This window comes from Proteiniphilum sp. (assembly GCF_040307845.1).
In the GTDB taxonomy this organism is placed as follows: domain Bacteria; phylum Bacteroidota; class Bacteroidia; order Bacteroidales; family Dysgonomonadaceae; genus Proteiniphilum.
This window is the reverse complement of sequence record NZ_JAWRIS010000037.1, coordinates 1-57,671: the sequence shown is the minus strand read 5'-3', so window position 1 is coordinate 57,671 and position 57,671 is coordinate 1. Positions and strand designations below refer to the sequence as shown.

The following is a 57,671-nucleotide window of genomic DNA, read 5'->3' as shown; positions in this document are numbered from 1 at the left end:
CATGAAAGGGCAATTTGTGGGCGCAATGAATTATAAAAGTATCTGGGAAGTTTGGAATTATAATAAACTCAATTATGGAGATCGCTATACTTCCGGATTTCTTTTCTGGTACCATAATTCTCCTATTCGCCAAGTTTGCGGGCGAATGTGGGATTGGTCGCTCGAACCTACGGCTGCGCTTTATGCTGCGGCAAATGCATGTGAACCCCTCCATCCGCAATTCGATTATCTGAAGAACACGGTATCAGTAGTAAACGACTATTATAAAGCTTTTTCCAACTATAAAGTTACAGCCGAAGTTTTTGATATTAACTCAAAGCCGGTTTGGAAAAATCAGGCTTCTATCGATCTTCCCGAAGATGGAGTTGCCAATGATGTGTTCGTGATTGATTTCCCTAGAAATATTTCTCCTGTGCATTTTATCAAGTTACGTCTTTTCGATAATGCAGGAAAGGAAGTAGGCAGTAATTTTTACTGGCGTTCAACGAGCGTTTATGAAGGAATGAAATCTATGACAGGACCGGCTACGGCAGGATTCCAGAGTATAAAAGATCTTGCTCCGGCCAAAGTATCAATGAAATATAAAACCCGTGTAAGCCAGGGAAGGCATTATATCGACATCGAATTGAAAAATACGAACCGGGCGATCGCTTTTTTCACACAATTACAATGGCTCAATTCCGCAGGCAAACCTGTACGTCCTTCGTATTATACCGATAACTTTTTCACTATGACGCCGGGAGAAAGTCGCAATATAACAATTGAGACAAATAAAAAGGATCTTCCCTCTGATAAATATTCGCTTATCTTGAAGGGTTTTAATATAGCTCAAGTGAAAAATACTATTTTAGTCCAATGAAACGAGCATGATAACTATTCTCACACAAGAACATGACTAAATGCGAGTTCACTAAAGTTTGTCTTTGCTCATTTAGCTTAACGCAAATGTTCCATATGACACCATTGAAAATAAAAGTTTTAGTCACATGAAAAAATAATTGTATAAATCTCTATATGCACAGGCGTCATTTTTTGAAAGTATCAATGGCAACACCATTCATTTTTTCCAGATTGAATGTATTTGCCCAAGAGTTAAATAAAGAACCCGTAGTGATCAATGCCGGGGTTGGAGGAAATACCACAGTTGATATGCTGGCAAGAATCAATAGAGACTGCCTGGCACAGCACCCCGATCTCACTATATTAATGGCAGGAACTAACGATATGAATAGCAAGAAATATATTCCCTTGGTTCAATACGAAAAAAATATGCGATCGATCATCGTTAAAATTTTGGATATCGGGAGTCAGATCATTTTGATGCCTATTCTTCCAGCCTACGAACCTTATTTGTATACCCGACATGATAAATCATTCTATGAACCAGAAGGGTATGTTGGTCGAAAAACAGAAATAAATAGCTTGATTAAAAATTTGGCTTCAGAATTCCGATTGACCTTTTTAGACATGCACCACATATTTGAAATGATTGGTAATATCGGCGAAGATCCGGACAGTTTAATTCAAAACGAGGCCAACAGTGGCAAAACCGATGGATTACATCCCACACAAAACGGATACAGGATTATGGCAGTCGCAATTTACGAGTGTATTATCCAGAATAAGTTATCTCATGAACGAGTGATTTGTTTGGGTGACAGTATTACAGCCGGAGGTTATCCGGATTATTTGAAAAAATTACTATCGACTAATTGATCCTATGCATGCACTAGAAATTATTTTAATATTTTCTCTGAAGTTTGAGGGATATGAATAAGCCGGAATAATATAAACTAAATTATTAAAATATACTTAAAGCGGAAATTATTAACTGATCAACCAATATAATAGTGTAAATAACCAATTAAAGAATAAACAACATGAAACGAATAACCCACTTACTGCTTGCAACACTAATCATTCTGATCTCACTTTCATGCAGGAAAAATCCGGATTTTTATCAGGCTGATGTAATCATTTACGGCGGCACTTCGGCTGCGGTAATCTCGGCGGTTGAGACCGTGCAATCGGGAAAAAGCGTAATTATTGTTTCACCCGACAAGCATTTGGGCGGGTTAACTTCCAGTGGATTAGGATTTACCGATTCGGGTAATACCAGCACTATCGGAGGACTGGCTAGGGAATTTTATCATCGTGTCTGGCTCCATTATAACGATTCGGCGGCATGGAAATGGCAAAAGCAATCGGAGTACGGCAACAGGGGGCAGGGTACCGTAGCAATGGATGGGGAAAGCAGGACAATGTGGAGCTTTGAACCCCATGTGGCCGAAAAAGTATTTGAAGGTTTTATTAATGAGTATAATATCCCGGTCTACAGGGACGAATGGCTTGACAGGGAATCGGGAGTCGAGCCCAACCATAATAAGATTGTATCTATGACTACACTCTCAGGCAAGAAGTTCAGGGGGAAAATGTTTATCGACGCGACATACGAAGGAGACCTGATGGCGGCTGCCGGTGTATCTTATACAGTGGGAAGGGAATCCTGTTCTCAATATAATGAGGAATGGAACGGCGTACAAGCCGGGGTATACCATCATGGCCACTATTTCAAGACCCCTATCGATCCCTATGTGATCCCCGGGGATCCTTCCAGCGGTTTATTACCCTATATCTCCGACGAACCGATCCAACCCAATTGTACGGGTGACAACAAGGTGCAGGCCTACTGTTTCAGGTTGTGCATGAGTAATCATCCCCAAAACAGGGTACCCTTTGAAAAGCCTGAAGGATATGATCCTGCCGATTATGAACTCCTTGCCAGGTTTTTTGAATCGGGATGGAACGAATGGTTTGCAAAGTATGACATTATCCCCAACAGGAAGACCGACACCAACAACCACGGCCCTTTCAGTTCCGACCATATCGGGATGAATTACGATTATCCCGAAGCATCCTATGAACGGCGTAAAGAGATCATTGAAGATCATACGAAGTATCAAAAAGGACTGTTATATTTTGTATCGACCGATGAACGTGTGCCCGAAGAGGTAAGGAACAGGATGCAGGAATGGGGATTGGCCAAAGATGAATTTACCGATAATGGCAACTGGCCCTATCAACTCTATATCCGTGAGGCACGGAGAATGATCGGCTCTTATGTCACTACGGAGAATGAAGTTCTCGGGAAGGTAGATGTGCCCGACCCCATCGGGATGGGTTCATATACCTTGGATTCTCATAATGTGCAGCGCTACGTAACAGCGGAAGGGGATGTACAGAATGAAGGGGATGTTGGGGTTAAACCCAAAAAACCTTACCGGATAGCCTATGGCTCCATTATCCCCCGGAAAGGAGAATGTGAAAACCTGCTTGTTCCTGTTTGTCTTTCGTCCAGCCATATCGCTTTCGGCTCCATCAGGATGGAACCAGTATTTATGATCCTTGGACAATCTGCTGCGGCAGCCGCAGTGATAGCTATTGACAATAAAATCAATGTACAAGATATTTCTTATGAACAACTGGGAGAGGTGTTACTATCTAAAAATCAGATTTTAAATAATTAATCAAAAAATTTGACCATGATCTATTTGATAGTCGTGTGAATCCCCCAAGTCCTTGATGGCCTGAAGAGCCGCATGACATCGAAATAAAAGCTGAAATTGAGTCGATTGGTTCCGATGGCAGTGTGCCCCCTTATATAATTTGTGAGGGGGGGGGGAGATGGGGCTTCTGGGCCCGTTAATTACGTATAAAGGTAAAAATTGCACTTGGAGTGCGGTATGATAAACCCGGGAAAAGGGTGGCCTTGATTTTTATTACGCCCGCTTGTATATAGGAAAAAATCATGTAATTTTGTCAAGTGAGTAGTTGGATATCTCCCGAATCTCCCGATTCACGGTGGATAATCAGTGATGATGAGACGAACATGAAAAAGAATACAACCGATGATACACTAAGATGGAATAGTTTCAGGAACGGCAATGACGAAGCTTATATCCTTATCTACAGAAAATATATCCGGGATTTATATTTTCAGGGGCTTCAATTTACGCGGAATAAAGAAATCATCAAAGACTGCATCCAGGATGTTTTCACAAAGTTGTATAAGCACCGTGCTTCCTTAGGGGATACTGATAATATAAGATATTACCTCCTGGCATCGATGCGCAATCAATTGTTGACGGTAATGTCCAAAGAAAAAATTTATGCAGATACCGATTCGGATACTATCAATCCGGAGATTCAGTTCGAAATGAATGTGGAAGAGGTACTCATTGAACGGGAGGAAAATATAACCCTTGAAGAGAAGGTCAACCTGATCATGTCCCTTCTCACAGACAGACAAAAAGAGGCGATCCGTTACCGTTATATAGAATGTTTAAGTATGGAGGAAATCTGTGCGTTAATGAATATGAATTACCAATCTTTACAGAATATTTTGTCTCGTGCCATGAAAAAAATGCGTCAATACGTGAAAAAAGATCTTCCAAAGTGAGTAGAAAAAAACAAACCCGAAGTTATATATATAAAGAGAACTTGACATGCTTCATTTAAAAGGCAAAAAAGAATACGCGACATATACCGTTGAAGAATTTCTTCTGGATACTTTCTTCATACACTCCATGAAGAAGCCAACAGAAATATCCGAGCGTTTCTGGTCTGAGTTTATGGCAAGTGGTTCACCCAATGTAAGCGAGTTCATTCAGGCGAGAGAGATTCTTCTTGCGATCAAGGATGATGAAACGGCCATGTTGCCTGAGGCTGAGATTGATGAACTATTGGATAATATAATGAATATCAATAGGGGCATGCACAATAAGAAAAGTCCGGCCATGAAATACTGGATTGGAATTGCCGCAGGTATCGCGGCATCTGTTATTGCTGTGATATTTGTAATGAAAAAGCCCGAACCGGAGTCTGTCACAGAAAATGAGTTGTTATCATACGTGGAAAAAAATAGGGAGGTCGATTTGAATGACCCTACCGTGAAACTGATTATTTCGGAGCAGAAGATGATTGTTGCAGAAGAAGCGGACCCGCTGATCGCATATGATTCGGAAGAGATAAAGTTGGCAGAGGTAGAAATTGCCAAAACGGAGTCGGCTGAATTTAACCGGTTAATCGTTCCCTACGGGAAAAGATCGAGATTGACGTTATCCGATGGCAGTAAGATATGGATTAATGCGGGTACGCATGTTATTTACCCCGTGGAATTTAAAGGTGATGAAAGATCTCTTTATGTGAAAGGTGAAATGTTTTTGGATATAACCCATGATGAGGATCGTCCTTTCATCGTAAAAACGGATCACTTTGATATCCGGGTATTGGGTACACAGTTCAATGTTTCCACTTATGAAGACGAAACCAATAGTGTTGTACTGGTCTCGGGCGAGGTAAAAATATTGCAGTCGGATAACTCTCAGAATATTCTCTTGCAACCAAACGAGATGGTTGCACTGCAAAACGGACGATTCTTTAAGAAAGAAGTGGATACAGCGTGGTATACTTCATGGATCAGAGGGTTGTATATGTTCGACAATGAAAGCCTGGAGGTAATCATGAAACGGCTGTCTAAATACTATGGAGCGGATATACAATGCAGCCCTGAAATGGCCCGGATGAAATGTTCGGGAAAACTTGATCTAAAAGAGAAACTGGATGATATTTTGGATAATCTTAGTCTGAAATACAGGTCGGATAGTAATCATTATTACATCTATTAGTTTCTGTTATAAAACCGAATGTAATAACAATGTAAAAAAAGAATTTTATCCCGGATTTTATTCATATTTTACCGGATGAATAACTAGCGTATTGATCCGGCCAGGGGAGTTATATGCTTGAAAAATAGACTTACTAATATTCATATTTTCTAAATCAATAAAATTATTTTATCTAAATTATGAAACGAATTCTATTATCTTTCACTTTTTTTTCTTTGTATACTATGTCAATTCTATATGGTTGTACGACTGACAATCCTGCCAATATAGACAAACCGAAACCAACACCGGAGAATTGGGACCTGAAAGATTTTCCCGAAGGAGCTGATCCCCGGGAAATAGGGGTCAGGCTTGCTGAACGGTATATCCGAACAGTAGATACGCAGGTTCCCCGTGTCAATTACCCTTATGTCTGCACATGGTTGGGGGCATTCCGTTTTGTCCAAACGATAAAAGAGGATGATTTGTATGACAGGTTGCTCGAAAGATATGATAATATATTTTTCTCTTCCGGATCGGAGAATCTTCTGCCGGCTCCAAACCATGTGGATAATAACGTATTCGGGTCGGTTCCCTTGGAAATATATAAAACGAAGAAGGAAGATAAATACCTCAGGATGGGACTCAGGTATGCTGATACACAATGGGAATTACCGCTCGAACCGAAAGAAACGGAAAAAAACTGGCATGACCAAGGGTATTCCTGGCAGACACGTATCTGGATAGATGATATGTTTATGATCACGGCAATACAAAGCCAGGCCTACCTTGTGACAGGTGACAGGAAATATATCGACCGGGCGGCTAGGGAAATGGTAATGTATCTCGACCGGATACAGCGGCCCAACGGATTGTTTTACCATACTCCCGATGTCCCTTTCTTCTGGGGACGGGGCAATGGATGGATGGCCGTGGGTATGGCCGATTTGTTGAAAGTGCTCCCCGCAGACAATCCCGACAGGCAGAAAATTGAAGAGGCATACAGGTTAATGATGAATACCTTGCTCAAGTTTCAGGGGCATGACGGCATGTGGACACAACTCGTCAATGATCCTACCTCATGGAAAGAAACGTCATGCTCCGCTATGTTCACGTACACGATGATCGTGGGGGTGAAAAACGGTTGGTTGGATCAGAAAATATATGGCGCTGCTGCCCGTAAAGGATGGCTTGCGTTGTTAACTTATTTAAACAACGATGACAATATCAGGAATGTGTGTGAAGGCACAAATGCGAAGAACGACCATCAATACTATCTCGATCGTAAACGGAATACCGGTGATTTACATGGTCAAGCACCCCTTTTATGGTGTGCCGATGCTTTATGTGGCGAATGAAAAAAAACCGGAACGGCACTCTCACATACCGTCCGGTCCGGTTTCAACAAGTTAGCAATTATAATAACAATCTTAAAACCATTTACAAATGTATGAGAAATTTTGATAAATCTGACATTAAAGATGTCATTAATGTTCAGTTACTACGTATTATGAAAGTAACAGCAATACTCTTATTGATCGGTATAGGAGTCTGCGGCGCAGCCAATAGTTATTCGCAAAATACTGGAATTACCTTACGCGCCGAAAGTAAGACTATTAAGGAGGTTTTTGCAGAAATAGAAAAAAGCAGTGAATTTGTTTTCTTCTACTTCCATGATGATGTAGACTTGGATAGGAGGGTTTCGGTGAATGTAAAAGATAAGAAAATTAACGAAATTCTGGATCAGCTCTTCCAATCAACCGATACGGGTTATTCCATTAAAGACCGCCAGGTCTATATCACGAAAAAAGCGACCGAGGAGTCTCGACAAGCGGGAAAACGGCGTATTACCGGATCAGTTACCGATGCTTATGGCGACCCGCTCATAGGGGTTACCGTCTCGGTCAAAAATACCACAGGCGGTACGGTTACCGATATAAACGGGATGTATGTGATTGATGCAAAAGAGACTGACATTCTCCTGTTCAGTTATGTGGGGTTTCTGAAACAGGAAATTCGGTTAGGAGATAAGGATCTCCTGAATGTAATCCTCCAGGAAGATGATCAAATGCTGGAAGAGGTGGTTGTTGTGGGGTATGGTCAACAGAGCAAGGCCAGTGTGGTGAGTTCCGTGAGCACAGTGACTTCCAAGGAATTAACCGCCCCTACCAGTAATCTCACCAATAATCTGGCGGGGCAACTGGCCGGTTTGATCAGTATCCAGCGTTCCGGAGAACCCGGACGGGATGATGCTGAATTCTGGATACGCGGTATCAGTACATTCAAAGGAGGAACTAACCCCCTGGTTTTAGTGGATGGGGTTCCCAGGGCGATCAGCAATATTGAACCGGATGAAATAGAAACCTTCAGCCTCTTGAAAGATGCTGCGGCAACAGCCGTGTATGGTGCTGAAGGGGCGAATGGAGTTATCCTGATTACTTCTAAACGCGGTACCATCTCGAAACCGAAAATCACTTTCCGTGGTGAATATTCCATTTCACAGCCGACCCGCTTGCCTGATTTCGTCGATTCGTGGGATTATATAGAACTGGCCAATGAAGCCAATTTCAATGACGGGGAAAATCCGTATAAATATCCGGAGGAAATAGACAGATACCGTGACAGGATCGACAATGACCTCTATCCGAACAGTAAATGGATGGATGAATTATTGGCAAATAATTATACCAATCAGAGATATACCCTGAATTTCAGAGGTGGAGCCGAGAATGCCAAATATTTCGTCTCAATGGCCTATTTCCAGCAGGAGGGGATCTTCAAACAAAATCCCATGTCGAAGTATAAAGGCGATTTCGGATTCGAACGGTATAACCTGAGAAGTAATATCGATTTGAATGTCACCAAAACAACCAGTTTAAGTATCGATCTGAGCGGTCAATATGTGAATCGCACGACATCCAACCGGTCACCGGACGATATTTTCAAATTTATGCTGCATACCCCGCCTCATTTGTTCCCACCTATTTACAGTGATGGCACACTGGCGACTTATCTTACCCAGAGTGACGGTAATAACCGGAATCCGTATAATATGCTGATGAACCAGGGATACCGGAAAATGTGGGGTACGTTGATACAATCGAATATAGGTTTAAACCAGGATCTTGGTTTTATTACTCCAGGATTGAAGTTTAACGGGAAAGTCAGTCTGGACTATGACGGTAATTTTTCCACCTTAAGAAATCACTGGCCAAGTTTATTCAATGCGACCGGACGTGATGAAGAGGGAAACCTTATTTTTTCCACCTCCGAGTCCGGTTCTCCTGAGTTGAAAGATCCTGAAACACAAGCCAGTGTATCGTATCGAAGAATCTACATTGAAGGTGCATTGAATTATTTACGCACCTTCCAAGAGAAACATACGCTAGGGGGGATGTTCCTCTATATGCAGAAAGAAACGCAGGAGTCGAATGTGGTACTTCCATACCGGAAACAGGGGATGGTGGGGCGTGCCACCTACTCGTATGACAACCGTTATTTTATCGAGGGTAACTTCGGATATACCGGGAGTGAAACTTTTGCCAAAGGAAAGAAATTCGGGTTCTTCCCTGCTGTCGGGTTGAGTTATTATATCTCTAACGAACAATTCTATCCCGAATCGTTGAGCAATATAATGAACAAAGCCAAGATAAGGCTTTCTTACGGACGTACGGGGAATGATGATACCGGAGGCACTCGTTTCCTTTACCGCGCCACATTTAATATGGATGCGGGCGGTTTTAACCAGGGGATAGGCTCCAGCGGCGGCACCAATGGATTGGGAGCCGGAATTAAAGATGTCCGGTTCGTGAATAACAATATCCAGTGGGAGATTGAGAAAAAAAGAAATGTGGGTGTCGATCTCGGCTTCATGAATAACCGTATTGAACTGACTGCCGATTATTTCAATAACAGAAGAGAGAACATATTGATGGAACGGAACACCATTCCGGGTGTGGCCGGATTTCATGCAAGACCATGGGAAAATTACGGGATTGTGGATAACCATGGCTTGGATGCCAGTCTGAATGTCCGCCAGGATTGGGGACAGGTAAAAGTAAGCATGAGAGGAACTTTTACCTTCGCCCGCAATAAGGTGATTGAGTATGATGAGTTGCCCAAGGAGTATCCTTGGCAGGCTGTGACAGGAACAAGAGTGAATGATCACGAGTTGTATATTGCTGAAAGGCTGTATACGGAGGATGATTTTATAAAAACACAGAAAGCGAATGGCACCTACACCTATGAGTTGAGGCCCGGATTACCCGACGTAACACTGGAGGGTATTTTAGGCCCCGGTGATATCAAATACAGGGACATTAATAATGATGGACGTATCGACAATTTCGATAAGGTGAGAGGAGTCGGCCATCCTTACAATCCGGAAATTAACTACGGTTTCGGGATCAATGTCGAGTACAAAGGATTCTATGTAAGCACTTTTTTTCAGGGAACAGGTAACTCAACAATCCTTCTGGCAAGCGGCAACAATACTTTCTTCCCGTTCAACTGGGGGATTGAAAAATCGAATATCCGTAAGGAGTTCCTTGACAGCCGGTGGACAGCCGACAATCCGAGCCAGCACGTGATTATGCCGAGGTTACACGTGGGGTATGCCAAGAATGTGAACAAAGAGCCCAGCACATGGTGGTTGAGAAATGGAAGTTTCCTTCGTTTCAAGAATCTTGAAGTAGGATATAATATACCCAAGCAATTTACCCAAAAATTACTGGTGAACGGAGCCAGGGTCTACTTGCAGGGATATAACCTGTATGTATGGGATGATGTGAAATACTGGGATCCTGAACTCGGGAATAAGAACGGTGGGAACAGTTATCCGTTGCCCCGTACTTTTACATTGGGTGTTGAATTAAATTTTTAAAAAGTAGAATAATTGAATGAAATAACCATGATAAGAGATCAATATATGGGCAAATGAATAAATCGTCTTGTGTCTTGATTCTTGCATCTTGGCTCTAAAATTTAATCATATGAAAATCAAATCAATAAAAACAGTGATAATAGGTTTACTCATCTGTTCCCTGAACGCATGCTCCGATTACCTGGATGTATCGGACGAACTCTCGGGAGGACTTTCCTCATTCGAACAGGTGTTTAGCAATGTAGATTATACCAAAAGATGGTATGCAAACGTGTATGCCAACATACCAAACTATTCCCGGTTTTGTAATCCGAATGGAATGGGGGGGATCTGGAGCGCTTATGCTGATGAGACGTACAACCGATGGGCTAATAATACAGGACGATATAGTGATTGGAATGCCACGAACAATAACTCGGAGAGATGGGTTGAGATGTATCAGCGGATAAGACAGGCCAATATATTCATGGAAAAAGCCAGGCCAATTATGGAAGAAGGAGGACCCAACGCTGCCAGGCTCACACAGGAAGAGGTCGATCGATATAAGGCCAATGTACGTTTTTTAAGGGCATTGTATCATTTTTACTTGATGGAGTTAAACGGGCCGATACCTATTATTACCCAGTCTCTTACCTTGGATGACGACTTGGATATGCCGCGCAATTCATTAGATGAAGTCCTTGATTTTATAGATAGTGAGATAAAGGAAGCAATGGCGGGAATGGAACAGGAGCCTTATCATGACAACGAAAGTTTCAGGGCAGTACCCACAAAAGGAGTGGCATTGGCCGTACTTGCGAAATTATGGGTATATGCTGCCAGTCCCCTTTACAACGGAGAATACACGGAGGCCTTGCAGGTACAGAATAAAGACGGCAAATACCTCTTCCCGGCAAAAGACGAAAATAAAAAACAGAAAGCGCTCGATGCTACCAAGGCTTTTATCGATTATGCGGAAGAGAATAACCGGTATGAACTCTATCGCGTGATGAAGGATGGAGTTTTAGATCCTGATCAGTCCGTTTATGAAGTTTTCCAGGTGTATAATAGAGAAATGATCTGGGCCACATCGGTCACCAGTTGGGGAGGTGCGGACGGAAATGACTATGATACTTTTACCACGCCGCGTAGCGAAAGTAAAGGGTTGGGAGATATCGCGGTTGTGCAGGAACTGGTGGACGATTTTTATATGAAAGACGGGTTACCTATAAAAAATACTCCTTTTTTGCCCGGCTCTCCATTGTACAGCGAAACGGGATTCGGCACCTACAACGGTGTGGAAGTCTTCAGTATGTACGTCGACCGTGAGCCTCGGTTTTATAATACCGTCACCTTTTCCGGTAAGAAATGGCATATCAGTAATAAAGAGGTGCAATTCTATAGAGGGGGGAATGCCGATAACAGGGTGGAAGGTTCGCCGAGAACGGGCTATCTCCTCTATAAGAGGGTTAACCGCACCGTACATATGGATTCCCCGGGAGTAAAGTCCAAATTCAGGCCGTCTATCATCTTCCGCCTGGCAGACTTTTATCTGCTATACGCGGAGGCATTGAACGAAGTAAACCCGGCCGATCCCGATGTGTTGGAATATGTGAACCGGGTAAGGGAACGTGCCGGATTACCGGATCTTGAAACCCTCAATCCTGCTATAAAAGGAGACCAGGATTTGCAACGGGAAGCTATCCGCAGGGAGAGGCGTATTGAGCTGGCTACCGAAGGGCAGCGCTATTTTGATGTAAGACGATGGATGATCGCTGAAAATGCTCCGGATGAAGGAGGACAGGGAGGAAACTTCCACGGTATGAATATGTACGGAAACAAAACAACATTTCATACGAGAACGGTCATCCATGACCGTAGCTTTAAGAGGAAAAATTATTTTGACCCTATTCCTTATGCCGCCATTCAGAAAAGTGAGCAACTTGTCCAGAATCCGGGATGGTAAACAAATGATGGATGATAACAACATAAAAACAGAATACTATGACAAAAAATAAATTAATGATCATCCTTCTGGCATCTTTGGTTGCCGGATTATCATTGACAAATTGTGGTGATAATATGCCTGAATATAAGGATGTGAGTGTAGAAAACATAACACTGGATGAAGACATTAAGGTGGGAATAAGTATAGAAATTGGTGATTCCATGGTCATTGCAAACCGGTTGACCGTTTTTCCGGAAGATGCCACCAATAAAATGCAGACATTTTCCTCTTCTGATGAGGATGTGGCGGTAGTGGACGGCAGGGGGAAAATAAATACCAATTCCGTGGGTACTGCTGTCATCACTGTTACTGTGGACGGAAAATCAGACGAATTTACATTGACAGTCCGGGAAAAAGATATCATCAAAATTACTGAAATTGAGATAGTAGATCCGGAGGTAAGTGTCAATGCGGGATCTACCCTGGATCTGAAAGAGCTGATAATCATATCCCCTGCCGAAGCTTCCATCAATGATCTGGTCTATAGCTCAGACCGGAAATCAGTCGTGGAGGTAAACCAGACCGGGATCATCAGGGGTATTTCCGGCGGAACGGCAACGATCACTGTTACTTCTAAACATAATTCATCGGTTTCTGGAGAATTCGATGTAAGGGTGTTTGAAGATTATTCACGGGAAGGATGGACCTTAGCCGCTTCGCAGAGTCCTCTCTTTGTTGAAGGAAATAGCAATAAGCTGGAACATGCGCTCGACGGGGATCCTGATACATGGTTTGCTTTGGTGAAGCCCGGAAAAACGCATGCGGGTATTTCAATACCCACTGCGGCAAATGGAGGTTTCGTCCATTTCATTGTCGATATGAAAGAAGAACGGGATGTAAGTTACTTCAGAATCCGTCACAGGAGCGGAACTGATGTGCTGCTCAGATACCGGATCATCGAGGAAGTCTTGGGAAGCAACGATGGCGTGAATTTTACCACTATTGCTACCGACATGGCAGTATCAAACTGGGATATAGCTGCTAATACAGAGACGCCCAACCTGATCATTCCCGCATCGAAATACAGATACCTGAAATTCTATTGTCAAAAGCAGGAATGCTTCGCCGTAGATAGAGGTTCTGTGCAACTGGCTGAAATTTATATAGGAAAATAGCCTGGCCTTTGTAAATAGTAGGTATGCAACTAAAGCATTGGTGAAAATATCTCTGCTTTAGTTGTATACTACTTTTGAAAGTGAATAATTTTAATTGTATGGAACGATTTTTTTAAAGAACGGTTTTTACTGATAGTATGTTATGCTTTTATAGCTTGTAGCAACGAAGATGATGATCCGGGGAATCCTGATCCCGGAAATGGCGGAACACCGGCCCCTGTAACTTTCAGCATTACCCCCCCATTGAGGAACTTAATCAGGGAACTCCGGCTATCAATTCACATGCCGATATTGTGTCGCGATCGTCGTTGAAAATGAATTTCAGAAACTATATAGCACTGGATAATAGTTCGCTTGGGGTGGACAAACCTCATTATCCACGTATTAAGAAAATAGCGAATGGCAGCATCTGAATGTGGATCAGGAAGGGCCGGAAGACAGCGATAATCTTTCTTTCGAGGGAAGCGCGCCCTATCTGGTACAGTTCACGTCGGGAGAAACCGTCGTTTCGTACAATAAATCCTCCACTTTCTATATGAAGATGGGCGATGCCGGGGCACAGAACTTCGGAGAGGCGTATGCTCCTTTTTCCGGTGGCGGCTTTTGGGGTTCACTGCAAATCGACGGTTCCCACCAACTTCTGGGGACAATGCCCCATACTTCCGCGGGAGAGGTCATGCTGGCACAATTCATCCTCAATCACCGTATTGAGGCGGCACGACGGAGTGTGAAAGTAGACGGTGATAATGCGGAATGGGCAGATACCGATCATGCGCTTTTTGTCGGATAAGGGTATCGCATGACGGTTTGAGAAGCACGGATATCTTATGAAAACAGCAGGAAGGATGCAAACCTGAGTGTGTCGGCAAGTACCGCATTCGAAGGCGCTATCTCCAAAAGCCATGATGAAGATCACGGTTACTTCGTAGAGATCACCATTCCGCGGTCACATCTGTCTGTCAAATCGGGAGAAGTGCTTGTTAATTTCGCCATCTCCGATAACAGCGGAGGGGTGGATGCTATTCAGGATACCTCCTCTACCAGTACGGCAAAATGGATACCGATAACCGGATTATAAAAAAATGAGATATGATGAAACGCTAGAAGAAGAGAAGAAATAAACTATCTAAACAACAACATTTTAAATTGTATGAGAAAAATTTATTTATTACTTGCATCACTGTTTTTTGTGGCAAGCGTTGCTATGGCACAGAATTATTTTGAGAATTTCCCTGTGAATGCAGATCCTAAAACTGTCGGAGAAAAATTAAGTAAGCGATTTTTGGAGAGTAAGCATCAGTTGTATTTCGACAAAGGCATACATTATGCTGAAGTATGTACCTGGTATGGCGCACTCAGATTCGTAGAGTTAACCAACAACCAAGAATTGATAAAACAATTGAGAAACCGTTTCGAGTTGCTGTTTCATATAGAAAAGGATCTTCTTCCCCCACCCATCCATGTAGACCAGAATATGTTCGGATGCTTGCCTCTCAGATTATACAGCATAACCGGGGATCAGCGTTACCTGGACCTGGGATTAACGTATGCCGACTCTCAATGGATCCTACCGCCCGATGCGAAGGAGGAAGAGCGTAAATGGCATGAGAAAGGATATTCTTGGCAAACCCGCCTATGGATAGACGACATGTATATGATCACCATTGTGCAATCAGAGGCCCATAATATTACCGGTGACATCAAGTATATGGATCGGGCCGCCAAAGAAATGGTACTGTACCTCGATGAGTTGCAACATCCAAACGGGCTTTTCTACCATGCTCCGGATGTGCCTTTTTATTGGGGTCGTGGAGACGGATGGATGGCTGTGGGCATGACAGAGCTTCTGTTCAATTTACCCCAAGACGATCCTCACTGGGAGCGGATATTGAATGGATATCTTCTGATGATGGACAACCTGAAAAAATACATCAACAAAGACGGACTTTGGAATCAATTGATAGATGATCCTGAGTCATGGACAGAAACTTCGGGATCGGCAATGTTCGCTTACGCCATGATCGTAGGGGTGAGGAATGGCTGGCTCAATGAAGGGGAATTTGCTCCAGTTGCACGCAGGGCATGGCTTTCATTGTGCAATTATATTAATGATAAAAATGATCTAACGGAAGTGTGTATCGGAACGGGGAAAAAGAACAGCAGGCAGTATTACCTGGACCGTCCCTGTATAGCAGGTGATTTTCATGGGCAAGCGCCTATATTATGGTGTGCTTATGCCTTACTGGATAAATAGACTCACAGAAAAGCAGGTTTTGTTAAAATAACTAGAATAATGAGGAATATATATTATTACTTATGTATCTTTTCCCTCCTTTTTTATTTTGGCTGTGAAAAGAGTTCGGACGGTCCCGACGATAATGGGAAGCCCATATTGAAAATAAATACGCAGGAGAAGTTAGTCTCCAATACGGCAGGCTCTTTTGAAATTTATATTACTTCTAATACACGGTGGAAGATTGAATCAAAAAATTCATGGCTCACGCCGGAGAAAAGTGAAGGGCAAGGAGACCTGTCCGTCAGGATCCGATATGAAGAGAGTTCCTCGGACAAGCGCACCGGCATCATCCGGTTTATTACGGACGGACTGAGCCCGGTTGAACTGACCGTCACCCAGACCGGCCTTACTTTCACCAACCCCATCGCCGGAATACCCGATCCGTGGGTTATAAAACATGAAGGATCTTATTATTTGTGTAAGGCGGACGGGAGCGGGATCAATATTGCCAAATCAGATAAGTTGTCCGAATTTCCCCATACCCGAAGAGTATGGAATTGCCCAACTGATGCGGGAGATAACAAACCGTGGAATGTCTCGAATATATGGGCACCCGAATTGCACCGTATCAACGGTAAATGGTATATCTATTATACCGCGGGGCGTCCTCATGCCGAAACAAATTCCTACAACTATCAGCGTAGTGGTGTATTGAGGGCTAAGACGGATGACCCGATGGGTGAATGGGAAGATATGGGGATGCTTTATACAGGTGATGATTACCGGCCGGATATCACGCCTTCGCCAGACAATACAGCGTATGGCATTGATCTGTCGGTATTTCAATTAAATAAGAAAATGTATGCCGTATGGTCGGGTTGTCCGGCAGGGAGTTCGGAGCAAAATCTTTATATCGCGACCATGTCGGATCCCTTGACCATCACTTCTTCAAGATCAGTTATATCGAGTGCCGACAAACCGTGGGAGAGGTACAATTCTAGGATCAATGAGGGACCTGCGTTTTTAAAGAATAAAGAGCAAGGTAAATTTTTTGTGGTATATTCCTGTAACGGCTCATGGACAAAGCATTATCGTCTCGGTTATATTATGCTCAGCGACACACTGGCTGATCCCACAGAACCGGCTAACTGGACTAAATCTGCGAATGAAGTTTTTTACCGCAACGATGATACGATAGAAGTTAACGGAGTCAATGGAGTAGGACATTGCAGCTTTACGAAATCGCCCGATGAAACGGAGGATTGGATTGTATATCACGTGAAAAACCGGAACGACGATGGTTGGTCGTCAGGCCGATCGACGTTCATCCAAAAAATCAGTTGGAAGTCTGACGGAGCACCCGATTTTGGTACTCCCGCAGGCTGGGGGGAATCATTGGCAATTCCTTCGGGTGAGAGCCATTGATCATAAGTTTTGTTGTTAATGTTAACGTGTAGGGGCAACCCTTTCGAAGTGGTGGTTTTAGCAGCCCGTTGTGTCGTCTATACTTGGTTCGAGGCCTTGAGCGGCGAACCGATCGTCGGAAATCCTTTTGCTCCCGCGACAATCACTCCATTGGAAACCCTCACAGTACAACGTGCCGCCCATCAAGCAGTAGTAGCTCCTTGCAAAACAACTCCAATTAGATTGACTTTCAATAATAAAAACTAACTTATGGATTTTCAATCCATAAGTTAGTTTTCGACTATAAATCGGTTGAGCTTTACTTTACGACTCCTCATAATTATTTGCTTGATTACGATCAAATTGAAATTTGCTAAAATCCAGAAGTAAAGGAGCAGTTAAAGCCTCAATACGCCGACGATATTCCTTCTTACTGTACGTCCGATCTTTAGGGGAAATAAAGCCTTTATCTCGTTGTAATTTTTCAAACATTTTCTTCTCTTTTTTCTCTACAATTCCATAAGTAGATTCTGACTCATTCACTGTCATCTTGTCTAAAGAGGGTTGCTCTATCAACTCTTCAATTTGCCGGATACATTTTTCTTTTCGCTCTCGGGACATAGCATTCCATCTCTCGATAGTTATATCGTCCACTTCAATTATAATCTTTCCTATATCTCTAAAAATCAAAGATTTCATCTCATTTACAAATATAATAAACAAAATTCAATGTATCACATTATAAAATAAAATCCTTACGGAAAAATTGCGATTCGAATCATTAATGGTGCAAGAGGAGTCGATGAATATTCTTACAGAATTTGAAACCTGCAATTTACCGTTTTAGCACGGGTGGAGCAAGAGGAACCCTGACAGTTGTCCTTCCGGTTGTGCTTCGCGTCGATTGGATAACTGATCCGATCTTATCCCTGCCATAGTAGTTGTCATAATCAAATACTTTATTATTGATGGACATGATCCTCCGTACAATGGCTTCACGCGAAGGCGCGTTGAAATAAGGAGAGTTATCATTCATACCACTATTTTCTTCCGGCCGCCAGACCCCTTTGCCGTATAGGCCACCACCTTCATACAATCCGACCATTTCGTAACCGTCTTTCTCAAAGTAATGCTTCCAGTGGACATTTTCCCGATCATCCGTCACAGACAAATTGGCCCCGAAACGCCACACGTCCCCCTGCCTGAACTGAGTAAGTTCCAGACTTCTGGCAGCAGGATAGCTCTGGTTGGTATAATAAATATATTCGTCCAACAGCCTACCAAAGCCATGGCCTCCGGCCTCATGATACACGATCTCTTCAAACGTGTCGCTTCCCATAGGACATAAGGCTATGGATTCGCCATCCAGATACATGATCGTCGTACCGGCATATACATCCAGATTGATGATGACTATAATGGTCGTATTCGCTAATTCTGATTCTGTCATAGCCGGTATTTTCAACGCATATTCAAAGACCGCTTCATCATCGCAATCTATTCCCGTGCTTGAGCCGCCTTCTAGTACACTGCTGAATACCGTGTTTTTGATCTGCCTTTTCTGGGATGAGTTGGAAAAATCGCGTTGTATGGTAGCACCTCTCTCTTCGGAATAGGCAACCACTTTATATACCGTAAAATATTCCCGGTAAGTAGGGAAAGGCTCCACCGTAAAAAAGGCATCGATGGCTTTTTCTGCCGCAACGTCGAATGTACCGTTCTTTACATAATCTTCTTCAATAAAACCATCGCCTAGAATGACAAGATTCACTTCCCGGGTAGCATCCGGAGCAGAATAGGTTTGATAAGTGATGATCTCTCCGTCTGAATATGACTGTGATTCTCCGGAAGTAAATTGGAAGACGCTACTTTCGCTTTCTCCGCCAAACGGATCTCTGGCAATCACTTTCCAATAGTAAGTGGTCTGTCCGCTGATATATTGGGAGGTAAGAGAAACTCCGGTTGTCACTATTTCGGTAATGGTATCGTTCCAAGTTAGTCCGTCTGGCGAGAGGCACAAAAAGTAACTGACCTCATCGCCGTCGGCATCTGCAGATGCTTCCCAGGAAAAGGACACTGGGATACCTACTCCTTGAGAGGCATTTGCCGGGATTAACAACGACGGAATTGACGGGTATTCATTGCTGATATCCTGGCTGATAATCAGTTCGATCTCCGTATTAAAACTGCTGAAAACGATCTTGCCTTCTCTGGTTGCCCGTTCTGTATAAGGTGTAGGAGTCAGGGTGATCAACCCATCCCCCTCGCCTGACAGCACATCAGCTTTACACCACGTGGCTTCCTCCGGAATAGTGAGCGACCAAGCGGAGTTTGCCGTTATGGTTAGTTTCTGCGCTGTTCCCGAAGCATCGAAATTGATTTCATAACTGCTCAGGGAAAAAGAGATTGTACTTTGTGTTATGGATATCGTTTCTACCAGTGCACCGGATGATACGGAAAGAGTGGTCGTCCTGTCATTGTCCGAATAATTACCATCTATTGTGATGGTCACGGAAGCATCTCCGTTGCCGGTGGTCTGGTCTACCTTTACCCAAGAGTCCGCAACGGCAATATTCCAGCTTGTGTTTGACCGGATCGTAAACGTGGTCTCCTTCCCGTCGACAGGGATATTGAATTCATTGACAGACAACGACAGGAAATCGTCCTCATTACAGGAAAAGACAACAAGACCGACGATAAAAAGCGTCGCGGCCTTTAACTTACAAATGGATAAACAAGCCTTGGTTGTCGACATGATTTTTTTAATTAACCACAAAATAAAATCATAAATAGTGATCTGAAAAATAAAATCTACGAATACCTTGTTTTCATCGACAAAAATACTTGTTGCTCAGGTGACATCAAAAAAACACGGATAAACCTAGCGGTCACCCGTGTTTTCTTTGAGACTTTCTCTATCCGTAGTATTCCGGGGAAGAAACCATAACCTGTTAAGCCAATGTGATATCCTTATCCAGATAAACATCCTGAATAGTACGGATCAGTTCCACACCATCCTTCATCGGCTTCTGGAAAGCTTTACGGCCGCAGATCAGTCCTATTCCCCCGGCCCGCTTGTTCACCACTGCGGTATAAACCGCTTCGCCAAGGTCGCCTTGGCCGTGCGATTCCCCTCCTGAGTTGATCAATCCTATCCGTCCCATGTAGCCGTTGATGACCTGGTACCGGCAAAGATCGATCGGATGCTCGGAACTCAGTTGGTCGTACATGCCGGGATTTGTCTTCCCGAACCCGATTGCTTTAAAGCCCCCATTATTAGTTGGAAGTTTCTGCTTGATAATATCCGCTTTGATCGTCACACCGATATGGTCGGCCTGACCGGTCAGGTCGGCTGCACTATGATAATCCACGCCATCTTTCTTGAAAGCATTATTACGGAGATAGCACCACAGGATAGTGCCCATTCCCAACTCATGGGCATACTCGAATGCTTCCGCCACTTCCACAATCTGGCGTCGGCTTTCCTCCGATCCGAAATAAATGGTAGCACCTATCGCGGCAGCACCTAAATTCCATGCTTCCTTCACCGTCCCAAAAGGAATCTGGTTATAGGAGTTCGGATAAGTCAACAGCTCATTGTGATTCATTTTGACTACAAAAGGGATTTTATGGGCATATTTCCTCGCCACCGAAGCCAGCACGCCAAAGGTAGATGCTACGGCATTACAATCGGCCTCGAGTGCCAACTTCACAATATTCTCAGGGTCAAAATAAAGAGGATTGGGAGCAAAGGAAGCACCGGCCGTATGCTCGATACCCTGATCGACCGGTAATATAGACAGGTATCCGGTATTGGCCAGACGCCCGTGTCCGAAAAGACGTTGTAGATTATTCAATGTCGGGATATTCCGGTCCGAATCAATCCATAGCCTTTCAATAACATCCGGTCCGGTAGGATGGATCATTGACCTCTCAACGGTTTTACTCTCATAATTCAGGAGATAATCGCTCTGATCTCCCAATAACTGCGTTATAGTAGAATGTGCCATAATTTGGAAATTTATAAACTCATATATATCGAACAAACGGTACTGGGATTGGTTCGTTTTTTTACTTTTATTATCACTAGATCTCATAAAAAAATATTACCTTTGTCATATATCATACCCATTATACCACTTATAAGACAAGCATGAGAATCATATGAAGACATCATCAATAAAAAAAATATTATTTTTTGCTCTGTGCTCCGTTGTTACAATCAGTCTGTCCTCTCAGAAAAAACCATGTCTGATTGCCCTTTCCGATGATATGGAGACGTTGGTTAACGATGAAGTGAAAACTTATAATGACCTTACCAAAGCACTTCTCCGCAGTACTCCCGAAGCAGAAAAAGTTTCACCAAAAGGTATCCGCAATTATCTGGAAGCCGTAAAGGAAAGCGGACAGGATTTACATAGTATTATGATTTTGAGGCATGGCAAAGTTGTTGCAGAACATTGGTTGGGAGATCATGCAGCCAATAAACCCCATATAATGAATTCCGTGAGCAAGACCTATACAGCCACCGCTATCGGTTTTGCGGTCTCGGAAGGCAGGCTCAAAGTGACAGACAAGGTAATATCATTCTTTCCAGATAAGTTGCCTGCCAATGTGAGCCAGCACTTAAAAGATCTGGAAATAAAGCACCTATTGACAATGTCGGTAGGACATGATCCCAATGCTGTCAGGGAAAAAACAAGGACCAATGACGACTGGGTTAAAGTTTTCCTCGCTGAACCAATTACGGAAAAACCGGGAACACAATTCAACTATAACAGTTTAGCCACTTATATGCTTTCCGCCATTATACAGAAGGTGACAGGTGAAAAACTCATCGATTACCTCTATCCCCGTCTATTCTGCCCATTGGGAATAGTAGGTGCCTCCTGGGAGGAATGTCCGGAAGGAATAAACATCGGAGGTTGGGGATTGTATGTCAAGACCGAAGATATGGCAAAACTCGGCCAATTCTTCTTACAGAAAGGAAAATGGAATGGAGAGCAATTGCTTCCCGAATCATGGATCGACGAAGCCACCACATCCCATATTGCATCGCTTCCGGCAGGCACAAAAAAGGAAGACCTTACAATGGAACCGGAGGATAGCGACTGGCTACAGGGGTACGGATATCAGATGTGGCGTAGCCGGCATAACAGCTACCGTGCTGACGGGGCAAACGGACAATTCATACTTGTCCTACCTGAAAAGGAGGCTGTTATCGTTACCACAGCCCACATTGGAGATATGCAGGCCGAACTTAACCTCATATGGGAATATCTATTGCCGGCAATAAAATAATAAACTTCTGCTACATCCTGTTTGTTATATAACATTGATTATCTTTGTAACAGGAGGCGTTTTGATATTGAGTACATTCCATGAATACTGAATCTCGAAGGAAGCAGTTTGAAGAAATATTTATTCAGTATTTTCCGAAAGCCAGAACGTTTGCAGCCATTCTTCTTAAATCGGAACAGGAAGCTGAAGATATAGCACAGGATATCTTTGTTAAATTATGGGAACAACCCAATTTATGGGAAGAAAATCTTGTGCGGAACTACCTGTATACCATGGTCAAGAACCATGTCTTCAACCGCATTAAAAGAAAGAATATTGAATCGAATTATATAAACTCCCAGATCAATCTGAACTCACCGGAAGATATGACTGAATTTAAAGATCCCCTGAACGAGGTATATCTTGAGGAGATGCAACTGTTATTGAAATTATCATTGGAGCAGATGCCCGATAAACGCAGGCAAGTGTTCGAGATGAGTCGTTTTGAGCATTTGAGCAACAATGATATCGCAGAGAAGATGGATTTATCGGTACGAACGGTCGAACAGCATATCTATTTAGCCTTAAAAGATCTCAAGAAACTTTTCTTTATTGCATTTTTTTTCATAAAATTTTAAGTAGTCATCCATTCTCGATTGTAACTAATATATAATGGCAAGTTAAATGTTGACGGACATATCGACAGAGGCGTTTTTATAAGATAGACACACGAGATGGAAAACTATTTTAACAGGATTATCGATTTATTTGTAAAATCCGATGTTTCTGCGGATTCTCAGGCAGAGTTTCAACGGTGGCTCACTGAAGAAAAATTTTCCGGAGAGAAAGAGAAAGCTTTGCGCGGCTTATGGGACAACATGGAGAAAAGCAATTCTGCCGAAGCTTCATCTCAAACACGACAATCATTGAGGAAAGTCTATAAAAAGATCAAACAACAACGCAAGGTCAATATCAAATTCCTTCGTTTTTGGCAGGTATCGGCCGCCTGCTTGCTGATCGCCTTACTTTCCATATTATATTCCATTCACTACGAAACGCCAGTGGACGCGGATCTTATCGAACAGTATGTGCCAATCGCCGAAATGACCCGCTTTACTTTGCCCGACGGCACAGAGGTACAGATGAACTCTACCGCCACCTTGTTATATCCGGTACAGTTCAACGGGGAAAGCAGGAGCGTATATTTGATCGGGGAAGCGAATTTCAAAGTAGCAAAAAATGAAGCACAACCCTTCATTGTAAAATCCAACGATTTTCAGATAACAGCCTTAGGGACGGAGTTCACCATGAAAGTATATCCAGATGATCCCCTTCTTACTGCCACCTTGCTCTCGGGGAGCGTGGAAATCAAATTCAATAATATGGAGTCTTCGCTGATACTAAAACCAAGTGAACAATTCATCTATAATAAACGGACCAAAGAAGAAACGATAAACCATCCCGATTTACATGATGTCACAGCATGGCAAAGAGGTGAATTGGTTTTTAAATCGGCAACCCTGGAGGAAATTATCCCCGTGTTGGAACGAAAATACCCCTACTCGTTCGTTTATACGGCCAGTACTTTACGGAACGACAGGTATACATTCCGTTTCAAGGAGAGCACGCCCATACAGGATATAGTGGATATTATTGTAGAAGTTTCGGGAAATATGAAATACAGGATTGAAGATAACAAGTATTATCTATCACCGTTATCGTTGAATCGTTGAACAATCAGATAATTAAATAATTAAACAGTTAAACGACCCAGAAGTTAAACATAATTAAAAATTATTTACAACATGGATACATCATAATAAAAAAAACCGGAATAAAGCTCCACCTCTATTCCGGCAAAATAAGCGTTAGAGTTATACTCTTGAAAATCAGTTAAATTTCTAATCTAACACTAAGAACTATAAAGTTATGAAATTTTTTTACATGAAAAAGGCAAAAACACGACTTTTTATCTTTTTCTTCTGCTTTATTGCTTCGCAAACATTTTTGTTTGCCCAGAACAACGTTTCAATAACCATAAAACAAAACAACATCTCCGTTATCGAAGCATTGCAGGCAATTGAAAGGCAGTCGAAAATGTTCGTAGCCTACAACGAATCACAGTTAAAGAATCAGAAGAATCTCGATTTAAACATCGACAATCAACCTATAGAGAATGTGCTGACCCAAATACTTGCGGGAACGGGCTTCTCCTATCAATTGAAAGACAATTACATTGTGATTGTCCCCGAACGACAAGCCAGTACGCAAAGACGAATCACCGGAACAATTATCGATGAAAACAACGAGCCGGTAATAGGTGCCAATGTAGTGGAAAAAGGAACTACAAATGGGAGCATTACGGATATCGATGGTAATTTCACCTTGAACGTTGAAAACAACGCAGTGCTTCATATTTCATACATAGGCTATCTGTCACAGGAAATCAATACCGTGGGACGGAACACCTTCCATATTACGCTGCAGGAAGACCTGAAGACGCTGGAAGAGGTCGTGGTAATCGGCTACGGCACGGTAAAGAGAAGGGATGTTACCACAGCGGTGTCTTCCATTTCCACAGAAAGTCTGGATGAGCGGCCAATTATCTCTACCGCCCAGGCTATCCAGGGGAAAGCGGCCGGTGTAAACGTATACCAGCCCAATGGCGCTCCCGGAGGAGAAATGGTGATACGCGTACGGGGAACGACTTCCTTCAACGGCAGCAATGAGCCGCTGTACGTGGTGGATGGTGTACCTGTGGATAATATGAATTTTTTGTCGCCTACCGATATTACCGACATACAGATACTCAAGGATGCTTCCTCTGCCGCTATTTATGGTTCCCGTGCGGCGAACGGTGTAGTACTGGTTACCACCAAACAGGCGTCGGCCGGCGCTAAGGTCAGTGCCAATATACAGTTTGGCGCGAGCAAGGTGGCTAATCAGATAGAATCGCTCAATGCCAGACAATACAAGGAACTGATCGATGAGATCCGACCGGGAACGATACCCGAAGGAACCACCGACCGGACAGACTGGTTCAAGGAGGTGTATGGCACGGGAATCACTCAAAATTACCAGTTGCAGGTATCCGACGGGAACGACCGCTTACGCTATTTCGTGTCGGGAGGATATCTGGATGAAAAAGGTATATTGAGTTCAGCCTTTTTCCGTCGTTTCAACCTTCGCAGCAATGTGGAAAGCCAGATACGCAAATGGCTTCATTTCGGATTGAACCTCTCCTACTCCGATAATACGAGCAATAATGTTACTACCGGACGGGGATCCAATCGCGGAGGGGTTGTCCTGGCTGTGGTGAACTTACCCACTGCTGCTACTATCAAGAATGAAGAGACCGGATTGTATAACCGGCTATTCTTCGGACAGAACATCACTAACCCCATTGAGGAGATCGAGAACGGGAAGAACAATAAAAACAACGAAAACCGTTTGATCGCCTCCGGAAACGCAACGATCACCTTTTCACCGGATTTGACACTGAAAACATCTTTTACGTTAGACCGACGGAACGGAAAAAATACCGGATTTACGCCTCCTGTACACGGAACTGACAGGGATGACTGGGGCGCAGCATGGGACACCCGCAGCACCAATCAACTCCTGGTGTTCGACAATGTGTTGACCTACAAAAAAACATACGCCGGCAGGCATAATTTTGAAGGCATGGCAGGTACCTCATGGACAGACTCCCAATGGACAGAAAGCTATATCCATGGTTCGCATTTTAAGGATGGAACTATCCATACACTGAATGCGGCTAATAAAATCGCATGGGGGAATGATCCTAATAGTGGTACCGGTTCAAGAGCTTCAGAATGGGGTATTATGTCAGGATTTGGACGAATCTCTTATAATTACGACAGTAAATACCTTTTCACCTTCAATATCCGTGGCGACGGTTCTTCAAAACTGCATCCCGACCACCGGTGGGGATATTTCCCTTCTTTTTCGGGGGCATGGCGCCTATCATCGGAAGACTTTATGCAAGACTTCGGATGGCTCGACGACTTAAAACTCCGCGGTGGTTGGGGACAAACGGGAAATCAGTCAGGTGTAGGGGATTATTCTTATCTCCAGCGATACAATATCACGCGTGAACCATGGTTCGAAAAGGATAAAGCCAATGCCTTACCGCTTATCACCCAGGCAAACCTCCGCACGCCCGACCTCACTTGGGAAACAACCTCTCAAACCAATATTGGTATCGATGCAACGCTATTCAGGGATAGGTTGACTATCGCAATGGATTATTACTATAAATACACCAAAGATATGTTGATGTATGTATCCTTACCTTCAGGAGCCGCCGCGGCCAATAATATCGTAAGGAATGAAGGAGAGATGATGAACCGTGGTTTTGAATTGGCCGTCAACTCACGCAATTTGACCGGTGCGTTCACATGGAACACTGATTTCAACATCTCATTCAACAAAAACAAACTGAAACATCTTGCCCTGCAGCAGATATATTATGATGCGGAGACAACCGACGCGCTTCACCAGATAAGGGTGGTACGCAATGAACCGGGACGGCCACTGGGTGGATTTTATGGATATATCAGCGATGGGGTTGATACTGAAACCGGAGAATTGATGTACCGCGATTTGAATGAAGACGGCAGAGTATCCTCTTCCGACAGGACCTATATAGGCGATCCTAATCCCGATTTCACTTTCGGCCTCACCAACACATTCTCTTACAAGGGATTCAATCTTAGCGTATTTCTTCAGGGATCTGTGGGAAATGATATCTTCAACGCTTCAAAAGCCGATGTGCAAGGGATGTATGATTTAAAGAACCAGTCGGTAGAAGTGCTGAAACGTTGGCGTACACCGGGACAGATCACCGATATCCCAAAAGCAGGATTCGATATGCAACCGTCGAGTTTCTTTATTGAAGATGGCAGCTATTTAAGGGTAAAGGATGTGACGTTGTCCTATAATTTCAAGGGAACCGCGCTGGAACGGGCAGGAATTTCCCGCTTGCAGCCTTATGTGACGTTTAATAACCTGCTGACGCTGACAAAATATAAAGGGATGGATCCCGAAGTCAACCAATGGGGAAACAATGGTGCCGTACAGGGTATCGACTGGGGTACATACCCCCATAGCAGGACATTTGTTTTTGGAGTGAATCTTGAATTTTAAATCAAAAAAAATGAAGACAAAATATATTCTTTCAATCCTTATTGCCTGTTTTCTGGCCTCCTGCTCACTGGATTATAATCCGTTGGATACCTATTCCGACGTTACGGAAGGGATGGAGCAGGACAGTGTCATCGTGGTATTCAAGGACAAGGCGGCCGTGTTGTCATACCGGCAAACACTATTGAATCTATACAAAAACGGCCAGGAACACTGGTATCTGGACATACTTCTGTTAGGTGAAGCACATGCAGACAACGCTTATGCGGGTGCACCGAATAACGAGACAACACCGTTCGAGGTGAACTCCATCGAAGGATCGAACACCGTATTGGTCCGGGATTGGAACATGCACATGGGAAATATCGCCCAGGCTAACAAGATGATCGTGTATGTGGACAGTGTGGCCGATAACACATTGACCGAAAGCGAAAGAAAGCAATTCAAAGCCGAAGCGAAAATTCTCAGAGCCATGATCTATTTCGATATGGTAAGGACATGGGCCAATGTACCCTTGGTGACCACCGTTGCCGGAGACATTACAGCCGAAACAATAGAGGATGTATATCCGGACTATTTTCCTCCGCAATCTGACGAGTTGACCATCTATCAGCAAATAGAACAGGATCTTTTGGATGGATTACAGGATGCTCCCGCCAATAACCCGCAGGATAAAACACAATTTACCAAGTCGGTGGCCCGCGCCTTGCTGGCAAAAGTATATGCGGAAAAGCCGTTACGCGATTACGATAAAGTAATTCAATATGCCGACGAACTGGCAGCAGACGGTTTCGGGTTAGAAGACAATTTTGCGGATTTGTTCGAGGTGGCATTGTCGGATCCCAACTCTCCTCCCTCTCAAGCCAATAAAGCCATAGACGCCAAAATACGCAACTCGAAGGAAAGCATTTATGAAGCACAATTTTTCACCGGAAGTGGTAGTTGGGTCACCTGGATGTTCGGACGGCCGCTTGAAGATTGGACAAATAGTTTCACCTGGGCGAAATGGATCACACCATCACGCAACCTCATCCGTACTTTTAACAGCGAACAGGGAGATAAACGCTACGCTCAAAGCGTCGTATATTATTCATGTGACTGGAGCATTTACTATCCGGCCAATAATTACCCGTTCATGTATAAATGCCGGAGCGCCTACAACAGCATCATCAAATTGCGGTATGCCGATATCCTTCTATTGAAAGCGGAAGCATTGATCGCGAAAGGAAACTACAATGAAGCAGCCCAGATTATCAATCAAACGCGCAGGCGTGCAGGACTGTCGAATCTGTCTGCGTCGACATCGGCAAGCAAGGCGGCTATATTACAGGCGTATCTTAAGGAGCGCCGGCTCGAACTCGCATTTGAAGGCCAACGCTGGTTCGACCTGGTCCGTCTCGACAAGGTAGAGGAGGTGATGAATGCGGTATTTGCCAAAGATGAAGGGCGTCCGGCACAAGCCATGCTCTATACAAATCAATCTTACATATTACCGATTCCCCAAGCAGTGATGGATCAAAACCCGAATCTTAAACAAAATCCAGGATATTAAAAAGAACAAAGAGTAAAGAACAAAGACATTAAGATAATGTGCCAATATGCCAATGTCTAATTAGTAATTGTCAACCAGTCTTGGTTCTTGATTCTAAAACTCTTGGTTCTATAATTGTTTCATACAAACATAAAAAGACAGATATATGAAATTGATACATAAAATATTTATCATGGCCGGAATAATCTCATTATTGCTCATATCATGCAATGATGATGAATATGGTCCCCGAAAAGAATCAGTTCCCGTCATTGAATCTTCGGCAATTAGCCCTGTGAGTTTCACTTTCGGCGATTCCATCACGCTGACGGCAAAGGTATCTGATCCGGCTACTAATCTTGCCTTGTTGGTATACGAGGTTGTCTCCGAGGGTAGAATCATTACCTCTGGTGAAATACCTATAAATAGCAGTTCTTATGAAGTTTCCTATGATATCTTTGTTCCATTGATAGATAATCAGGCCGATAATTCGGAAGTGCAAGTCAACCTGGTTGCCCGAAATGTTTTGAAAGGATTCACGTCCACACAGGTCACGGGTTTAACCGGGAACCGTCCTGCATACCAACGGCTTTATCTGGTTACAGACAATGGAGACATAGTAATTCTGGAGCCTCAGGCTGTGGATAGGAATAAATATAAGGCCGGAGAACTGACTTTCGACACCTCATGCCGGTTTAAAATTGCGGAAAAGCTCAATCCGGACAATACAATTGATTACAGCGGAGATGTTTACGGAAATGTCAACGGCAGGATAGCGTCGATCAGCGAGAACGGTGAATCGGCTTTTGTATATGCGCCGTCATCCGAATATATAAAAGAGTTCTCTTTCGACAATTACAGTTTCAACGTGACAGTCACCGGAAGTAATCTGGGTGATAGCGACCTGGCACTAAGACTTTTCAACGACCAGGAAATCAACGGAGAATCTTTCCGGGTGCTTACACGCACTCTGGAAAATGGTAAAACCTATTCGTTGTTCGGCGACTTGGCCGATGTTCGGAACATATATAATCCCGACTTCTTCACACGTACCGCTGCCAACAAGGCCACTTTCTTAGGGAAAACCGGAGAATATTCGATTTATTATAATCCTGTACGGAAAAATATTTTCGTGGGTGTGGACAATCCATTCTATCCCGACTATCTGCTGGCTTGCGGTTGGGGATTGGGATATCCCACAAATGTCTCTTCAGCGCAAATTGCCGCGGTGTATAATGACCATAAGAGAGTTCATACCGATTGGGGATTCGACCATGTAATGAAATATGTATTGCTGCGTCAGATTGCGGATGGCGTATACCAGGGAACATTCTATACACCGGGTGATCATGACCACTATGCAAGTTTCAAACCGTTTGAAAATACAGGCTGGGGCAATGAGAAGAAAGCAGGTAGCTTCACGTTCACCGGCGAACAGATTATTACCGGTGATAACGATTGGACAATTTCCAACGGAGAGAATGATCCGGTGATAGAGTCCGCCAACTACCGGTTTACGATCAACTTGAACAACAATACTGTGCATATCGAAAAGGTAATATTATAATGTGCCAATTATTCAATATGCCAATCCCGATAAATCGGGACAAGTAGTACCAATGTGAATAATTGACTAATTGACTAAAAAATGAATAATCGTATGTATTTAAAAATTAATCCAAAGATGATACTACCAATACTGGCATTTTGCTGCCTCACATTCTGCAGCGATGGGGCAAAAGAAGATAACGGGGGGACCACTCCCCCACCAGAACCGCCGGCAACAGGGGACGTGACGATGTATGTCACTACCAGCACCCGCTCGCAGGAATTCAAAAAACAGACCGTTGATTTCAGCACCAAAGATAATATGTCGCCGACCACCCTCAAGCTGCAACCCGGAACACGTTACCAAACCATGGACGGTTTCGGGGCGGCCCTGACGGGTTCTACCTGCTTCAACCTGATGAAGATGACGACGGAGAACCGTGCCAAATTCCTGAAGGAGACATTCTCTACCACCGAGGGTATGGGACAAAGTTATATCAGGATTGCCATCGGTTGTTCCGACTTCTCGCTGAGTGAATACACCTGTTGTGACACACCTGGAATAGAACACTTTGCCCTCACCTCGGAAGAGACGGACTATGTGATCCCTATCCTGAAAGAGATACTGGCCATCAACCCCGATGTGAAGATCATGGGATCACCGTGGACTCCACCCCGATGGATGAAGGTGAATAACCTGACGGACTTGCAGCCGTTTGACTCATGGACCAGCGGTCAGCTCAACCCGGCTTACTATGCCGATTATGCCGATTATTTCGTAAAATGGATCCGCGCTTTCGAAACACAGGGGATAAAGATCTATTCGGTAACGCCACAAAACGAACCGCTCAACCGGGGAAATTCGGCCTCGCTCTATATGACATGGCAGGAACAACGTGATTTCATCAAAACCGCGTTAGGTCCTAAAATGGAAGCGGCGGCGTTACACACCAAGATCTACGTCTATGATCATAATTATAATTACGACAGTGATAAAGCGGAGAATGCCGATCAGAAACAATACCCGCTGAAAATCTATGAAGATGCGGCAGCGGCAAAATTTGTGGCAGGAGCTGCCTATCACAATTACGGAGGCAATAAAGATGAATTGAACACTATCCATCAGGGCCGTTCCGACAAGGAGTTGGTATTTACCGAAACATCTATCGGCACATGGAACGACGGCCGTAATCTCGAATTGCGATTGATCGATGATATGAGGGAAGTGGGATTGGGCACGGTGAACAACTGGTGCAAGGGAGTCATCGTCTGGAACCTGATGCTCGACACCGATCGCGGCCCCAATCGTGATGGTGGTTGCCAGACCTGCTACGGGGCTGTCGATATTGACCGGTCCAACTATGCGACCATCACCCGCAACTCCCATTATTACGTAGTGGGGCATCTTTCATCCGTAGTGAAGCCGGGGGCGGTACGCATCGGCACTTCAGGCTTTTCCGAGTCCGGTTTCTATCACTCCGCATTTGAAAATTCTGACGGCTCCTACGGTGTGGTATTGCTCAATAGTACCTCTGCCGGCAAGATGATCACCATTGACGATGGGGCTAAACATTTTGCGTATGAAGTACCCGCCAAATCAGTAATCTCTTATTTATGGAAAAAATAAAAACAACAGCTATATGAACTTGAAGAAATTAAAATATTGGATGTTTGCATCCGTTATCTCCTTTGGAGTGCTTTCTTGCTCTGATGATGTGAAAGAACCCCAACAGGGAGGAAATCCCACAATGCAGATAGAAGACCAGTTTGCCAATGTGCATTTTGGAGATCTCTTGCCGTTCGAAGTCTCCGTCTCGGACAATCTGCCTTTGTCCACATTGACAGCCATATTGTATTTTGGCGAAGAGGAAGTGTCCAAAACAATCATCCGTACCAAAGAAAACGGTAAATATTCCGGCACTGTTGCTGTCCCCTACGGAAAAAATATTCCCGATGGGGCAGCCACTTTAAAGTTTACCCTGATAAATACCACGATGAAGAAAGTGTCGCAGGAGGTTACTGTTCCGGTCACCCGTGCTCCCTACCCTTATCTCATCCTGGTAACGGCAGATGCCTCTTATCCGATGCTCCCGACCGGCCAGCCAAATGAATATGCGGCTACAGAGTCTTTTCCATCTACCGAATTGCCTGCTTACATAAAAACACCGGTGGTAGACAGTAAAGGTAGGGAAATTATTTTTGGATGGGATGAAGGAGAGGGTGGCATTACTGAAGGAGCCACTACCGACATTTCATTTGTGAGCCGGGAAGGAGGCGTCTATAGCGTAACTTTCAATGCCAGGACATTTGAAGCGTCGCCTTTCTTCGAATTAGTTCTGAACGAGAAGAAAATGGAGATGATAAACAAAGAGAATTATCAGTTGGATATCAATCTGGAGACGGGAGACGAGATTGTGCTGGAAGGCCTGACCGATTGGTGGGTTGATCCCGATTTCTTTGCCAGGGAGGACGATAAGGTCACCTTCATCGCAACAGATGGAAAGTACCGTATCATAGCGAATCCCAATCTCAATTACCTGAAAGTGGAGGCAATGACAGGTAATGACTTGGCCACGCTTCAACCGGATGGAACCGGCGCAATCTGGATTATTGGGGATAATATCGGGAAGCCGTCCGTGGCAGAGAATGCAGTAGGTTGGAATACCGATAAAGCAATCTGTATGGTAGCAATCGGAGACAAGAAATACCAGATGACCGTGGTTGGAGGGGAAACCATATCAACAGAAGATATCAATTTCAAATTCTTCCACCAGAAAGGCTGGGGAGGCGAATTCTCCAACGAGACACTTACTACCAAAAGTGACCTTGTCTTTGTAGGGGCAAAAGAAGATCCAGGTCCTGGAAATTCAGTACGGGATCCGGGGAACTTAGGTTTGTATAAAGGTAAAAAGCTTAAGGAAGGTAACACTTATCTGTTCACCGTAGATGTATCCGCTGGAATAGATAAGGCCGTATTGACGGTAGAAGAAAGGTGAAAAGGTGAAGAAAGTGAAAAAGTAGAGTAGGAAAGATTGGTTATCAATCGAACATGGGGCTGAATACCGGTAAAACGGTAAGCGCCCCATGTTTTTTATGTATGAAGAATAGTTACTGCTATATTACCCCTTGCGCCATCATGGCGTCGGCCACTTTCATGAAACCGGCAATGTTGGCACCTTTCACGTAGTTGACATATTGACCGTTTTTACCATGCACCACACACTGCTCATGGATATCACTCATGATCTGGTGCAACCATTTGTCTACCTCTTCGTTGCCCCAGGAGATATGCATGGCATTCTGTGTCATCTCCAACCCTGAGCAGGCCACACCGCCGGCATTGACGGCCTTTCCGGGAGCAAACAGCATTTCATTCTCCAGGAAGAAATCTACCGCCTCAGCGGTACAGCCCATATTGGAGACTTCCGCCACGAGCAATACCCCATTCCCTTTCAACCGTTTGGCATCTTCCAGGTTCAATTCGTTCTGGATAGCGCAGGGTAAAGCGATATCCACTTTGAGTTCCCATGGTTTCCTACCGGGATAGAAAGTCGACCTCGGGAATTCCTCGGCATAAGGTGCCACCACATCATTTCCGGAGTCACGCAATTCAAGCATATAATCGATCTTTTCGGGAGTATTCACCCCATCAGGGTCATAAATATAACCATCAGGGCCGGAAATGGCAACCACTTTGGCACCCAGTTCCGTAGCTTTCATGGTCGCACCCCATGCCACGTTCCCAAATCCGGAAACTGCCACGGTCTTTCCTTTCAGGTCAATATTATGTGCCTCACACATCTTCTGCACGAAATAAAGCGCTCCGAATCCGGTAGCTTCCGGACGAAGTCTGGAGCCCCCAAATGACATTCCTTTCCCGGTAAAAGTGCCCGTATGCTCGCGCGCCAGTTTCTTGTACATGCCGAACATATATCCCACTTCACGTCCTCCCACGCCGATATCTCCCGCCGGCACATCGGTATCGGGGCCGATATTGCGCCACAGCTCCATCACGAAAGCCTGGCAGAAACGCATGATCTCCGCCTGGGAACGTCCTTTGGGAGAGAAGTCGGATCCGCCTTTGCCTCCTCCCATCGGAAGAGTGGTCAACGCGTTCTTGAATGTCTGCTCAAATCCCAGAAATTTCAGGGAAGACAAGGTTACCGAGGAATGGAAACGAATTCCCCCCTTATAGGGGCCTATGGCTCCGTTAAATTGCACACGGTAGCCAATGTTCACATGCACTTTTCCGTTGTCATCCACCCAGGGAACACGGAAAGTAAACACACGGTCGGGTTCTACTATCCTTTCGATAATGCCCGCCCTTTCAAACTCCGGATGTTGGTTATATACGTCTTCAATCGATACCAGCACCTCTCTCACTGCTTGAAGATACTCAGACTCACCCGGGTGTTTTGCCTCGAGTTGTGTCATAATGTCATTCACTCTCATATTAATAAGGCTTATTTAGGAATTCAATTTGACAAAGGTATAGATATTTTTGGAATATTGTTACCTCACTGAGGAAAATTACAAGTGAAAAATTAAAAATTACAAGGTGAAAAATTAAAAGTGAAAACTAATTAAATGCCTAAACTCTCCCAGTCTCCCACTCTCCCACTCTCCGCTCTCCCACTCTCCCAGTCTCTCCACCTTCCATCTAATCCAAAAAAGTTTCGGATGTTAACGGTTAAATGCCTATTTTTGTGATGAATTTCTGATATAGTTTTGAAATGGCAAAAAACAAACTGTCCAAATTTGCCGATATGGCCATTTACGGAAACGTGTTTCAATATAGCTTTGAAACGTTGAAAGAAGATGGTTTTCCTTTCAGGGGAAAATGGCAGGCTTATTTTGGCAATGACCACCCTGTCGTACTCGAGCTGGGTTGCGGAAAAGGAGAATATACTGTCGGATTGGCACGCAAATATCCGGAAAAGAATTTTATCGGGATCGATATAAAGGGAGCACGCATGTGGACCGGAGCCACACAAGCATTGGAAGAGGGATTGGCAAATGTGGCTTTTCTCCGCACCCGCATTGAGCTTATCAACCATTTCTTTGCGGAGAATGAAGTATCGGAAATATGGATCACTTTCCCCGATCCACAGATGAAGAAAACCAACAAACGACTCACCTCCACCCGGTTTATGGAACAGTATGGCAGGATGCTGAAAGAAAAAGGTATTATCCATCTGAAGACGGATAGTAACTTCCTCTACCAATACACCAAAGCGATGGTGGAGGAAAACCTTATAGAAGTTCTTTTTGACACGGATGATCTGTACAATTCCGGTCTGAATGAAGATATCCTTGAAATTCGCACTTTTTATGAACAACAATGGCTCTCGCGCGGTTTAGACATCAAATATATCCGGTTCATCTGCCCCAAGGATCATCTGTGGATGGAACCGGACATAGAAATAGAAAAAGACGAATACCGCAGTTTTGGGCGTGACGCCCGCACATAGATGTGATACAAATCAACAAATCAATACAATGGCTATATATCCACAATTAATCATCGACGCATTGAAGAATGTGCGTTACCCGGGAACGGGACAAGACATTGTTTCTGCCGGCATGGTAGCCGACGACATCCGTATCGAAGGAATGAAAGTGAGCTTTTCACTCATCACCGACAAAGTGCACGACCCGTTCATTAAGTCGGTGGTGAAGATGGCCGAACAGGCTATTTTGACATACGCCGACAAAGATATCGATATCCAGGGGAATATCTCCGTAAAATCAAAACAACCACCTCGTCCGGAGCTTCCGGAATTGCTGCCGGGAGTCAAAAATATCATTGCAGTAGCGTCGGGGAAAGGTGGCGTGGGAAAAAGTACCGTATGTACCAACCTTGCCGTGGCACTGGCGCAAAAAGGGTATAAAGTAGGACTGCTCGATGCCGATATTTTCGGTCCTTCGGTTCCAAAAATGCTTGGAGTGGAAGATGCCGCACCTGAGTTAGAGAAAAAGGATGGTCGTGACCTCATTGTTCCCATCGAAAATTGGGGAGTAAAAATGCTCTCCATAGGATTTTTCGTCAAGAAGGAAGACGCCGTGGTCTGGCGTGGGGCAATGGCAGGGAATGCATTGAAACAGCTGATCGGGGATGCAGATTGGGCAGAATTGGATTATTTCCTGATCGATTTCCCGCCGGGAACCAGTGATATCCACCTGACATTAGTGCAAACACTACCTATTACCGGTGCTGTAATTGTGAGTACTCCACAGGAAGTAGCACTGGCCGATGCCCGCAAAGGAATCAGTATGTTCACCGGTGACAAGGTGAATGTACCCATTTTGGGGTTAGTGGAAAATATGGCATGGTTCACGCCGGCCGAATTACCGGGAAACAGGTACTATATCTTCGGGAAAGAAGGATGTAAGCAATTGGCAAAAGAACAGGGATACGCTCTCCTGGGACAAATACCTATTGTGCAAAGCATCCGTGAAGGGGGGGACGACGGCCAACCGGTGGCATTACATCCGGAAAGTGCGACAGGCATGGCTTTCTCCCAACTGGCCGACAACCTGGTGGTGGCTGTCGACAAACGGAACCGCGAACTGCCCGGAACCCAAATTGTGGAAATCACAAGGAAATAATTACTAATTACAAATTACCAATTACAAATTACCAATTATCGCATCAAAATATTGTCTCATCCCGTCAAGCCGGGATCTCCACTGCGTTTCGACTGGTATATTGGTAAATTATTCACATTAGCACGACCTGTTCCGATTCATCGGGGTTAGTCTCATTGCACATTGAAATATGAAACATCCTCTCCATCAATTCCGGTTTTGTCCGAAATGCGGTTCAAAGCATTTCTTGGAAAATAACGAAAAGTCGAAGAAGTGCTCCGACTGCGGATTTATATATTATTTCAACTCGTCTGCCGCCGTGGTGGCGGTAATTGAAAACAACAAAGGCGAAATACTGGTAGCCCGACGGGCGAAAGATCCGGCAAAAGGCACGCTGGATCTCCCGGGAGGCTTTATCGATATGCATGAAACGGCAGAAGAGGCAGTGGCCCGGGAGATAAGGGAAGAAACGCGGTTGTCGATAAATTCAACGCAATATCTGTTCTCTATTCCGAATATTTATCTATATTCGGGGTTTGAAGTGCATACCGTAGATATCTTCTTTAGATGTAAAATTAATGACTTCACACATATAGTAGCCCAGGATGATGTCTCCGACTTGCAATTTATCGCATTTGACAAACTCAATCCGGATGATTTCGGATTAATATCCATACGCAAAGGAATTGAAAAATTATTAAGTGAGAATAAATAATCTAAAATATGAAGAAAATCATCTTACTGTTTACCCTTGCTCTTATAGCAGAGGTTTCCATAGCACAAAAAACGGTATATCATGCCCAGCCCGAGCAACTGTTCAACCAGGGAAAAGAGATGTTCCTCAGGGGAAACTGGGAAGGGGCGGAACAATTGCTGGAAAAATTCGTTGCCGGAAGTGGCGATACTTATTTGATAGAGGAAGCAGCCTATATGATGGCTCTCTCTTCATTCCATCGTGGCAGCGAAAACAGCGGGAATAGTATGGAAGCGTTTCTCGACATGCATCCTGAAACTATTCACCGCCATCAGCTCAATTTTCTGATCGGCTCCTATTATTTCGATAAGAAAGAGTGGCAGACCGCCGGAGAGCGGTTCAACCGGGCCGACCTCGATTACCTCACCCTATCGGAACAGGAGGATTACAGTTTCCGTTCGGCATATACCCAATTGCAATTGGGTAATAAGGAGGATGCCACCCGTTTATTCGGGTTACTCTCACAAAACAGCAGCAAATACCGTGATGCGGCCGCTTTTTATCTTGGCTACATCGAATATTCCAACGGCAATTACGCGGAGGCTTTGCGGCATTTTGAACGATTACGGAATCATCCCGAATACAGCGAGGAAGTAGCCTTTTATACAGCACAGGCCACTTTTTTCGATGGCAAGATAGATGAAGCCGTCAGGTTGTCGGAAGCTTTCATAAGCAGATATCCATCCAGTGAACATGTTACTGAAGCATACAGGGTGCTTGGCAACGGTTATTACAGGTTGGGGCAGCCCTCCAGGGCAGTACCCTATTACGAGAGGTACCTTTCAGGCGTGGAGAAGCCGCTTAGGGGCGATGCTTACTTCTTAGGATTATCTTATTTTGAAACGGCCAATTACAGTAAAGCCGTACAGATGTTCCAACAGGCTGTGGGAGAAGCCGACGAACTCACCCAGAATGCACAATTGCAATTGGGGCAAACCTATCTGAAACTGAATCAGAAACAATCCGCCCAGATGGCTTTTGAAGCGGCTTCACGCACCAATTTCAATCCCCAGGTACGCGAAACGGCCCTATTCAACTACGCGTTGCTGGCTCACGAAACCAACTTCTCCGTTTTTAGTGAATCCATCACCCTGTTTGAAAACTTCCTCAGGGAATTCCCTAATTCACCTTACAGAGACCAGGTAAATGATATCCTGGCGGAGACATTCCTTACCACAAAAGATTATAACGCCGCCTTGAATGCCATCAACCGTATCAATAATCCGGGTCGGCGGATACTGGAAGCCAAGCAGATGGTGCTTTTCCAGTTGGGAGCCCAGGCATTCATCAACGGTAACATGAACGAGGCAATCCAACATTTCAACAGCAGTATCAGTATGGGGAACCAGGATGCCAAAGCCCGCAACAACGCCTATTTCTGGAGGGGAGAAACCTATTACCGGATGGGAAACTACCCCAATGCCGCCAACGATTTCCGCCAATTCACCCAGAATGCAACCTCCTCAGAGGATAATTACGCCCTCGGATGGTATAACCTTGGGTATGCACTCTTCAAACAACAACAATATAACCAAGCCGTCAATGCCTTTCAACAATATGTATCCACAGAAAAGACAAGGAATCGGCCGGAATATGCCGACGCACTTAATCGCATAGGTGACAGCTATTATTTTAACCGCAGTTTCAGTGAAGCGGAACGGTTCTATGCCCAGGCAGCAGATATCAACCCTTCCTCTGCCGATTATGCTGCTTACCAACGGGCTTTTGTAATGGGGCTTCAACGGAACTACCAGGGAAAAATCACGGCATTGGACAACCTGATGCGCAACTATCCCAGCTCTTCCTATTTTGATGATGCCCTCTATGAAAAGAGTCGTGCACTTACGATGCTTAACAGGGAAAATGAAGCTATCTCGGTATTGCAACGGCTCGTGAATGACTTTCCGAAAAGTCCCCTTGCCAGCCAGGGCGGTGTGCAATTAGGACAATTGTATTATAATACGGATAATTACCAGCAAAGTATTACTGCTTATAAGAATGTAATCGCCAATTTCCCCGGCTCGGACGATGCACGAAATGCGCTGATCTCCCTGGAGACAGTTTATCGAGACATGAACGATATCGACAATTATGTAAAATATGCGAACTCTTTACCGGGAGGGATGCGAATCACGCCGTCGAGACAAGACTCGCTCACTTACCTCGCCGCAGAAAGTGTCTATATGCGTGGTAACCGTACGGATGCCGAGTCTGCTATGACAAAGTATATCCAGTCTTATCCCAATGGGGCATACAGCAGCGACGCACATTATTATCTCGCTGTGATCGCCGACGAAAGAAAAAATCAGGATCTGGCTTTATCCCATTTTCGGAAGGTAATCGATGCCGGCAATGTAAAATTCCTCGACAACGCGCTTACCTATACAGCACAGACCGAATACAAAAATGAAAACTTCCGCCAGGCACTTGCCGATTATTCCCGATTGGCCAACTCAGCCCGGAACGCTACGAACCGGCAGTTGGGACAAATAGGAGTTGTACGTACGCAATCCCAGCTGGGAGGTTATCATGAGGCAGCCCGTGCAGCCACCGACCTGCTTTCCAACAGTAATCTTTCACCTGAAACAGTGATTGAAGCACGGTATTTACGGGGAAAAGCATACCAGCAAGTCAATGAAACCGATAATGCCATGGCCGATTTCCAATTCGTAGCCAATGATACCCGCAGTATTTATGGAGCCGAAGCACAATTCATCCTTGCGGACACTTATTACCGGTGGAAGTCTTATGACCGTGCCGAGGCGCAGGTCAAAGAGTTCATGCAAAAAGGCACACCTCACCAATACTGGATGGCACGGGCACTTATTGTCCTTTCAGACACCTATCTTGCCAAAGGCGATGAATTCCAGGCAAAACAATATATCGAAAGCCTGAAATCCAATTACAAAGGGAATGAGGCCGATATCCAACAGATGATTAATGAGAGAATTCGATAGTTATTCGGTGGTTATTCGGTGGTTATTCAGTGGTTATTCAGTAGTTATTCAGTAGTTATTCAGTGGTTATTCGGTGGTTATTCGGTGGTTATTGAGTTACGTGCGAAGCACAAATAACGGCGAAGCCGAATAACAATAGAATCGAGTAACAATAAAGTAAAATCAACAAACTAACATACAAATGAAGAAGATATATATCGTTATAGCAGCATTGGCATTATCCGCCGGAAGTTTTGCCCAGACAGCAGACTCTCTGCTGAGGCGTCAGATGGAACTGGAACGGGATTTCAACCCCACCCTGTTAGATGCCGACAAGATCAACTCACTCCCGGCACTGCGTGAACCCTCCGTGCTGAAAGCCAATACCAACTACTCCACCTGGTCGGGACGTACTACCCCGCCGCTGGAAATAGCACTGCCCCGGCCGGGAAGTATCATGACGGAGATCCCTTTCAGTACAAAAAGAGGATATCTATCCTTCAACGCGGGTAATTATGCCAATATGGATGGCGCATTTGGTTACCGGCTGCTGGAAAATGAAAAGAACAGCCTCACTTTTTCCTTTCTCCACAACTCCACAAACGGAGATATCAAATATATCCAAAAGGTGGAAGAGAATTCCAATAAAGCCTATCTCATGGATAATGAAGGACGGTTTGGTTACAAGCATCGGGCTGATGCATTCACGCTCAACATCGACCTGTCTTACCTGCATTCGCTCTTCAACTATTATGGGAACAGATTCGACAATCCGGCTTTCTATGACGATGAGAACCAACGCCTGGGTGTACTCGACACGAAAATAGGCATTGCGTCGCACGAGTCAGACCAGTGGAATTACAGGGGATACATCAATTTCCGCAACTTTTCCACAGACTTCGGGGAACTGCTCGATGAGGAAGGGATAAAGGGAAGTGAGGTGAACGCCATGGTGGGGTTCGATAAACCTTTCGGCGCTTTTGGTGGCACACGTAGCAAAGTGGGTATCGACGGGAATATCTCCAGCGCATTTTATAATGGAGACTTTAACAGCTATTTCCTGCTCAATGCCACGCCTTATGTGACCTTAGGGACAGCTAACAGCTTTGCCCGGTTAGGCGCCGATGTCCTGTTCCAGGACGCCGACGGGACAAGGGTACGCGTCGCACCGAATGTGACAGCCCAATTGGCGATAACGGAACATTCATCGCTTTATGCGAATGTCCATGGTGGATTCAGCAATAATACTTTCCTCGATATGATGCGGGAATCACGGTACATCCGCCCTTATGATATTGTAAAGCCCTCCTACTCCGTCATTGACATAGATGCCGGAGTAAAGATCGGTGAAGTCAACGGTTTCCGGTTCGATATTTTCGGCGGATTCAAAAAGACAGAAGATGAGCATTTCCTGGTATTGAACGGCCAGGATGTGATCGGTGAAGACGCGTTGGGGGCTCACAAAGAAGTACTGAGGCCTATATACGGTGATATATCGCACGCTCATATCGGCGGGATGATCCAGAGCAATATCTGGGCTCCACTCGATATTTCACTACGCCTGAAAAAGAATTTCTACAATCTGGATTATGTCAGTATCAACGGGACTGATATCGAAAAGCCTGAAGCTTATAACAAACCCGGTTTTGAAGCCGATATACGTGCTGCACTCAACCTGACAAGTTACCTGAAACTTACGGCCAATTATTACTTTGCCGGAGACCGCTGGTCGTATTACGACAGAGCAAACAGGAAAATGGACAATATCAACGATCTCAATGCAGGCGCACTCTACCAGATCAACGATGCCTTTTCGATCAACCTGCGGGTGAACAACCTGCTCGCCCAGAAATATGATATCTGGTATGGTTATCCGGCACAAGGACTCAATGCCTCGGGCGGATTCACCTTCCGGTTCTGATGATATTTCGAGAGGTGTGGCAGTGAAATCATAAGCCACTGAAAGGTCTGCAAAACTATTTTTAATAGATCTCCCTTCTTGGTTACAATGGTTTTATGTACTTTTGCAGAAAGTAAGATGCGTTTCGGGCAAGTCTGGAAATCTATTTGTCGCAATCTTTCAGCATATATAAATTTAGGGGAGAATAATATAAAGTATGGGTAAACAAACAAAGGGTCAGAAGAAAAGCCCGAAAACAAAGGCCAAATCATCAAAGAGCGGAATTGTCAAAATACTGTGGGGTCTCTTCGGCATCGCAGCGGTAGGTGGCATTCTCTTTTTCCTGCTTGTTTCCGCGGGGCTCATAGGCTATATTCCCAAAATTGATCAACTGGAAAACCCGATCGACAAATATGCCTCACAGGTAATCTCAACGGATAATGAACTGCTTTTCACCTATTCCCTAAGCAATGATAACCGTATATTTGTAGATTATTCTGAACTTTCGCCCCATCTCATCAACGCGTTGGTCGCCACGGAAGATGTCCGCTATTATTCCCATTCCGGTATCGATATCATCGGGTTGGGCAGGGTTATCTTTAAGACACTTATACTCAGCCGTGAAGAAAGCGGAGGAGGCAGCACCATCACGCAACAGCTGGCAAAACTGCTCTATTCACCCAGGGCCAACAACAAGATAGAGCGTGTTTTTCAGAAACCGGTCGAATGGGTGATTGCAGCCAAGTTGGAACGTTTTTATTCAAAAGACGAAATCATTAACCTTTACCTCAACAAGTACGACTTCAACTATAACGCGGTAGGTATCGAATCGGCCGCCCGTACCTATTTCAACAAAACGCCCAACGAGTTGAATATTGAAGAATCGGCCATGTTGGTGGGGATGCTTAAAAACTCGTCCCTCTATAATCCTCAACGCCGCCCGGAAATAACCCGTGATCGCCGGAATGTGGTCATCACGCAGATGCAGAAAGCCGGCCACCTCAACAAACAGGTAGCCGACTCTTTGAAGCGCCTTCCCCTCGAAATCGATTTCAACCGTTCCAGCCACGTCGATATTGTGGCTCCTTATTACTCCCAGCATCTGGCAAAAATCATGATGGCAAAGAAACCGGAGAGGAAAAATTACGCGTCATGGCACAGGCAACAATTTGTAGAAGACTCCGTTTCCTGGGTAGAAGATCCGCTCTTCGGCTGGTGCCACAAAAATAAAAAACCCGATGGATCGAGTTACAATATTTATACCGACGGATTAAAGATATACTCTACCCTCGATTCCCGTATGCAGCGTTATGCCGAAGCGGCAGTCAAAGAACATCTGGGAGGCTATCTCCAGGACCAGTTTTTCCGTGAAAAGAAAGGAAAGAGTTATGCACCCTACTCCCGTGAAGTAAGCGATAGAGTAGACAACCTGATGATGGCTGCCGTGAGGCAAAGCGAACGTTACCGTGTCCTTAAACAAGGTGGCCTCAGCGAAGAGGAGATTATCCGGAACTTCAAAGAAAAACCGGTGGAGATGAAGGTCTTCTCCTGGGAGCACCGGGAAGTGGACACTCTCATGACTCCCTGGGACTCGATCCGTTACCATAAGAATTTCCTCCGCACCGGCTTCATGGCGATGGACCCGTTGACGGGACATGTGAAGGCTTATGTGGGAGGTCCCGATTTCAAGTTCTTCAAATATGACAGCGCCACCGGTAAACGCCAGATCGGGTCTACCATCAAGCCCTATCTATACACGCTGGCGATGGAAGAAGGGATGAGTCCCTGCGACGGTATGATCCACGGGCCAATAAGATTAATGGATGAAAACGGCAAGCCATGGGATCCAAGAAATACACGTGCCGCAACCGGGGAATTTGTCACTATCAAATGGGGATTACAAAACTCCGACAACTGGGTCACCGCCTGGCTGATGAGCCAGTTCTCGCCTTACGCCTTTGCCCGGATGCTCCAATCGTTCGGGTTAAAAACACCTGCCGACCCGGTAGTCTCACTGGCATTGGGGCCGAATGACGCCTCCGTATACGAGATGGTGGGTGCCTATTCTGCTTTTATCAATAAGGGTATCCGTGTGGAACCGATGATAGTAACCCGGATTGAGGACTCCTACGGAAATGAAGTAGCTACATTTGTCCCCCGGATGAAGGAGATCGTGAGTGAGACCACCTCTTATAAGATGCTCGATATGCTGAAAGGAGTTGTGGACGGCGGAACAGCAGGCCGGTTACGACGCATCTATAACCTGAAAGGCCAGATGGGCGCCAAAACCGGTACGACCAATAACAACTCCGACGGTTGGTTCATGTCGTTTACCCCCAGCCTGGTTGCAGGTTGCTGGGTAGGCGGTGACGAACCCTCCATCCATTTCGACCAGATGGTCTATGGGCAGGGAGCCAGTATGGCGCTTCCCATTCACGGTATCTTTTATCAGAAGGTGTATGCCGATAAGGATTTGAATTACACCGATGACGGCGTTTTTGACATCCCCGCCGATTTCGATCCCTGTCATGATAGACAGCGGTATTCACCCGATTTCTACCGCGGTAACGACCCGGTGATCGAAAGCCAAGGAATTGACGATATATTCAATTGATGTTCGATGGTTATTCGGTGGTTATTCAATTGTAATTCAGTGGTTATTCAGTGGTTATTCAGTTGTTGTTCGATGGTAATTCAGTGGTAATTGAGTTACGTGCGAAGCACAAATAACAGCGAAGCTGAATAACGCGAAGCGAATAACGGCGAAGCCGAATAACTATCGAATAGGCGAAGCTGAATAACTATTGAATAATGCGAAGCCGAATTAATCCGTTGATTGGAAAAACAGCTCCTCCTTTAGCCTTTCAAGGCGCCAGGTTGCATTTTTGTAGAGAAGGTCAGCAGAGCTTGGCTTTCCGGTTTCACCCTCTTCCAGGTTCTTCATGTCCATATCCCATCCCTTGGGTGCCGTCTTCAGGAAACGTTCATAGTAGGTTACTGCATTTTTATAATCTTTCATCGATTCGTAGCAGTTTCCAATATTGTAGAGTAGCGGGTGAGTCTCGGGGTTCCGTTTATAAGCCGACTGAAAATATCCGATAGCTTTATAATAATCTCCCGACCGCATATAAGCACCGGCAAAAGAACGATCGAAATCAAACAACATTTCGTTCATTTTTTCGATTCTTTCTACTCCTTCAGTCAACACTTCTATCCCTCTCTTCCGGTCATAAGTCATAGAAAGAGCTGTTCCGTAATAATAGAGTAAATTGACATCGGTATCATTCTGGTTATATGCTTTTTCCAGCCATGACACGGATTCATAATACAATTTGGATGCATAGAGGCTCATTCCCAGATAGTAACAAGTAGTATATGAACTGTCACCCAATATAATATTGTCTTTTAATCGTCCGGTCGCTTCTGCATAGTTGCCTGCTGAATAGTGAGCCATCCCGTTCAATTGACCGATGAGTATTTGCTCAGGATTAATATTTTCAAGATATGTCTGCGTCAGATCAATCGTGGCATCATAAAATTTTGCGCCCAAATAAATATTCCCCAGCTTATTCACCGCCAAATGGTCTGCCGGATTTTTCTCGATCGCTTTATAATAATACCAGATGGCAGAATCCCCCTGTCCGCTGTACAGGTAAGCATCGCCCACCATACGAAGCAGCAGGGGTACGGAGTCTGCTTCAAAGACGGTCTTTGCCTGTTCAATGGCTCTATCCGGATTATTATTCCTGTAAAGAGCCATGGCTTTTTGGGTCTGGATGAACCGGTTACCCGGCGATAAACTGTCGGCTATTATCCAACATTGCAGCGAGAGCGGCGAATTTCCCGCTTGCGATGCACATTCTGCCATAGAAATCGTCAAGTTGACATCCTCAGGATACTCATCCAACAACTGCTTATAAATATTCAGTGCTGCCGGATAATTATACAGCTTCTCGTAACAATGGGTTTTTAGCAACAGGTTTTCCCGGGTAGGAGGTGCTGCATCCAACAACGCCAACACTTCATTGTATTGAAAGTTGTGTAAGGCTTCCTCCACTTCATTGGACTGCGATAACAAATATACCGGGAATAAGAGTAATACACTGAAGAATAAAGATCTAAGCATCATCGGTTTTTTAGATTATGATTATCGGGCAATGGTTATTTATCTGAATGAGCAGAGTCCGGGATAAACCTGTCCTCTGCCCATCTCAAAAATGATTAACAGGAAGGAAGGATTAATTCTGAAGTCTGAAAACAACCGGCAGGGTATAACGCACCCTCACAGTCTCTCCTCTCTGGGTGCCCGGTTTCCACTTGGGCATAGATTCGATTACCCTGACAGCTTCTTTATCAAGGGCCGGATCCTGGCTGTGGACCACCTGCACATCGCTTAAGCTTCCATCTTTTTCCACTACGAAGTTGACAATCACACGCCCCTGTACTCCGTTCTCCTGCGCCACCATCGGATATTTGATATTGTCGGACAAGAATTTCATCATCGCAGCGTTCCCTCCCGGAAATTCAGGTTGGTTTTCTACCACCACAAACACTTCATTGGAAGCGCTTGGCATTACAGTTTTTTTGTCATCTTTCGCCTGTAACCTGAAAACCACCGGCAACGTAAACCGCACTCTCACCTCTTCCCCCCGTTGTTTACCGGGAATCCATTTCGGCATACTTTCCAATACCCTTAACGCTTCAGCGTCTAACAGAGGATCGATACTATTCACAACATTAAAATCACTCAGACTCCCATCTTTTTCTACTACAAAGTTGACGATCACACGTCCTTCAGTGCCTTTCTGTTGTGCTTCTACCGGATATTTTATATTTTCACCCAGAAATTTCATCATGGCCGCATTCCCACCGGGGAATTGAGGCTGATCTTCCACAACCACAAACACTTCACTGTTATCCACAATTGGGGCGGGTACTTCGGGAATGATATCAGGCTGATCCGCAGATCCCGGCGTACCCATTTCCGTAGTTTCATCTCCCCCGCCTTTCTTATCCCGGTTTACACAACTATTGGCAAAAACCAGTAAAAAAGACAAAGGTAATATCAGCAGGTATTTCGCCAATTCCAATGTAGGCGATTTTGTTTTATTCATCATCATAATCCGTTGTTTTAATTGTGACATATTAAAGTTATTTACTAACTGCATGGCAGTCTCCTGATAAGTCAACCGTAAAAGATGGTATTGGTATTCCCGGCTATCGATCCCTTCGCAGAGTACACCCTTGTCCGCCATGTATTCCAGATTCATTGCCATTTCCCGTTTCAGCAACCATACAAGCGGATTCCACCAGGAAAACAGGCATACCAACTCGATAAGCATGATATCGACGGAATGCCATTGGCGTGCATGCGTTTGTTCGTGCAGCAAAATTTGGGACAATTCGGCTTCCGAATGCTTTTCGCTATGGATAAAAATCCGGTTAAAGAACGAAAAAGGAGCTATATCGTCTTTTAACTGATAAACCGGCACTCCGGTAATGACACCTTTCTCACTCCTCATATTCATGCGAAGGATCGACAGTAGCTGCCCCAAAAACCGCAAAACAAACGCAAGCGTAAAAATAATATACACCAGGGAAATAACCTTCGACCACAGAATACCGGCAGCATTCCCGGCATCTTCCTCTATCACCATGGCACTTGGTTCACCTATCAGTATAAGAGCCTCTGCATCTCCCGGCATGAAGAAAGAGCCCCAAAAATCACCCAACACCGGGATGGACCAAAAGGGATAAAGGAGTGAAAAGGCAATTGCCGACAGGAAATAAAAGCGCCGCAACCCCAAAAAGGTGTCCCTCTTCAGCACGATTACATACAAGAGGTAAAACAGAGCCAGCGCTATATTTACTTGTATCAGGTATATAAAAAACAGTGACATGATAAATGCATTTTGGTTGAAACAAGTCCTTACTTACGTTTCTTCTCAATCAGGCGAATAATTTCCTCAAGTTCGTCCGCTGTAATCTTCTGTTCCTTGGCAAAAAAGGAAACCAGTTCTTTATAAGAGTTATCGAAATAACTCTGCACAACCCCCGATAAAAAATGTCGCTTATAGGCCGATTCCGATATCACAGGCTTGAATACCTTCACATTTCCAAATCGTCTTTTTGCAAGATATCCTTTATTTTCGAGGTTTTTGAAGATGGATGCCACCGTGGTATACGGCGGTTTCGGTTCTTCCATCCTGTCTACCACATCCTTTATGGCGCATTCTTTGAGTTGCCATATATGCAACATTACATTTTCTTCCTGGTGAGTCAATCGTTCCATATCTTTTTATCTATATTGAATAATGCAAATCTACGACTTTATCGTAACATACACTATATTTCGTAAAAATAATCAGGTTAAATAATCATAAAAAGAGCTATACGGTTTCCCGTACAGCTCTTGATAATCTATTATAATCAGGCAATTATACCTGTTTTTCAAAATCTTGCATGCACTGGATCAAGGCTTCCACAGCCTCTTTGGGACATGCATTGTAAATAGAAGCACGGAATCCGCCCACAGAGCGATGGCCTTTGATACCTACCATTCCCCGTTCAGTGGCAAACTTCAGAAAATCGGCTTCCTTGTCTTTATATTCTTCGTTCATCACAAAGCATACATTCATAATGGAGCGGTCTTCTCTGGCGGCCGTTCCCACGAAAAGCTTGTTACGGTCGATCTCATCATAGAGAAGGGCAGCTTTTTCCTTATTAAGTGTATGCATCACTTCCAGACCGCCCAGTTCCTTCAACCATTTCAATGTCTCGTGCATCACGAAAATGGGGAATACCGGAGGGGTATTGAACATGGAACGGTTCTTTTCGGAATCGCTTATATGTGTACGGTAATCCACCATGGTCTGCAATGGCCGGTCGATCTGTCCAAGAATATCTTCACGGACGATCACGAAAGCCACACCTGCCGGTCCTACATTTTTTTGCGCCCCTCCGTAAATAAGGCCATATTTGGATACGTCTACCGGACGGCTCATTATATCGGACGACATATCGGCCACCAATGGAACCGGGCTATCAATATCTTCGTGTATCTCAGTACCGAAAATGGTATTGTTGCTCGTGATATGAAAATAATCGGCATCTGCCGGAATAGTATAATCTTTGGGGATATAGGAGTAATTTTTGTCATCTGAAGAAGCTACCACCGCTACCTCGCCATAGAATTTGGCCTCTTTGATAGCTTTCTTTGCCCACGTGCCGGTTTGCAGATAAGCCGCTTTTTTCTTCATCAGGTTGGCCGGAACCATAAAAAACTGCGTGCTGGCACCTCCACCCAGCAAAAGCACACGGTAATTATCCGGAATATTCAATAACTCCTTCCATAAATCTGCGGTCTCTTTCATGATCCGCTCCCATCCGGGAGTACGATGCGATATTTCCAGAATACCTATTCCGGTATTATCGAAATCGCGTATCGCTTCAATGGCTGACTCTACTGCCGGCCGGGGAAGTACGCACGGACCGGCATTAAAATTGTACTTTTGCATAAGAAATGTATTTAAATTACTAATTATCAATCATCAATTACTAATTATCAATTACCAATTACTAATTACCAATTACCAATGATCAATTACCAATTACCAATGATCAATTATCAATTACCAATTACTAATGGGCAATTACTAATTACTAATGGGCATATTAGTCCCATTAGTCTCATTGGCACATTAAGCATTTACCCTGAAACGTTCGTCCCCATTCTGGAAGTAAGCCACAATTTGGTTAGCAGCAGCTAATCCCGCGTTTTTATTGGCATCGGTCGTTTGTGCACCCAATTTTTTGGGTGTGGCAAAATAACGTTTAGGGAATTTCTCCAGGAATTCTTCATGCTTGTCGGGTTTGACATCGGTAACATACTGGAAAGCGGGGCGTTCTTCCATGATACGGATCAAATCTTCTTCTACCACCAACTCCTTACGAGCCGTATTGATGAGAAGTCCATCTTTCGGCATCAGGGACAAAAGGGCATAATCCACACAGTACCGGGTCTCTTCGAGCAAAGGCATGTGGAGGGAAACGAAATCGCTGTTCTGAAACAATTCCTTGTTTGTATAGGCAGTGATTACCCCATATTCTCCTTCCTTGCGCAAGTCGTCATGCGTAAGCGTTGGCGAGAAGGCATACACCGGCATATCAAAACCTCTCGCTATCTTGGCCACCATCTTGGCCACATTCCCGAAAGCATATAATCCCAGCCGCCTACGGCTCAATTCACGCCCTACAGAACCATCAAAATGGTTACGCTGTGCATAAATCATCATACCGAGCACGAGTTCAGCCACAGCATTCGCATTTTGTCCGGGAGTATTCATCACACAGACGCCACAACTGGTAGCAGCGTCCAGATCCACATTATCATAACCGGCTCCTGCCCTGACGATTATTTTCAGGTTAGGGGCTGCCTCTATTATCTCCTTGCTGATAATGTCACTGCGTATGATCAAAGCATCTACGTCCTTCACAGCATCAAGCAACAGACTTTCCTCTTCATATTTCTCCAACTTCACGAACTTATGACCTGCAGATTCAATAATATGTTGAATCCCCTGCACAGCGGGCAAAGCGAATGGCTTATTTGTCGCCAAAAGTACTTTCATATTCATTCTTTGTTTATAAAAAATTCACCGGATAGATGACCGATTCCCACAAATCTGGGCTTTTTATACACTTTTTAAAATTATCACTTTGTAATTAAGAATTGCAAATTTACAAACTTATATCTAACAAAAAACGAAATCGGAATAAAAAATCCATGAAGGCCTCTTTTTATACAAATTAAAAGTTATTTGTCCGGTAAATTGAATCATCGTATCTTTGCAATACCCGAAAATGTTACATCAATGAACAGTCCCTACCCATCTGCCTTACTTGAAAATGCAGTCAACGAATTTGCCAATCTTCCCGGCATCGGGAGAAAATCGGCATTACGACTGGTACTCCATCTGTTGCGCCAGGATGAGGAAAGAGTTGCCGGTTTTGCCGGTACCATTCTAAAGCTAAAGCGGGAGATTAAATATTGTACTGTCTGCCACAATATTTCCGATACGGAAGTATGTAATATTTGCAGCGACAAATCCCGGGATAGAGCTTTGATCTGTGTAGTGGAGAATGTGAAAGAGGTGATGGCCATTGAAAAAACGGTACAGTTTGGTGGGCTTTACCACGTTTTAGGGGGCATTATCTCTCCTATCGACGGTATCGGCCCTTCCGACCTGGAAATCGCCAGTCTCGAAGAGAGGGTGAAAACAGGGGAAATACGGGAAGTGGTCCTTGCCCTGAGTGCCACCATGGAAGGCGACACCACCAATTTTTATATTTATCGTAAACTTCAACCTTACGGAGTGAAAGTGAGTATTATAGCCAGGGGGGTATCCATCGGCGATGAAATTGAGTATGCCGACGAAGTGACATTGGGTCGCTCCATTTTAAACCGGACTCCGTTTGATGAATCTTATAAACTTGTTTCAAAATGAAAAGCAGCAGTGTAATGGAAAAAGCCATAAGACTCCTGAGGGGGCATTTTTACGGGAACATCATCCTGCTGGCAGCCATTTTTCTACTTGCGATATGTAATATGATTCCTCTCTTTATGGATGGACAGGCTATCAGCGTCACTGCAGAAAGGTATGCCATCATGATCACCATCATAGCCATCCCGGCTTCATTGAAACTTTTTGCCCACCTGCTGAAAAAGATACCCCGGCCTGCAGATATCCGGACGGCTACAGATAAGTATAAGAATACCTCTTTTCTGCGTCTGTACACCCTCAGCACAGTGACACTCATGCATATTATCCTGTTCGCTATCTCCCGGAATATGAATTTCTTCTGGTTTACAGTGGTATTGTTTATTGTTTTTTTCTTTTGCAAACCCTCCTATCCGGAACTGGAAAATCTCACCGAAACAACCGGAGAACAAGAGATAACAGAAGAAGAACAAGTAGAAGCCGGGCAAGAGAAAACGGAATCGGGAAAAATAGAAGAACAACTAAAGGAAACATACAATAATCCTGAGCTCACACAATACAATTATCCCGAAAATGAACAAGTTGCTGGAAAATAACACCCTTCGCCTACGTGCTCCCGAACCGGAGGATATGGATTTGCTGTATGCCTGGGAAAACGACACGACGATCTGGCAGAACGGGGCCTCTATTGTCCCTTTTTCCCGGTACACCATCAAACAATACCTGATTGACTATAAACATGACATATATGCAGATAAACAACTACGGCTGATGGTGACTCTCAAGGAAACGGAAGAATGCATAGGCACTGTGGACTTGTATGATTTTGATCCTTTTCACCGGAGAGCCGGCGTGGGGATACTGATCGACAACAAACACCGGCGCAAGGGCTACGCGGAACAGGCACTCATGCTACTCGAAAATTACGTTTTCCGGTTTCTCAATTTGAGGCAACTCTACGCGATCATTCCCGAAAAAAACAGCAATAGCATCCAATTGTTCACGAAAACGGGTTACCGGCAAACAGGGCTGTTGGAGGACTGGCTTGCTTCGGATGGTTCATTTTCTCACGCATTGATAATGCAAAAAATCAAATCATAAAGGTCTATAATTTTTTTATTGGGGAACAATGCAAGACGATATAAAAAAAGCATGCGACATATTAAAGAAAGGAGGGATTATCCTCTATCCCACCGACACTGTCTGGGGTATCGGTTGTGATGCCACCAATGAGGAGGCCGTAAAACGTATTTACGAACTCAAACAACGTGATGACAGTAAATCGATGCTCGTGTTGATGGATAACCCAGCCAAGTTGCAGGCATACGTAGCCGATGTGCCCGACATAGCATGGGATCTGATAGACCTGGCAGACAAACCCCTCACCATTATCTACGACGGGGCCAAGAATCTGGCGCCGAATCTCATTGCCGAGGATGGTTCCATCGGCATACGCATTACCGCTGAAACATTCTCGATGGAACTATGCCGGCAGTTCCGCAAACCGATTGTATCCACATCGGCCAATATAAGCGGAGAGCCTTCGCCTTCCTCTTTTTCGCAGATTAGCCCGGCTATGAAAGAAGGTGTGGATTATATCGTCACATACCGGCAAAAAGAACAAGTCAAAGCACAACCATCGGGAATTGTGAAACTGGAAAAAGGCGGTTCCATCAAAATCATACGCAAGTAAAGAATCGGGTTATGGCAGATAGATACAATAGATTTTTTCTTTGGCGTGACCGCCACATAAAGGAACGCCATTTTCTCCTGTTCGTATGCTTCCTGGTAGGAATTCTTACGGCTTTGGCGGCTTTCTTCCTGAAAACGGCAATCCATTTCTTCCAGGTTTTTCTCACCGAAAATTTCAGCCGCCCCAACCTCAATTTCTCTTACCTGCTCTATCCCATTATAGGAATTCTGATTGCAGGGTTGTATGTGAAATATGTGGTGAAAGACGACATCAGCCATGGTGTCACAAAGATTCTTTTTGCCATTTCCCAACGAAAGAGCCGCATCAAGCCTCACAACATGTACACATCATTGGTAGCCAGTTCCATCACCATAGGGTTCGGGGGATCGGTGGGAGCGGAAGCGCCCATCGTTCTGACAGGTTCGGCAATCGGTTCCAATCTGGGAAGGTTCTTCAAGCTGGAGCAACGCAGCCTGATGATCCTGGTTGGCTGTGGTGCGGCCGGCGCTATTGCAGGTATTTTTAAAGCGCCTATCGCAGGCATTCTTTTCGTAATTGAGGTGCTACTGCTCGATCTCACCATGTCGTCGATCCTGCCTCTCCTGGTAACAGCTGTGACAGCAACCACCGCATCATATCTGCTTACAGGCATGGACGCCATGTTCGCCTTTACGCTGATTGAACCATTCACGCTCAACCGTATCCCCTATGTGATCTTATTGGGCATACTCTGTGGATTTCTCTCATTATACATAATCCGTGTCATGAGCCGTCTGGAGGGAATCTTTCAGGGGCTGACCTCATGGAAAAGATTTTTGCTTGGCGGTACTATGCTGAGTTTATTGATTTTCTTTTTTCCGCCCCTTTATGGCGAAGGATATAACACCATCAATGTGTTGTTAGCGGGAGGTGATTCGTTCGGCTCTCTCACGAATGAAAGCTTCTTCCACCAGCTGGAAAGCAGATGGACTATCGTCGTCTTTTTGATTCTTGTCATTCTCTTTAAAGTATTTGCCACCACCGCCACCAACGGAGGCGGCGGTACCGGGGGGGTGTTCGCCCCTACCCTGTTTTTGGGGTGCATCGTTGGGTTTGTCTATTCGTACACCCTCAATCAATTGGGATATACCGTATACCTTCCACAGGAAAATTTCGCGCTGATGGGGATGGCAGGGGTTATGGCAGGGGTTATGCACGCACCGCTTACCGGCACCTTCCTTATTGCGGAATTGACAGGGGGATATGACCTGTTCCTCCCTCTCATGATCGTATCCCTGCTCTCTTACGGGACTATCATGGTATTCGAGAAGCATAGCATCTATGCCATACGGCTTGCCAAAAAAGGGGAGTTGATTACCCATCACAAAGACAGGGCTGTACTTACTTTTTTGAAAATCAAAGACCTGCTCGAAAAAGACATTCCAACCGTGACACCTGAAATGACGCTTGGAGATATGGTAAAAGTCATCTCCACCAGCAACCGGAATGTCTTTCCGGTAGTGAATAAAGAAGGGATCCTATTAGGGCTGGTAATGATGAATGATATCCGCAATATCATGTTCCGCCCCGAACTATATGACCGGTTCACCGTAGAGAAGTTCATGGTGGGAGCACCGGCCGTAATAGAATTACACAGCAGTATGGAAGAGGCCATGGCAAAATTTGAGAACACCAAAGCGTGGAACTTACCGGTAGTAGACCAAAAAGGAGTTTATCAGGGCCTTTTGTCACAATCATCGGTATTCAACTCCTATCGGGAGGTGTTGGTGGAGAATTACTCCGAAGCGGATGAGTAGACTAATGTGCCAATGGGATTAATGAAACAATATCCCAATGAGGTAATTGATAATTGGTAATTGGTAATTAACTATTTCATGGACAAAAAATCAATCCGTATCCTTTTCATGGGGACTCCGGAGTTTGCCGTTGAGTCGTTGAAAACGCTTATAGAGAACGGATATAACGTAGTAGGGGTTGTCACTATGCCCGATAAGCCGGCAGGCAGGGGATATAAACTACAACCATCACCGGTAAAGCAATATGCACTGCAGCGGGGACTTCCGGTATTACAACCCGAGAAACTGAAAGATGAAGGGTTTCTGCATGAGCTAAAACGGTTAAACGTCGATCTCCAGATCGTTGTAGCTTTCCGTATGTTGCCGGAAGTGGTGTGGGATATGCCGCCGAAAGGCACTTTTAACCTCCACTCATCACTCCTGCCCCAGTACCGGGGAGCCGCCCCTATCAATTGGGCCATTATCAACGGGGAGAAAGAAACCGGCGTGACTACTTTTTTCCTTTCACACGAGATTGATACTGGTAAGATCATCTTTCAGGAAAAGACAACGATCGATGAGACAGACAATGCAGGTACTTTGCACGACAGGCTGATGATAATGGGGGCACAACTGGTACTGAAGACCGTCAATGCCATACTGGAAGAGAATATACAACCCGTTCCGCAGGATAAACTCTTCAAAGACCTGTCCGAATTAAAGAATGCCCCTAAAATATTCAAGGAAGACTGTCGGATCGACTGGAATAAACCAGTGCGGGAGGTATATAATTATATCCGCGGCCTATCGCCTTATCCGGCGGCATGGACGGAACGGGTGACCGACAATGAGGAAAAGCAACGTTTCAAACTGTTTGCCGGTGAGCCGATTGAAGACAAGACTCACGATTTACAGCCGGGCACCATCAGGACTGACAATAAGTCACACCTCGACGTGGCGGCAAAAGACGGATTCTTACGAATTACGGAACTTCAACTGACCGGCAAGAGGCGAATGAGTACCATCGATTTCCTGAATGGATACCATTTCGAAGAAAAAGCACGCTTCTGTTGAGGTTACCACTTATAATTCAGGCCAAAACTGAGCGTCTGGTTCACCTGCCAGTACTTCAGATCGGGATCGGGAGGAACCCCATCGTCAAATCTCATGATCACATACAAACGAGTGGAGAAGGCATTCGTCAAAGCCATATTCAGGCTATTCTCAAATTCCGAGATAACTTTCTCGTAACTGGTAAAATATGTCAGGCGCGAATCCCAGGTAATATATCTTGTGATATCGTATTTTAATATGGAGGTAATGGTGCTACCGAAGTCAAACTCGGATTTCTTTCCTTCCTCAATACCGAAACGTTTCTCGTCCACATCGTCATTCATCACATAGACATAGTTGATGGAGACAGGGGCAATTGCCAGTTCCCATTTAATCTTACGATGGCGCACTGTCTTGGAGGGCCTTTCGTAATTAAATTTCAACCCGACCCCCGCATTCACATACAAAGGAGACAGTATTGACGAAAGGAGGTCGTTTGAATTAACCGGATATGCCTTAAACATCTGTGATTTTGCTTCCAAATTGGTGGAGTAAGACCAGCCTTTACCAAAAGCATCTATTCCAAAGTCGCCATAATAGCGAATAAGGTCATTACCGATACGGTGCTTGCGCAATGAATCGTCAGGAGAATTAAAG

The 57,671-nt window shown here is 44.6% G+C and carries 42 protein-coding genes and 2 pseudogenes (1 of these 44 running past the window's edge); 34 read left to right on the top strand and 10 right to left on the bottom strand.

Features of this window, described 5'->3' with window-relative positions; translation table 11 throughout:
- The 14 genes from ABV001_RS09330 to ABV001_RS09265 form a co-directional block, all read left to right on the top strand.
- A protein-coding gene (locus ABV001_RS09330; RefSeq protein ID WP_352422555.1) for a glycoside hydrolase family 2 protein crosses the window boundary here: on the top strand, window positions 1-859 show its 3' end. The gene continues 1,715 nt to the left of window position 1, outside the view; 859 of the gene's 2,574 nt are visible here — the last part of the coding sequence; its start codon lies beyond the left edge, outside the window; it ends in the stop codon at window positions 857-859.
- A gap of 185 nt (window positions 860-1,044) precedes the next feature.
- Complete coding sequence (locus ABV001_RS09325; RefSeq protein ID WP_352422554.1) at window positions 1,045-1,716, top strand: SGNH/GDSL hydrolase family protein; 672 nt, start codon at window positions 1,045-1,047, stop codon at window positions 1,714-1,716.
- A 164-nt stretch (window positions 1,717-1,880) separates the two neighbouring features.
- Window positions 1,881-3,527: an FAD-dependent oxidoreductase gene (locus ABV001_RS09320; RefSeq protein WP_352422553.1), complete on the top strand. Its 1,647-nt coding sequence runs from the start codon at window positions 1,881-1,883 to the stop codon at window positions 3,525-3,527.
- Window positions 3,528-3,823: 296 nt separating this feature from the next.
- Entirely contained in the window at window positions 3,824-4,459 is a 636-nt protein-coding gene (locus ABV001_RS09315; protein ID WP_352422552.1) for an RNA polymerase sigma factor, read from the top strand.
- A gap of 46 nt (window positions 4,460-4,505) precedes the next feature.
- Window positions 4,506-5,687: a FecR family protein gene (locus ABV001_RS09310; RefSeq protein WP_352422551.1), complete on the top strand. Its 1,182-nt coding sequence runs from the start codon at window positions 4,506-4,508 to the stop codon at window positions 5,685-5,687.
- A 224-nt stretch (window positions 5,688-5,911) separates the two neighbouring features.
- Window positions 5,912-7,024, top strand: a complete 1,113-nt coding sequence (locus tag ABV001_RS09305; protein ID WP_352422550.1) for a glycoside hydrolase family 88/105 protein — start codon at window positions 5,912-5,914, stop codon at window positions 7,022-7,024.
- 152 nt (window positions 7,025-7,176) lie between these two features.
- On the top strand, window positions 7,177-10,548 hold the full coding sequence (locus tag ABV001_RS09300) for a TonB-dependent receptor (RefSeq protein ID WP_352422549.1): 3,372 nt from the start codon (window positions 7,177-7,179) through the stop codon (window positions 10,546-10,548).
- Window positions 10,549-10,657: 109 nt separating this feature from the next.
- Entirely contained in the window at window positions 10,658-12,493 is a 1,836-nt protein-coding gene (locus tag ABV001_RS09295) for a RagB/SusD family nutrient uptake outer membrane protein (RefSeq protein ID WP_352422548.1), read from the top strand.
- Between the two features lie 38 nt (window positions 12,494-12,531).
- Window positions 12,532-13,650 carry an Ig-like domain-containing protein gene (locus ABV001_RS09290; protein ID WP_352422547.1) on the top strand — a complete coding sequence of 373 codons (1,119 nt, stop codon included), beginning with the start codon at window positions 12,532-12,534 and terminating at the stop codon, window positions 13,648-13,650.
- A gap of 415 nt (window positions 13,651-14,065) precedes the next feature.
- A complete protein-coding gene (locus ABV001_RS09285) occupies window positions 14,066-14,440 on the top strand; it encodes a hypothetical protein (protein WP_352422546.1) in 375 nt (124 codons plus the stop codon).
- Window positions 14,441-14,509: 69 nt separating this feature from the next.
- Window positions 14,510-14,728 carry a hypothetical protein gene (locus ABV001_RS09280; RefSeq protein ID WP_352422545.1) on the top strand — a complete coding sequence of 73 codons (219 nt, stop codon included), beginning with the start codon at window positions 14,510-14,512 and terminating at the stop codon, window positions 14,726-14,728.
- A 72-nt stretch (window positions 14,729-14,800) separates the two neighbouring features.
- Entirely contained in the window at window positions 14,801-15,904 is a 1,104-nt protein-coding gene (locus tag ABV001_RS09275; protein WP_352422544.1) for a glycoside hydrolase family 88/105 protein, read from the top strand.
- 39 nt (window positions 15,905-15,943) lie between these two features.
- On the top strand, window positions 15,944-17,311 hold the full coding sequence (locus tag ABV001_RS09270; RefSeq protein WP_352422543.1) for a family 43 glycosylhydrolase: 1,368 nt from the start codon (window positions 15,944-15,946) through the stop codon (window positions 17,309-17,311).
- 18 nt (window positions 17,312-17,329) lie between these two features.
- Window positions 17,330-17,557, top strand: coding sequence for a hypothetical protein (locus tag ABV001_RS09265; RefSeq protein ID WP_352422542.1), 228 nt, complete (start codon window positions 17,330-17,332; stop codon window positions 17,555-17,557).
- Window positions 17,558-17,614: 57 nt separating this feature from the next.
- On the opposite strand, the gene ABV001_RS09260 is transcribed toward ABV001_RS09265, so the two are convergent.
- The 3 genes from ABV001_RS09260 to ABV001_RS09250 all read right to left on the bottom strand — a co-directional run bounded on the left by ABV001_RS09260 (window position 17,615) and on the right by ABV001_RS09250 (window position 21,300).
- A complete protein-coding gene (locus ABV001_RS09260; protein ID WP_352422541.1) occupies window positions 17,615-17,989 on the bottom strand; it encodes a hypothetical protein in 375 nt (124 codons plus the stop codon).
- Between the two features lie 136 nt (window positions 17,990-18,125).
- Entirely contained in the window at window positions 18,126-20,045 is a 1,920-nt protein-coding gene (locus tag ABV001_RS09255; protein WP_352422540.1) for a M64 family metallopeptidase, read from the bottom strand.
- Between the two features lie 196 nt (window positions 20,046-20,241).
- Window positions 20,242-21,300 carry a class I fructose-bisphosphate aldolase gene (locus ABV001_RS09250; RefSeq protein WP_352422539.1) on the bottom strand — a complete coding sequence of 353 codons (1,059 nt, stop codon included), beginning with the start codon at window positions 21,298-21,300 and terminating at the stop codon, window positions 20,242-20,244.
- Between the two features lie 292 nt (window positions 21,301-21,592).
- Here ABV001_RS09250 and ABV001_RS09245 point away from each other — a divergent pair.
- The 8 genes and pseudogenes from ABV001_RS09245 to ABV001_RS09210 all read left to right on the top strand — a co-directional run.
- A pseudogene (locus tag ABV001_RS09245) lies at window positions 21,593-22,591 on the top strand (serine hydrolase domain-containing protein); the annotation flags it as partial.
- 80 nt (window positions 22,592-22,671) lie between these two features.
- Window positions 22,672-23,208 carry an RNA polymerase sigma-70 factor gene (locus tag ABV001_RS09240; RefSeq protein WP_352422538.1) on the top strand — a complete coding sequence of 179 codons (537 nt, stop codon included), beginning with the start codon at window positions 22,672-22,674 and terminating at the stop codon, window positions 23,206-23,208.
- A gap of 96 nt (window positions 23,209-23,304) precedes the next feature.
- Window positions 23,305-24,303, top strand: coding sequence for a FecR family protein (locus ABV001_RS09235; RefSeq protein WP_352422537.1), 999 nt, complete (start codon window positions 23,305-23,307; stop codon window positions 24,301-24,303).
- A 211-nt stretch (window positions 24,304-24,514) separates the two neighbouring features.
- Entirely contained in the window at window positions 24,515-27,739 is a 3,225-nt protein-coding gene (locus ABV001_RS09230) for a TonB-dependent receptor (RefSeq protein WP_352422536.1), read from the top strand.
- Between the two features lie 10 nt (window positions 27,740-27,749).
- The gene (locus ABV001_RS09225; RefSeq protein WP_352422535.1) at window positions 27,750-29,288 is read left to right on the top strand and encodes a RagB/SusD family nutrient uptake outer membrane protein; all 1,539 of its coding nucleotides are present in this window, start codon (window positions 27,750-27,752) and stop codon (window positions 29,286-29,288) included.
- A gap of 145 nt (window positions 29,289-29,433) precedes the next feature.
- On the top strand, window positions 29,434-30,834 hold the full coding sequence (locus ABV001_RS09220) for a hypothetical protein (protein ID WP_352422534.1): 1,401 nt from the start codon (window positions 29,434-29,436) through the stop codon (window positions 30,832-30,834).
- Between the two features lie 117 nt (window positions 30,835-30,951).
- Complete coding sequence (locus tag ABV001_RS09215) at window positions 30,952-32,442, top strand: endo-1,6-beta-glucanase (RefSeq protein ID WP_352422533.1); 1,491 nt, start codon at window positions 30,952-30,954, stop codon at window positions 32,440-32,442.
- Between the two features lie 13 nt (window positions 32,443-32,455).
- Window positions 32,456-33,811, top strand: a complete 1,356-nt coding sequence (locus tag ABV001_RS09210; protein WP_352422532.1) for a DUF5125 domain-containing protein — start codon at window positions 32,456-32,458, stop codon at window positions 33,809-33,811.
- Between the two features lie 118 nt (window positions 33,812-33,929).
- On the opposite strand, the gene gdhA is transcribed toward ABV001_RS09210, so the two are convergent.
- Window positions 33,930-35,267, bottom strand: a complete 1,338-nt coding sequence (gene gdhA / locus ABV001_RS09205) for an NADP-specific glutamate dehydrogenase (protein WP_352422531.1) — start codon at window positions 35,265-35,267, stop codon at window positions 33,930-33,932.
- A gap of 281 nt (window positions 35,268-35,548) precedes the next feature.
- Between gdhA and trmB the strand changes: the two genes are divergently transcribed.
- The 6 genes from trmB to ABV001_RS09175 all read left to right on the top strand — a co-directional run bounded on the left by trmB (window position 35,549) and on the right by ABV001_RS09175 (window position 45,607).
- Window positions 35,549-36,286 (top strand): tRNA (guanosine(46)-N7)-methyltransferase TrmB, encoded by a 738-nt coding sequence (trmB, locus tag ABV001_RS09200; RefSeq protein ID WP_352422530.1) that lies wholly within the window; start codon window positions 35,549-35,551, stop codon window positions 36,284-36,286.
- Between the two features lie 28 nt (window positions 36,287-36,314).
- Window positions 36,315-37,424, top strand: coding sequence for an Mrp/NBP35 family ATP-binding protein (locus tag ABV001_RS09195; RefSeq protein WP_352422529.1), 1,110 nt, complete (start codon window positions 36,315-36,317; stop codon window positions 37,422-37,424).
- A gap of 169 nt (window positions 37,425-37,593) precedes the next feature.
- Window positions 37,594-38,118 (top strand): NUDIX domain-containing protein, encoded by a 525-nt coding sequence (locus ABV001_RS09190; protein ID WP_352422528.1) that lies wholly within the window; start codon window positions 37,594-37,596, stop codon window positions 38,116-38,118.
- 8 nt (window positions 38,119-38,126) lie between these two features.
- Window positions 38,127-41,114 (top strand): tetratricopeptide repeat protein, encoded by a 2,988-nt coding sequence (locus tag ABV001_RS09185; RefSeq protein ID WP_352422527.1) that lies wholly within the window; start codon window positions 38,127-38,129, stop codon window positions 41,112-41,114.
- A 181-nt stretch (window positions 41,115-41,295) separates the two neighbouring features.
- Window positions 41,296-43,014 (top strand): TonB-dependent receptor, encoded by a 1,719-nt coding sequence (locus ABV001_RS09180; RefSeq protein ID WP_352422526.1) that lies wholly within the window; start codon window positions 41,296-41,298, stop codon window positions 43,012-43,014.
- A gap of 196 nt (window positions 43,015-43,210) precedes the next feature.
- Window positions 43,211-45,607: a transglycosylase domain-containing protein gene (locus tag ABV001_RS09175; protein WP_352422525.1), complete on the top strand. Its 2,397-nt coding sequence runs from the start codon at window positions 43,211-43,213 to the stop codon at window positions 45,605-45,607.
- Window positions 45,608-45,817: 210 nt separating this feature from the next.
- Here the strand turns inward: ABV001_RS09175 and ABV001_RS09170 are convergent, their stop codons facing one another.
- From ABV001_RS09170 to ABV001_RS09150, 5 genes are all read right to left on the bottom strand, one after another.
- Window positions 45,818-47,122, bottom strand: coding sequence for a tetratricopeptide repeat protein (locus ABV001_RS09170; protein WP_352422524.1), 1,305 nt, complete (start codon window positions 47,120-47,122; stop codon window positions 45,818-45,820).
- 109 nt (window positions 47,123-47,231) lie between these two features.
- Complete coding sequence (locus ABV001_RS09165; protein WP_352422523.1) at window positions 47,232-48,893, bottom strand: TonB family protein; 1,662 nt, start codon at window positions 48,891-48,893, stop codon at window positions 47,232-47,234.
- A 29-nt stretch (window positions 48,894-48,922) separates the two neighbouring features.
- Entirely contained in the window at window positions 48,923-49,285 is a 363-nt protein-coding gene (locus ABV001_RS09160) for a BlaI/MecI/CopY family transcriptional regulator (RefSeq protein ID WP_352422522.1), read from the bottom strand.
- Between the two features lie 145 nt (window positions 49,286-49,430).
- On the bottom strand, window positions 49,431-50,510 hold the full coding sequence (gene serC / locus ABV001_RS09155) for a 3-phosphoserine/phosphohydroxythreonine transaminase (protein WP_352422521.1): 1,080 nt from the start codon (window positions 50,508-50,510) through the stop codon (window positions 49,431-49,433).
- A gap of 183 nt (window positions 50,511-50,693) precedes the next feature.
- Window positions 50,694-51,623, bottom strand: a complete 930-nt coding sequence (locus ABV001_RS09150) for an NAD(P)-dependent oxidoreductase (protein ID WP_352422520.1) — start codon at window positions 51,621-51,623, stop codon at window positions 50,694-50,696.
- A 243-nt stretch (window positions 51,624-51,866) separates the two neighbouring features.
- Here ABV001_RS09150 and recR point away from each other — a divergent pair, with 243 nt between their 5' ends.
- The 6 genes from recR (at window position 51,867) to fmt (ending at window position 57,035) form a co-directional block, all read left to right on the top strand.
- Window positions 51,867-52,499, top strand: coding sequence for a recombination mediator RecR (gene recR / locus ABV001_RS09145; RefSeq protein ID WP_352422519.1), 633 nt, complete (start codon window positions 51,867-51,869; stop codon window positions 52,497-52,499).
- 14 nt (window positions 52,500-52,513) lie between these two features.
- On the top strand, window positions 52,514-53,089 hold the full coding sequence (locus ABV001_RS09140; RefSeq protein WP_352422518.1) for a hypothetical protein: 576 nt from the start codon (window positions 52,514-52,516) through the stop codon (window positions 53,087-53,089).
- The gene (locus tag ABV001_RS09135) at window positions 53,067-53,594 is read left to right on the top strand and encodes a GNAT family N-acetyltransferase (protein ID WP_352422517.1); all 528 of its coding nucleotides are present in this window, start codon (window positions 53,067-53,069) and stop codon (window positions 53,592-53,594) included. The genes ABV001_RS09140 and ABV001_RS09135 overlap by 23 nt, the downstream gene beginning before the upstream one ends.
- A 28-nt stretch (window positions 53,595-53,622) precedes the next feature.
- Entirely contained in the window at window positions 53,623-54,186 is a 564-nt protein-coding gene (locus ABV001_RS09130) for an L-threonylcarbamoyladenylate synthase (protein ID WP_352422516.1), read from the top strand.
- A gap of 11 nt (window positions 54,187-54,197) precedes the next feature.
- The gene (locus ABV001_RS09125) at window positions 54,198-55,982 is read left to right on the top strand and encodes a chloride channel protein (protein WP_352422515.1); all 1,785 of its coding nucleotides are present in this window, start codon (window positions 54,198-54,200) and stop codon (window positions 55,980-55,982) included.
- 78 nt (window positions 55,983-56,060) lie between these two features.
- Window positions 56,061-57,035 carry a methionyl-tRNA formyltransferase gene (gene fmt, locus ABV001_RS09120; RefSeq protein WP_352422514.1) on the top strand — a complete coding sequence of 325 codons (975 nt, stop codon included), beginning with the start codon at window positions 56,061-56,063 and terminating at the stop codon, window positions 57,033-57,035.
- Between the two features lie 2 nt (window positions 57,036-57,037).
- On the opposite strand, the pseudogene ABV001_RS09115 reads toward fmt, so the two are convergent.
- Window positions 57,038-57,671 (bottom strand): annotated as a pseudogene (locus ABV001_RS09115) (DUF3078 domain-containing protein); the annotation flags it as partial.

Bases quoted from the DNA above. Each gene is read 5' to 3' on its own strand.
- ABV001_RS09130 (WP_352422516.1), top strand. From the start codon at position 53,623: ATGCAAGACGATATAAAAAAAGCATGCGACATATTAAAGAAAGGAGGG.
- ABV001_RS09165 (WP_352422523.1), bottom strand. From the start codon at position 48,893: ATGTCACTGTTTTTTATATACCTGATACAAGTAAATATAGCGCTGGCT.
- ABV001_RS09275 (WP_352422544.1), top strand. From the start codon at position 14,801: ATGAGAAAAATTTATTTATTACTTGCATCACTGTTTTTTGTGGCAAGC.
- ABV001_RS09295 (WP_352422548.1), top strand. From the start codon at position 10,658: ATGAAAATCAAATCAATAAAAACAGTGATAATAGGTTTACTCATCTGT.
- fmt (WP_352422514.1), top strand. From the start codon at position 56,061: ATGGACAAAAAATCAATCCGTATCCTTTTCATGGGGACTCCGGAGTTT.
- ABV001_RS09235 (WP_352422537.1), top strand. From the start codon at position 23,305: ATGGAAAACTATTTTAACAGGATTATCGATTTATTTGTAAAATCCGAT.
- ABV001_RS09160 (WP_352422522.1), bottom strand. From the start codon at position 49,285: ATGGAACGATTGACTCACCAGGAAGAAAATGTAATGTTGCATATATGG.
- ABV001_RS09310 (WP_352422551.1), top strand. From the start codon at position 4,506: ATGCTTCATTTAAAAGGCAAAAAAGAATACGCGACATATACCGTTGAA.
- ABV001_RS09250 (WP_352422539.1), bottom strand. From the start codon at position 21,300: ATGGCACATTCTACTATAACGCAGTTATTGGGAGATCAGAGCGATTAT.
- serC (WP_352422521.1), bottom strand. From the start codon at position 50,510: ATGCAAAAGTACAATTTTAATGCCGGTCCGTGCGTACTTCCCCGGCCG.
- ABV001_RS09185 (WP_352422527.1), top strand. From the start codon at position 38,127: ATGAAGAAAATCATCTTACTGTTTACCCTTGCTCTTATAGCAGAGGTT.
- ABV001_RS09240 (WP_352422538.1), top strand. From the start codon at position 22,672: ATGAATACTGAATCTCGAAGGAAGCAGTTTGAAGAAATATTTATTCAG.
- ABV001_RS09225 (WP_352422535.1), top strand. From the start codon at position 27,750: ATGAAGACAAAATATATTCTTTCAATCCTTATTGCCTGTTTTCTGGCC.
- ABV001_RS09305 (WP_352422550.1), top strand. From the start codon at position 5,912: ATGTCAATTCTATATGGTTGTACGACTGACAATCCTGCCAATATAGAC.
- ABV001_RS09140 (WP_352422518.1), top strand. From the start codon at position 52,514: ATGGAAAAAGCCATAAGACTCCTGAGGGGGCATTTTTACGGGAACATC.
- ABV001_RS09220 (WP_352422534.1), top strand. From the start codon at position 29,434: ATGAAATTGATACATAAAATATTTATCATGGCCGGAATAATCTCATTA.
- ABV001_RS09290 (WP_352422547.1), top strand. From the start codon at position 12,532: ATGACAAAAAATAAATTAATGATCATCCTTCTGGCATCTTTGGTTGCC.
- ABV001_RS09325 (WP_352422554.1), top strand. From the start codon at position 1,045: ATGGCAACACCATTCATTTTTTCCAGATTGAATGTATTTGCCCAAGAG.
- recR (WP_352422519.1), top strand. From the start codon at position 51,867: ATGAACAGTCCCTACCCATCTGCCTTACTTGAAAATGCAGTCAACGAA.
- ABV001_RS09230 (WP_352422536.1), top strand. From the start codon at position 24,515: ATGAAAAAGGCAAAAACACGACTTTTTATCTTTTTCTTCTGCTTTATT.
- ABV001_RS09195 (WP_352422529.1), top strand. From the start codon at position 36,315: ATGGCTATATATCCACAATTAATCATCGACGCATTGAAGAATGTGCGT.
- ABV001_RS09270 (WP_352422543.1), top strand. From the start codon at position 15,944: ATGAGGAATATATATTATTACTTATGTATCTTTTCCCTCCTTTTTTAT.
- ABV001_RS09260 (WP_352422541.1), bottom strand. From the start codon at position 17,989: ATGAAATCTTTGATTTTTAGAGATATAGGAAAGATTATAATTGAAGTG.
- ABV001_RS09125 (WP_352422515.1), top strand. From the start codon at position 54,198: ATGGCAGATAGATACAATAGATTTTTTCTTTGGCGTGACCGCCACATA.
- ABV001_RS09300 (WP_352422549.1), top strand. From the start codon at position 7,177: ATGAAAGTAACAGCAATACTCTTATTGATCGGTATAGGAGTCTGCGGC.
- ABV001_RS09190 (WP_352422528.1), top strand. From the start codon at position 37,594: ATGAAACATCCTCTCCATCAATTCCGGTTTTGTCCGAAATGCGGTTCA.
- ABV001_RS09215 (WP_352422533.1), top strand. From the start codon at position 30,952: ATGATACTACCAATACTGGCATTTTGCTGCCTCACATTCTGCAGCGAT.
- ABV001_RS09135 (WP_352422517.1), top strand. From the start codon at position 53,067: ATGAACAAGTTGCTGGAAAATAACACCCTTCGCCTACGTGCTCCCGAA.
- trmB (WP_352422530.1), top strand. From the start codon at position 35,549: ATGGCAAAAAACAAACTGTCCAAATTTGCCGATATGGCCATTTACGGA.
- ABV001_RS09175 (WP_352422525.1), top strand. From the start codon at position 43,211: ATGGGTAAACAAACAAAGGGTCAGAAGAAAAGCCCGAAAACAAAGGCC.
- ABV001_RS09265 (WP_352422542.1), top strand. From the start codon at position 17,330: ATGTTAACGTGTAGGGGCAACCCTTTCGAAGTGGTGGTTTTAGCAGCC.
- ABV001_RS09170 (WP_352422524.1), bottom strand. From the start codon at position 47,122: ATGATGCTTAGATCTTTATTCTTCAGTGTATTACTCTTATTCCCGGTA.
- ABV001_RS09150 (WP_352422520.1), bottom strand. From the start codon at position 51,623: ATGAAAGTACTTTTGGCGACAAATAAGCCATTCGCTTTGCCCGCTGTG.
- ABV001_RS09255 (WP_352422540.1), bottom strand. From the start codon at position 20,045: ATGTCGACAACCAAGGCTTGTTTATCCATTTGTAAGTTAAAGGCCGCG.
- ABV001_RS09210 (WP_352422532.1), top strand. From the start codon at position 32,456: ATGAACTTGAAGAAATTAAAATATTGGATGTTTGCATCCGTTATCTCC.
- gdhA (WP_352422531.1), bottom strand. From the start codon at position 35,267: ATGAGAGTGAATGACATTATGACACAACTCGAGGCAAAACACCCGGGT.
- ABV001_RS09320 (WP_352422553.1), top strand. From the start codon at position 1,881: ATGAAACGAATAACCCACTTACTGCTTGCAACACTAATCATTCTGATC.
- ABV001_RS09180 (WP_352422526.1), top strand. From the start codon at position 41,296: ATGAAGAAGATATATATCGTTATAGCAGCATTGGCATTATCCGCCGGA.